Annotated in this window: 50 protein-coding genes and 2 pseudogenes; 12 read left to right on the plus strand and 40 right to left on the minus strand. The window is 70.7% G+C overall.

The genetic code is table 11. The features are described from left to right. Positions 1-438: 438 nt before the first annotated feature. From ACFY3C_RS41365 to ACFY3C_RS41380, 4 genes are all read right to left on the minus strand, one after another. Positions 439-990, minus strand: coding sequence for a hypothetical protein (locus ACFY3C_RS41365; protein WP_390774533.1), 552 nt, complete (start codon positions 988-990; stop codon positions 439-441). A 3,718-nt stretch (positions 991-4,708) separates the two neighbouring features. Continuing rightward, complete coding sequence (locus tag ACFY3C_RS41370) at positions 4,709-5,044, minus strand: hypothetical protein (RefSeq protein WP_390774534.1); 336 nt, start codon at positions 5,042-5,044, stop codon at positions 4,709-4,711. Between the two features lie 349 nt (positions 5,045-5,393). Further along, positions 5,394-5,798 carry a DUF302 domain-containing protein gene (locus tag ACFY3C_RS41375; protein ID WP_386575218.1) on the minus strand — a complete coding sequence of 135 codons (405 nt, stop codon included), beginning with the start codon at positions 5,796-5,798 and terminating at the stop codon, positions 5,394-5,396. A 151-nt stretch (positions 5,799-5,949) separates the two neighbouring features. Next, positions 5,950-6,138, minus strand: coding sequence for a hypothetical protein (locus ACFY3C_RS41380; protein WP_390774605.1), 189 nt, complete (start codon positions 6,136-6,138; stop codon positions 5,950-5,952). Here ACFY3C_RS41380 and ACFY3C_RS41385 point away from each other — a divergent pair. The 3 genes and pseudogenes from ACFY3C_RS41385 to ACFY3C_RS41395 all read left to right on the plus strand — a co-directional run bounded on the left by ACFY3C_RS41385 (position 6,049) and on the right by ACFY3C_RS41395 (position 7,338). Continuing rightward, positions 6,049-6,602: pseudogene (locus ACFY3C_RS41385) on the plus strand (rhodanese-like domain-containing protein). The gene ACFY3C_RS41380 and the pseudogene ACFY3C_RS41385 sit on opposite strands and share 90 nt — an antisense overlap. A 48-nt stretch (positions 6,603-6,650) precedes the next feature. Next, complete coding sequence (locus tag ACFY3C_RS41390) at positions 6,651-7,040, plus strand: rhodanese-like domain-containing protein (RefSeq protein ID WP_390774535.1); 390 nt, start codon at positions 6,651-6,653, stop codon at positions 7,038-7,040. A 43-nt stretch (positions 7,041-7,083) separates the two neighbouring features. Next, positions 7,084-7,338: a TSUP family transporter gene (locus tag ACFY3C_RS41395; RefSeq protein WP_390774536.1), complete on the plus strand. Its 255-nt coding sequence runs from the start codon at positions 7,084-7,086 to the stop codon at positions 7,336-7,338. 21 nt (positions 7,339-7,359) lie between these two features. On the opposite strand, the gene ACFY3C_RS41400 is transcribed toward ACFY3C_RS41395, so the two are convergent. After that, positions 7,360-7,647, minus strand: coding sequence for a metal-sensitive transcriptional regulator (locus ACFY3C_RS41400; protein ID WP_390774537.1), 288 nt, complete (start codon positions 7,645-7,647; stop codon positions 7,360-7,362). An 81-nt stretch (positions 7,648-7,728) separates the two neighbouring features. Here ACFY3C_RS41400 and ACFY3C_RS41405 point away from each other — a divergent pair, with 81 nt between their 5' ends. Then, a complete protein-coding gene (locus ACFY3C_RS41405) occupies positions 7,729-8,223 on the plus strand; it encodes a rhodanese-like domain-containing protein (protein WP_390774538.1) in 495 nt (164 codons plus the stop codon). Positions 8,224-8,284: 61 nt separating this feature from the next. Here ACFY3C_RS41405 and trxA read toward each other — a convergent pair whose 3' ends face one another. Then, on the minus strand, positions 8,285-8,653 hold the full coding sequence (gene trxA, locus ACFY3C_RS41410) for a thioredoxin (protein WP_390774539.1): 369 nt from the start codon (positions 8,651-8,653) through the stop codon (positions 8,285-8,287). 72 nt (positions 8,654-8,725) lie between these two features. Here trxA and ACFY3C_RS41415 point away from each other — a divergent pair, with 72 nt between their 5' ends. After that, positions 8,726-8,983: a hypothetical protein gene (locus ACFY3C_RS41415; RefSeq protein WP_390774606.1), complete on the plus strand. Its 258-nt coding sequence runs from the start codon at positions 8,726-8,728 to the stop codon at positions 8,981-8,983. 238 nt (positions 8,984-9,221) lie between these two features. On the opposite strand, the pseudogene ACFY3C_RS41420 reads toward ACFY3C_RS41415, so the two are convergent. After that, positions 9,222-9,656 (minus strand): annotated as a pseudogene (locus tag ACFY3C_RS41420) (hypothetical protein); the annotation flags it as partial. 34 nt (positions 9,657-9,690) lie between these two features. After that, a complete protein-coding gene (locus tag ACFY3C_RS41425; RefSeq protein WP_386575225.1) occupies positions 9,691-10,095 on the minus strand; it encodes an OsmC family protein in 405 nt (134 codons plus the stop codon). 322 nt (positions 10,096-10,417) lie between these two features. Between ACFY3C_RS41425 and ACFY3C_RS41430 the strand changes: the two genes are divergently transcribed. The 3 genes from ACFY3C_RS41430 to ACFY3C_RS41440 are packed head-to-tail and all read left to right on the plus strand — an operon-like array spanning position 10,418 to position 12,538. Beyond that, positions 10,418-11,659 (plus strand): NAD(P)/FAD-dependent oxidoreductase, encoded by a 1,242-nt coding sequence (locus ACFY3C_RS41430; protein WP_390774540.1) that lies wholly within the window; start codon positions 10,418-10,420, stop codon positions 11,657-11,659. Positions 11,660-11,712: 53 nt separating this feature from the next. Beyond that, positions 11,713-12,030, plus strand: coding sequence for a TusE/DsrC/DsvC family sulfur relay protein (locus tag ACFY3C_RS41435; protein ID WP_386575227.1), 318 nt, complete (start codon positions 11,713-11,715; stop codon positions 12,028-12,030). A 28-nt stretch (positions 12,031-12,058) separates the two neighbouring features. Next, positions 12,059-12,538: a DsrE/DsrF/DrsH-like family protein gene (locus ACFY3C_RS41440; RefSeq protein ID WP_386575228.1), complete on the plus strand. Its 480-nt coding sequence runs from the start codon at positions 12,059-12,061 to the stop codon at positions 12,536-12,538. Here ACFY3C_RS41440 and ACFY3C_RS41445 read toward each other — a convergent pair. From ACFY3C_RS41445 to ACFY3C_RS41465, 5 genes are all read right to left on the minus strand, one after another. Then, the gene (locus ACFY3C_RS41445; RefSeq protein ID WP_390774541.1) at positions 12,529-12,903 is read right to left on the minus strand and encodes a rhodanese-like domain-containing protein; all 375 of its coding nucleotides are present in this window, start codon (positions 12,901-12,903) and stop codon (positions 12,529-12,531) included. The two genes, ACFY3C_RS41440 and ACFY3C_RS41445, sit on opposite strands and share 10 nt — an antisense overlap. Positions 12,904-12,981: 78 nt before the next feature. Beyond that, entirely contained in the window at positions 12,982-14,367 is a 1,386-nt protein-coding gene (locus ACFY3C_RS41450) for a rhodanese-like domain-containing protein (RefSeq protein WP_390774542.1), read from the minus strand. A 125-nt stretch (positions 14,368-14,492) separates the two neighbouring features. Further along, positions 14,493-15,722, minus strand: coding sequence for an FAD-dependent oxidoreductase (locus ACFY3C_RS41455; RefSeq protein WP_390774543.1), 1,230 nt, complete (start codon positions 15,720-15,722; stop codon positions 14,493-14,495). A 47-nt stretch (positions 15,723-15,769) separates the two neighbouring features. Continuing rightward, on the minus strand, positions 15,770-16,039 hold the full coding sequence (locus ACFY3C_RS41460; protein WP_390774544.1) for a rhodanese-like domain-containing protein: 270 nt from the start codon (positions 16,037-16,039) through the stop codon (positions 15,770-15,772). 534 nt (positions 16,040-16,573) lie between these two features. Beyond that, complete coding sequence (locus ACFY3C_RS41465; RefSeq protein ID WP_390774545.1) at positions 16,574-17,587, minus strand: L,D-transpeptidase; 1,014 nt, start codon at positions 17,585-17,587, stop codon at positions 16,574-16,576. Between the two features lie 260 nt (positions 17,588-17,847). Between ACFY3C_RS41465 and ACFY3C_RS41470 the strand changes: the two genes are divergently transcribed. Further along, a complete protein-coding gene (locus ACFY3C_RS41470; RefSeq protein WP_390774546.1) occupies positions 17,848-18,489 on the plus strand; it encodes a phosphatase PAP2 family protein in 642 nt (213 codons plus the stop codon). A gap of 27 nt (positions 18,490-18,516) precedes the next feature. Here the strand turns inward: ACFY3C_RS41470 and ACFY3C_RS41475 are convergent, their stop codons facing one another. The 21 genes from ACFY3C_RS41475 to ACFY3C_RS41575 all read right to left on the minus strand — a co-directional run bounded on the left by ACFY3C_RS41475 (position 18,517) and on the right by ACFY3C_RS41575 (position 46,007). After that, positions 18,517-19,860 (minus strand): glutamate-1-semialdehyde 2,1-aminomutase, encoded by a 1,344-nt coding sequence (locus tag ACFY3C_RS41475; protein ID WP_390774547.1) that lies wholly within the window; start codon positions 19,858-19,860, stop codon positions 18,517-18,519. A 7-nt stretch (positions 19,861-19,867) separates the two neighbouring features. After that, positions 19,868-20,419 (minus strand): dTDP-4-dehydrorhamnose 3,5-epimerase family protein, encoded by a 552-nt coding sequence (locus ACFY3C_RS41480; RefSeq protein WP_386575237.1) that lies wholly within the window; start codon positions 20,417-20,419, stop codon positions 19,868-19,870. Continuing rightward, entirely contained in the window at positions 20,416-21,648 is a 1,233-nt protein-coding gene (locus ACFY3C_RS41485) for a polysaccharide pyruvyl transferase family protein (protein WP_390774548.1), read from the minus strand. The genes ACFY3C_RS41480 and ACFY3C_RS41485 overlap by 4 nt, the downstream gene beginning before the upstream one ends. Continuing rightward, positions 21,645-22,601, minus strand: coding sequence for a glycosyltransferase family 2 protein (locus ACFY3C_RS41490; RefSeq protein WP_390774549.1), 957 nt, complete (start codon positions 22,599-22,601; stop codon positions 21,645-21,647). The genes ACFY3C_RS41485 and ACFY3C_RS41490 overlap by 4 nt, the downstream gene beginning before the upstream one ends. Continuing rightward, positions 22,598-23,905, minus strand: coding sequence for a hypothetical protein (locus ACFY3C_RS41495; protein ID WP_390774550.1), 1,308 nt, complete (start codon positions 23,903-23,905; stop codon positions 22,598-22,600). The genes ACFY3C_RS41490 and ACFY3C_RS41495 overlap by 4 nt, the downstream gene beginning before the upstream one ends. Next, positions 23,902-25,176: a DUF4910 domain-containing protein gene (locus ACFY3C_RS41500; RefSeq protein ID WP_390774551.1), complete on the minus strand. Its 1,275-nt coding sequence runs from the start codon at positions 25,174-25,176 to the stop codon at positions 23,902-23,904. Before ACFY3C_RS41500 ends, ACFY3C_RS41495 begins: the two co-directional genes overlap by 4 nt. Continuing rightward, complete coding sequence (locus tag ACFY3C_RS41505) at positions 25,173-26,198, minus strand: NAD-dependent epimerase/dehydratase family protein (RefSeq protein ID WP_386575241.1); 1,026 nt, start codon at positions 26,196-26,198, stop codon at positions 25,173-25,175. Before ACFY3C_RS41505 ends, ACFY3C_RS41500 begins: the two co-directional genes overlap by 4 nt. A 3-nt stretch (positions 26,199-26,201) precedes the next feature. Further along, positions 26,202-26,849, minus strand: coding sequence for a PIG-L deacetylase family protein (locus ACFY3C_RS41510; RefSeq protein ID WP_390774552.1), 648 nt, complete (start codon positions 26,847-26,849; stop codon positions 26,202-26,204). After that, positions 26,846-27,640 (minus strand): glucose-1-phosphate cytidylyltransferase, encoded by a 795-nt coding sequence (locus ACFY3C_RS41515; protein ID WP_390774553.1) that lies wholly within the window; start codon positions 27,638-27,640, stop codon positions 26,846-26,848. The genes ACFY3C_RS41510 and ACFY3C_RS41515 overlap by 4 nt, the downstream gene beginning before the upstream one ends. A gap of 13 nt (positions 27,641-27,653) precedes the next feature. Next, complete coding sequence (locus ACFY3C_RS41520) at positions 27,654-28,889, minus strand: class I SAM-dependent methyltransferase (RefSeq protein WP_390774554.1); 1,236 nt, start codon at positions 28,887-28,889, stop codon at positions 27,654-27,656. Continuing rightward, positions 28,886-30,094 carry a glycosyltransferase gene (locus ACFY3C_RS41525; protein WP_390774555.1) on the minus strand — a complete coding sequence of 403 codons (1,209 nt, stop codon included), beginning with the start codon at positions 30,092-30,094 and terminating at the stop codon, positions 28,886-28,888. Before ACFY3C_RS41525 ends, ACFY3C_RS41520 begins: the two co-directional genes overlap by 4 nt. Before the next feature lie 2 nt (positions 30,095-30,096). Next, complete coding sequence (locus ACFY3C_RS41530) at positions 30,097-31,329, minus strand: O-antigen ligase family protein (protein ID WP_390774556.1); 1,233 nt, start codon at positions 31,327-31,329, stop codon at positions 30,097-30,099. A gap of 1 nt (position 31,330) precedes the next feature. Then, entirely contained in the window at positions 31,331-32,875 is a 1,545-nt protein-coding gene (locus ACFY3C_RS41535) for a right-handed parallel beta-helix repeat-containing protein (RefSeq protein WP_390774557.1), read from the minus strand. 13 nt (positions 32,876-32,888) lie between these two features. Continuing rightward, on the minus strand, positions 32,889-34,835 hold the full coding sequence (locus ACFY3C_RS41540; RefSeq protein ID WP_390774558.1) for an alginate lyase family protein: 1,947 nt from the start codon (positions 34,833-34,835) through the stop codon (positions 32,889-32,891). After that, complete coding sequence (locus ACFY3C_RS41545; protein ID WP_386575253.1) at positions 34,832-37,027, minus strand: bi-domain-containing oxidoreductase; 2,196 nt, start codon at positions 37,025-37,027, stop codon at positions 34,832-34,834. Before ACFY3C_RS41545 ends, ACFY3C_RS41540 begins: the two co-directional genes overlap by 4 nt. Before the next feature lie 19 nt (positions 37,028-37,046). Further along, positions 37,047-38,981, minus strand: coding sequence for an asparagine synthase (glutamine-hydrolyzing) (gene asnB, locus ACFY3C_RS41550; protein WP_390774559.1), 1,935 nt, complete (start codon positions 38,979-38,981; stop codon positions 37,047-37,049). Between the two features lie 3 nt (positions 38,982-38,984). Continuing rightward, positions 38,985-40,505: a Wzz/FepE/Etk N-terminal domain-containing protein gene (locus ACFY3C_RS41555; RefSeq protein ID WP_390774560.1), complete on the minus strand. Its 1,521-nt coding sequence runs from the start codon at positions 40,503-40,505 to the stop codon at positions 38,985-38,987. Next, on the minus strand, positions 40,502-41,872 hold the full coding sequence (locus ACFY3C_RS41560; RefSeq protein WP_390774561.1) for a Wzz/FepE/Etk N-terminal domain-containing protein: 1,371 nt from the start codon (positions 41,870-41,872) through the stop codon (positions 40,502-40,504). The genes ACFY3C_RS41555 and ACFY3C_RS41560 overlap by 4 nt, the downstream gene beginning before the upstream one ends. After that, positions 41,869-43,149, minus strand: a complete 1,281-nt coding sequence (locus ACFY3C_RS41565; RefSeq protein WP_390774562.1) for a glycosyltransferase family 4 protein — start codon at positions 43,147-43,149, stop codon at positions 41,869-41,871. The genes ACFY3C_RS41560 and ACFY3C_RS41565 overlap by 4 nt, the downstream gene beginning before the upstream one ends. Next, positions 43,139-44,455 (minus strand): nucleotide sugar dehydrogenase, encoded by a 1,317-nt coding sequence (locus ACFY3C_RS41570; protein ID WP_390774563.1) that lies wholly within the window; start codon positions 44,453-44,455, stop codon positions 43,139-43,141. The genes ACFY3C_RS41565 and ACFY3C_RS41570 overlap by 11 nt, the downstream gene beginning before the upstream one ends. 73 nt (positions 44,456-44,528) lie before the next feature. Further along, positions 44,529-46,007, minus strand: a complete 1,479-nt coding sequence (locus ACFY3C_RS41575) for a sugar transferase (protein WP_386575260.1) — start codon at positions 46,005-46,007, stop codon at positions 44,529-44,531. A gap of 736 nt (positions 46,008-46,743) precedes the next feature. On the opposite strand from ACFY3C_RS41575, the gene ACFY3C_RS41580 reads away from it, so the two are divergent. Continuing rightward, positions 46,744-47,928 carry a type III polyketide synthase gene (locus ACFY3C_RS41580; RefSeq protein WP_390774564.1) on the plus strand — a complete coding sequence of 395 codons (1,185 nt, stop codon included), beginning with the start codon at positions 46,744-46,746 and terminating at the stop codon, positions 47,926-47,928. A gap of 15 nt (positions 47,929-47,943) precedes the next feature. On the opposite strand, the gene ACFY3C_RS41585 is transcribed toward ACFY3C_RS41580, so the two are convergent. The 6 genes from ACFY3C_RS41585 to ACFY3C_RS41610 all read right to left on the minus strand — a co-directional run bounded on the left by ACFY3C_RS41585 (position 47,944) and on the right by ACFY3C_RS41610 (position 55,830). Further along, a complete protein-coding gene (locus ACFY3C_RS41585) occupies positions 47,944-50,112 on the minus strand; it encodes a SpoIIE family protein phosphatase (RefSeq protein WP_390774565.1) in 2,169 nt (722 codons plus the stop codon). 181 nt (positions 50,113-50,293) lie between these two features. Then, on the minus strand, positions 50,294-51,388 hold the full coding sequence (locus ACFY3C_RS41590; protein ID WP_390774566.1) for a histidinol-phosphate transaminase: 1,095 nt from the start codon (positions 51,386-51,388) through the stop codon (positions 50,294-50,296). Positions 51,389-51,391: 3 nt separating this feature from the next. After that, complete coding sequence (locus tag ACFY3C_RS41595; protein ID WP_390774567.1) at positions 51,392-52,411, minus strand: 3-oxoacyl-ACP synthase III family protein; 1,020 nt, start codon at positions 52,409-52,411, stop codon at positions 51,392-51,394. Beyond that, complete coding sequence (locus tag ACFY3C_RS41600; RefSeq protein WP_390774568.1) at positions 52,408-53,043, minus strand: SRPBCC family protein; 636 nt, start codon at positions 53,041-53,043, stop codon at positions 52,408-52,410. The genes ACFY3C_RS41595 and ACFY3C_RS41600 overlap by 4 nt, the downstream gene beginning before the upstream one ends. Beyond that, positions 53,033-54,811, minus strand: a complete 1,779-nt coding sequence (locus ACFY3C_RS41605; protein WP_390774569.1) for a thiamine pyrophosphate-binding protein — start codon at positions 54,809-54,811, stop codon at positions 53,033-53,035. The genes ACFY3C_RS41600 and ACFY3C_RS41605 overlap by 11 nt, the downstream gene beginning before the upstream one ends. Beyond that, a complete protein-coding gene (locus tag ACFY3C_RS41610) occupies positions 54,808-55,830 on the minus strand; it encodes a GlxA family transcriptional regulator (RefSeq protein WP_390774570.1) in 1,023 nt (340 codons plus the stop codon). The genes ACFY3C_RS41605 and ACFY3C_RS41610 overlap by 4 nt, the downstream gene beginning before the upstream one ends. 522 nt (positions 55,831-56,352) lie before the next feature. Here ACFY3C_RS41610 and ACFY3C_RS41615 point away from each other — a divergent pair. Further along, a complete protein-coding gene (locus ACFY3C_RS41615) occupies positions 56,353-56,676 on the plus strand; it encodes a hypothetical protein (RefSeq protein WP_386575270.1) in 324 nt (107 codons plus the stop codon). 228 nt (positions 56,677-56,904) lie between these two features. Next, positions 56,905-57,333 carry a VOC family protein gene (locus tag ACFY3C_RS41620; RefSeq protein WP_386575271.1) on the plus strand — a complete coding sequence of 143 codons (429 nt, stop codon included), beginning with the start codon at positions 56,905-56,907 and terminating at the stop codon, positions 57,331-57,333. The last annotated feature ends 52 nt before the right edge of the window (positions 57,334-57,385 follow it).

The raw sequence follows: 57,385 nt of genomic DNA on the forward strand, positions 1-57,385 counted from the left end.
TGACCTTGATCACCAAGGTCAGAGTCAGACGAAGATCACCAAGTGGGTCACTTTTGATCCGCCGTCAGAGGGTCAGCGTTCGGCCGTCGTCGAGAGCCCCTCGAACGCCTGGCCCCGGGCGCGCCGTCGAAGCCGGGTGGGTCGACACGTGCTACGAGCCGGGCGAGCGGTCCCGGATGTTCTACGCGATCCGTCATGGACGACTGACCGACATCACGCATTCAAGTTCAGTAGCAGTGGAGAGCATTCCCTGTCGTAGCAGTGAAGTCCTCATCGATGGAATCGGTATCGACGCAGCAAACCTGGGTGCGCTTGCGTGCCTCTCGGTTCCCAGGTTCACCTGCCCACCGCTTCAAGGTGTCGGCGATCTTGTGACAGTTGTCGCTGTTATGTGTCAACTAGAGGCGTCAGCCGCAGTCGCACGCGGGGATCATCGGTTCAGCCCTCGCGCGGCCAGTCGACCACGAGACGGCTGTAGGTCTTGTCGATGACGAAGCGCGGCTCGGCAGACGTCAGTTGGTCGCGGGCGTCGCCGACGGCCATGCGGAAGCGGGGTTCTGGCCCGTCGTTGCCCCAGCCGCGGTCCCACTCGATGATCTCGGTGGCGACCTGGTCGGCGAGTTCGTCGGCGCGCGGCCCGTGGCCGATGACGCCGATCTCCCCGAACCAGCCCTCCTCGTCCTCGCCGTTGCGCAGGGTCAGGTAGGCCAGAGTGTCGCCTTCGAGCGCGGCCAGGGAGCCCCAGGGGAAGTGCGGGGTGAAGTCGGGGCGGGAGCCGGGCATGCGAGACAGGCCGTTGGGCAGTACGGACGCCAGGTACAGGTACAGGTACAGGTACAACCACTCGAAGGGGGCGCCCTTGCGAAACTTCACGCCGCTGTAGACAGTGGCCTGCTTCTGGTCCAGGACGGTGCGGATCGCTTCGCGGTCCACGTCCTGCTCACTGAAGGTCTCCAGGCGGCTGGCACGCCCCTCACCGACCACCACCACGCCCACTTCCTGCCCTGGGACAGCAACCACGACCGCCGCATCGACGAAATCATCATCTGGACCCCCGGAGGACTCGACACCGAGGAACTCGACGCCATTCACCAAGCCACCACCGGGACCATCGGCGTCCCGGAAGGCGTCCCGGGCCCACGCCGCCTCCACCTCCGCATCACCGCCTACGGAGCAGCGGCTGACGTCCTCCCCGCTGAATGGACCAAACCCTCCGCTCGCTACACCAGCGTCACCCCCTTCATCCCAGCGCGACACCCGAAGGAACGCCAGACACTCACCGAGTTCTTCACCGCCGAGGCGGCCCGCGAACTCGCCCACCGCCATCACCCCGCCCCAGCTCAGAGCAAGATCCTTCAGGCGACTGGCCGCTCTACACCCAACACCGCCGGACAAAACGCGAGACCCGCAACGACAACCGACCTAGCCGCGGACTCCACCTCACCTTCAACGAACCCATCAGCGGACCAATCCCCCTCGGCCGCCACAGCCACTTCGGCCTAGGACTCCTCCTCCCCACCCCCACTTCGGAACCGCAAGCGCACCAGCGACACCCGGAAAGCACCGAGGTGTAATCTCCAAAATCGCCATACCTATCCATATGGGAGGGTGAGATCACTACCAGGCCAGACACAGAATCCGCAGCTCACGCGGCCTATCCGCGGTCTGTCTGGCCGGGACTCCATCGCAGGGTCGGGGGCGGCATGGCAGGCACCGACCCGTCATTCGCCTGTCCGCGGCCTGCCCGGCCGCAGCCCCATCGCGGGCCGGTCGCCGTGGTTGAGCTCCGCGGGGTCACGCCGCCTGTCCGCGGCCTGCCCGGCCGCGGTCCCATCGAAGGAGCGGACTCTGTTCGGTGAACTGGAGAGTAACCGTACGTCCGCGGCCTGTCGGGCCGCGGCCCCATCGCAGGTGCACATTGCCCTTGGCCTGGATGCCGTCCACCGACTGTCCGCGGTCTCCCCGGCCGTGGCCCCATCGCAGGTATTCGTGCGCCCACCACATGACCAGCCGCTCGTCTTGCCCCGGACTTGCCGCGGCCCCATCGCAGGATTGACAACGACGGCTGGCTGGGCGGCATCGTCGGACCGTCCGCGACCTGCGTGGTCGCGGCCCCATCGCAGGCACCAGTACTCCACCGCAAGCGGCGTCGACCAGGACGCTGTCCGCGGCCTGCCAGGCCGCCGCCCCATCGCAGGGTCTGGCAGAAACTCCAGGCGACCTGGACCGGCATCTGTCCGCGGCCTGTCCGGCCGCGGCCCCATCGCAGGCACGTCGTCGCAGGTCCGATCGTCGCCAAGCTTGCACTCCTCCCCGGCCTTCCCGGCCGCGGCCCTATCGCAGGCGCCAGTAGGCGAGGATGGCCTGGCAGTACGTGCCGCTGTCCGTGGCCTGCCCGCGTCACGGCTCAATCGCGGGAACGTTCGCCGACGGGTGCGAGCGAAGAATTCGCCGGCCGTCCGCGGTCTGTCAGGCTTGCGGCCCCATCGCAGCAGCTTGAAGGTCGCCCACGTGTTACGGCTGGGGAGGAACTGTCCGTGGCTTGCCCGGCCGCGGCCCCATCGCAGCGTCGTCTCTTCGAGGTCGGCGCCCCCGACCGTGGCGACCTGTCCGCGGCTTGCCCGGCCACGGCCCCATCGCAGGTGGACCGACACAGCCAGCACTCGTCTGGCCCCCGACTGTCCACGGCCTCCCTGTCCGCGGCCCCATCGCAGGGATCTGCCCAAGGGGCGGCGCGACGAGTACACGCGGGCTGCCCGCGGCCTGTCAGGCCGCGGCCCCATCGCAGGTGGATGTACCGGTCGTCCTCGACCGGCGCGGGGATTCTGTCCGAGGCCTGCCCAGCCGCAGCCCCATCGCAGGTCTTCCCAGGACCTGGACTTCTGCCGTGGGACGGTCACCTGTCCGCGGTCCTGGTCGGCCGCGGCCCCATCTCAGGCGCCCGTCGACACGGATTGTCACGCCCTCCTGCTTGCTGTCTGTGGCCCGCCCGGCCTCAGTCCCATCGGAGGTTCGCCCGGTTCATGCCCAGGCACTCGGCCTCCGGAGCTGTCCGCGGCCTGTCGGGCCGCGGCCCCATCGGGCGGGAACCGACGCCGGCCAGCCACGGCCCGTACACCACTGTCCGTGGCCTGCCAGGCCGCGGCCCCATCGCAGGTCCTTCGTGTCCTCGTCCAACACGATCTGGACCGGGTCTGTCCGGCCAATGGCGCGTCCAATGTCATCAACGCCAGTCCGTCAGCGGCCCCATTGCTGGTTTCCGGGCACCCTCGATCTGGGCACGCACACCTACGCCTGTCCGCGGTCTGCCAGGCCGCGGCCCCATCGCAGGGGCCGCTTCTCGGCGTCCTTCGGGCCCGACTTGCTCGGCTGTCCGCGGCCCGCTCGGCCGCGGCCCCATCGCAGACAGAAACCCGGCTCACCGTTGCTCAGCGCACATTCACCTGCCCGGGTTCTCACCGTCCGCGGCCCCATCGCAGGGGCACCGCGCTGGAGCACACCGCCGTCAACGGGCCCCTGTACGCGGCCTGCCAGGCCACGGCCCCATCGCAGGGCCTACGGCGCGTACCAGCTGGCCCTTCCCAATGTCTGTTCCGGGATGGCGTGCCCGACTGCGGCGACCTGCCCGCGGCTTGCACGGTCGCGGCCCATCGCAGGGCGGACGTCCGCGCGAAGATCCAGCGGTCTCGCCGTCTGTCCGTGGTCGGCCCGGCTGCGGCTCCATCGCAGCCCCGTTCAACTCCCGAGCCGGCCCTGATCGAAGGCGTGTCCCCGGCTTGTCCGTCCACGGCCCCATCGCAGGCCGAAAGCCATGGCGGCTGCCGCGGTGAACTGCTGCGCTGTCCGGGGCCTGCCCTGTCAACACGGAGAGTGAGGACGTGCCTTCGGATGCCGCCTTGCAGGCAGCTGCTGGACTCGTTTTGAGGGGCGTTAGTCATCACCGTCGACTTCCCGTGCTGGTTCCGTGCTGACTTCCGTGACCAGAATTGCAGAAAACCGCAGGTCCTAGCCCCGATCGGATGAGTTGTCGTACCACTCGATGGTGGTGCCGATGAGGCTGGCGGCGACGATGCGGGGGAGGCTGGCGGGGGGTGGGGGAGCGGATGCTGCTGCGGAGGCCATGTGCCCACTTCCTCGTGTGCGGTGGGGACGGGTACGTGTCGGCACACGGTAGGAAGACGCAGGTCAGGGGCACATGTGGTGGGGCAACATAGTTCGAGGGTTGGCTATGCGCGCAGCCACCATGCCGGCTCACGGAACTCGGACATCTTGGGTTGATCGACTCAGAGTCGTTGCGAGGTAGGTGACCGGACTGAGAGACCGAGCCCAGCCCCGTGGGCATCGTCCAGGGCCGGATCGCGTGTCCCATCGGGTGCGTAGGCCGGGGACCGTTCCGCGCGCAGCGGCAAGTGAGTGCAGTACCAAGCCCGCTGGGCGCCTGCTCGGCAAAAGCTCGGGTCCGGGTCATGGACGGCGGCAGCCATCAACGGAGCGAAGAGTTCTTCGGGCAGGCCGGCGCGTTCGAGTAGTGGCCTGCGTACCGCGTGGGCCAGGCGCCGCGCTTGTACACCCCGGAGACAGCATCCGCCTCGCAGACTGGACCACCGGCATCCACCGCCACGCCATCACCACCGTCTGCCTGCGACTCCACCGGCAGCGGTGATTGAACCTTTCCCAATCGCCTCCCTGCAGCTTGGACGCCTGCTGGTCAGCGCGGCTCGAATCCGCAGTAGGTCCGATGGACGTAGCGGTAGGCCGCGATGACGCCGGCAACATAGCCGCGGTTGTACTCAGCGGACGCCCCGGGCTTGCCGCCCCGTCCACGAGGGTCGCCGCGGATGCAGTCGCGGGCGTATGCCAGGCCGTCCCGGTATCCGTCCTTGTAGCCCTGGTCGTAGGGGGAGATCGTCGCTGAACCGGGCTGCGCGACCGCTGCCGGGGCAGACGGTGCCTCGAATGCCTGCGCGGTCGCTGACAGCGGGAACAGGAGCGCGGTGGCAGCCACCGGGGTCGCCAGGAGAACACTCAGCCGCTTCGCTTGCACAGTTTCCTCCTTCGGGCGGAAAACAAGCCGCCAGGAACAAGTCCCCGACTCGGCCGGGTGACTCCTCCCCCTTGTTCGACTGGACCTACGTGGTGGAGGGGAGGGCTCTGGCTGCCGGCGTCTGAGACAAGTGCCGCAGCCGGCAATGCTGTTACAGCGCGCGCAAGCCTCTCAAACAGACTAGGCCGGGCGATTGCACGCCGCGACCTGAGAACGCTGCGCAGGCAAGCGGCAGCATTCCGACAACCGGCAGGAGGATTGCCTCGTGATCATTGAGTTGCGGCGCTCTGCGATCACCGGAGTGGGCCTGTCATGGCTGGCCGTACGCGTGCACTGACCCGGCGCGCCGTCAGACGGTCGTGTCGCCCGACGCGAGGGACGCGAGAGCTGCGTCGAGGCGGCGGGTGGCCTCCTCCGCGACCGGGCGCAGGGCGTCGAGTTCGGTGAGGGCGACCATGGTGTTGGGGTCGAGGGCCTGTACGGCGGTGCGGTCGCCGTCGCGGCGGACGACCACGTTGCAGGGCAGCAGCAGGCCGATCGAGCGGTCGGTCTCCAGGGCGCGGTGGGCGAGGGGCGGGTTGCAGGCGCCGAGGATGACGTAGTCCTCCATGTCGTGGTCGAGCTTGGCCTTGAGGGTGGCGGTGACGTCGATCTCGGTCAGGATCCCGAAGCCCTGAGCGGCGAGGGCGTCGCGGGTGCGGGCGACGGCGGTGGCGAAGTCGGTGTCCAGGCGGACCGTGCGGTCGTAGCGCATGGGCGTGGGCCTTTCTCGGCGGCTTGCCCGGCGGGACGGGTGTCCCGCCGGGTGCGAGGCACTCGTGCGGTGTCTCCCGGGGTACGTCCTGTCCTCGTAAATACCCCCAGGGGTACTCAAACTACCGTCCAAGATATACCCCCAGGGGTAATTATTCGCTGGAAGGGAGTACCCCGTGCTCTTCGTCGACACCATCGAGGCGCCGGGGCTCGGCAACCCCAGCCATCTCGCCGGCGGCGAGCGGACGGCCGTGGCCGTCGACCCGCCCCGCGACGTCGCCCGGGTGATCACCGCGGCCGCGTTGCGCGGCGTGCGGATCGCACACGTCGTCGAGGCGCACGTGCACAACGACTACGTCACCGGCGGCCCGGAGCCGGCCCGCCGCACGGGCGCCGCCCACCTCGTGCCGGCCGGGGCCCGGGTGTCCTTCGAGCGGACGCCCGTGCGCGACGGCGATGTCACGGCCCTCGATGCCGGCCTGACGCTGCGCGCGCTGACCACCCCCGGCTGGCGACGTTCGCCGACCTGGCCGGGCGCGCGCGGGAGGGTGTGGTCGTCCTGGACATCCGGCGTGGGTCGGAGCGGGCGGGCGGGTGCGTCGAAGGCTCGGTGCACATCCCGACCCGCGCTCTGCACCGCCGCCTCGACGAAATCCCGGACGGCGAGGTGTGGGTGCACTGCGCGGGCGGCATGCGCGCCGGTATCGCCGCCTCCTCGCTGGATGCCGCCGGGCGCACCGTCGTCGCCGTCGCCGACTCCTTCGCCGCGGCCGAGAAGGCAGGACTGGCCGTCCGGGCCGCCTGACGCCGGCCGTACCCACATCCGAAACAGAAACAGGAGGGAGAAACCGGGATGAGCATCTTCCGGCGGAGCCGAGGCGGCTCGGGCCGCGTGACCGTGCAGGAGGCAGCGGCACGCAGCGGCCACGGGCGCACCGCCGAGGGCGGTGGCGAGACCGTGCTGTTGGACGTGCGCGAGCCGTACGAGTGGCAGGCGAGTCACGCGCCCGGAGCCGTGCACCTGGCCCTCTCGGCACTGGCTGCCGGCGCGGGACTGCCCACGCAAGCCCAGGCGCGGCCCCTGATCGTGATCTGCCGCTCCGGCAACCGCTCCCGGCAGGCCGCCGAACTGCTCGTCGCCCGCGGCTCCCGAGCCGTGGACGTGATCGGCGGCATGCGGGACTGGGCCGGAGCCGGGCTGCCCGTGGTGGACGCGCGCGGCGCTAACGGCACAGTTGCGTGAGCGCGGTCATACTTGCCCTGTTGCGCCGGTCGGGGTGCTCGGGATGCGGATGCGCAACGCGGTGGGCACCAGCCTGCTGGGCATCACCGCCAACTCGCCGGCCGCGCTGGCGATGCGCGCGGACACGGTCGAGGGACTCGACCGGGCCGTCGTCGGCCCGTTCGTCGGGGCCGCGATCCTCGGCGGATGGGACGGCAAGTGGCTCGCCGCGAAGATCTCCGGGCACACGCTCCAGCGGATCTTCGCCCTTGTGCTGCTGGCCGTTGCGGCCTTCATGCTGATCGACGCGGTGCTGTGACGGTCGCCGCTGCGGACGCCCTTACGCCAGGGACAGGAACAGCTTCTCCAGCCGTTCGCGCATCTGCTCGCTGTCCTCGCCGCTCTTGCGCCCGGACTCGATGTCCGTCACACACTGCTGCAGGCCGGTTGCGATGATCGCGAAACCGGCGCGGTCCAAGGCGCGCGAAGCCGCCGCGAGTTGCGTGACGACGTCCTCGCAGTCGCGCCCCTCCTCGATCATCCGGATCACACCGGAGATCTGACCCTGCGCGCGGCGCAGCCGGTTCAGCACGGCCTTCAGGTCCGCACCCGCAAGCTCCAGTTCCACGATCACTCCTCGGAATATACCCCCAGGGGTACTGTACGTCCCGGTTCGGGACGGCGTCGACCATTAAGGATCACATCTGTCATGACCGCCCCTGTCGACCTCGATATCGCCCAGGCCCGCACCCGACTCCACGAGTTCGCCGTCATCGACGTGCGCACGCCCGCCGAGTACGCCTCCGGTCACCTCGTCGTGTGCGCCTCCGGGGCCCGTTCGGAGAACACCTGCAAGCTCCTGGCCGAGCAGGGCGTCACCACAGCGACCCTCGCCGGCGGCACCGGCGCCTGGGCCGCCGAAGGGCACGACCTGCACCGCCCGGCTGTCCGCGACGCCCGTGCCGGCTGGAGCATGGAGCGCCAGGTCCGCTTCACGGCCGGCGCCCTGGTGCTCCTCGGCCTCCTGCTCGGACTCCTCGTGCACCCGGCCTTCCAGTTCCTCTCCGCCGGTATCGCGGGCGGCCTGGTCTTCTCCGCCCTCATGAACACCTGCGGTATGGCGGTCGTCCTGGGCAAGCTGCCCCACAATCGCCCCCGTACGGCTGATCTCGACGACGCGCTGGCCGCTCTGCGCGGCCGCTGAGCAGCGGGTTCGCTGGGTGGCGCGTTCGGGGCGCGTGGTTCCACGTGCGCTCCGAAGCGTGTCAGTTCGCTCCCACCCTGTCTGCGGCCTCGCGGCGCGCGTCCTCCATGTCGACGGCCCGGACCTTGCCGATGAGTTCCTCCAGGGCCTGCGGTGGCAGCGCGCCGGGCTGGGCGTACAGCACGGTCCGGTCGCGGACGGCCATCAGCGTGGGGATGGACGAGATCCGGAAGGCCGCGGCGAGTTCGGGCTGTGCCTCGGTGTCGACCTTGCCGAAGACGATGTCCGGGTGGCGTTCCGCCGCCTTCTCGTAGACGGGGCCGAACATCCGGCACGGGCCGCACCAGGCCGCCCAGAAGTCGATCAGCACGATGTCGGAGCCGGTGACGGTCTCCTCGAAGTTGTCCTTGGTCAGTTCCACGGTCGGCATGGGTTCCGCTCCCCTCTCATATACCCGGTGGGGTATGGATGTCCGTACGGTTCAACCGGCGCCGGGTCGGGTTTGTTCCACGCAGACCGGCGGCAACGAGAACGCCTCTTCGCCCAGTCGACGGTGGCGGGCTTTTGGGGTGGTGAGCCGGTCGTCGGCCGTGGAGCGCACATCGGTCAGGGGCAGCGGCGGGTCGGCGCGGCCGTCGCGGTGGCGCCACTGCCAGGTGTGCGGGCCGAGGCGGTACTCGGGCAGCAGCCGGTGGCCGTGCGTGGCGATCAGGTCGGCGGCGTCGATGAGGTAGTCGCGGACGGGTCGCTGATGAAGTAGTTGAAGTTGACGCGGGTCCAGCCGGGTTTGATGCCGTCGCAGCCGTGCACGACGCCGTCGAGCAGGGCGTGGGAGGTGGCCGCGTCGATGGCGAGCAGGCGGTGGCCGTACGGTCCGGCACACGAGCAGTCGCCGCGGGCCTGGACGCCGAAGAGGTCGTTGAGCAGGGCGACGACGTAGTTGTGACGGACAGCCGCCGGGCGTGGTGGTTGCCGAGGATCTCGATCCGGCGGTTGCGGTCCCGGTGCGCCGGCGCCCGCCGCCAGTGGCGCTCCTCGGCGGCCTGGACTGTGTCGGTGCCGACGGCCTCTGTGAGGGCGAAGACCAGGCCGGCGTGAATGGACTCGACGATGGCCGGGGTGCCGCCCTCCTCGCGGGCGACCAGGTCGTCGAGGTAGCGGTGGCCGAGCGGCTCGACAAAGGCGACGGTGCCGCAGCCGGGCGGGGTGGGCACCGGGTTGCGGGCCAGTTCACGGCGTACGACGAGGGCCCCCCGGGGTCTGCGGACTGCCGACGAACTTGTGCGGGGACAGGAAGAGCGCGTCGTGCGCGTGTTGCCGTAGCGCGGCACCACCTGCTCGCGGACGAAGTCTTCGGTGAAGTCCAGTGAGCGGCCGGAGGCGGTGTAGTCGGCGTAGACGATCCGCTTCGGGCCGTAGGGTCCGTCGAGCACCTCATCGGCGACACACCCGGTGCCGAGGACGTGCTCAGGACTCCAGCTCTATGTCGACCTCGGGCGGCTGGCGGAGGGTGTTGTGGACGGTGCAGTGCGAGGCCACGGCCAGCAGGCCCGCACGGCGCTGCTCGGGCAGCTCCGGCGGCGGGGCGATCACGAGGCGCAGGGAGGTGACGCGCGCCGGGCGGTCGGCGGCCATGGTGAACTCCGCACGGACGCGCAACCCGGCGCGGGGCAGGCCGTGCCGCTGTAGGTAGCGGCCCGCGTAGAACGCCACGCAGGTGGCCAGGGAGGCCGCGAAGAGCTCGGTCGGGGTGGGTGCGGTGTCCGTGCCGCCCGCCTCCAGGGGTTGGTCGACCCGGAGGCGGTGTCCGCGGATGTCCACCGTGTACGCGTCCTGCTCGACGTGGATGACTTCCAGGCGATGGTCATCCATGGGCTGCGGACGGTTCGTGCCGAGGGGCTGTGGTGCGCTGCCGGTCATGGCCGGGCCCTTCTTGCTGGTGTCGGCTGCTCCGGATTCCAGTCGACCGCCGAGCACGGGGGCGGGGCGAGGGGCCGACGGGGTGCGCCGAGGACCGTTCGACCCTCGTGCCCCCAATCGCGCTGATATACCCTGCCGGGTATTTTGCCAGGGGATTCGTGTGGCCGAGCGGGCCCCGTGGTGACGGGCGCCGCCGAAGGTATACCCGGGTGGGTACCCGACCCGGGCCGGTCGGCCCATGCCTCGCTGTCATCATCCGCACGACAGTGGAGGCATGGGCAAACACATCGTGATTCTCGGCGGCGGGACCGCCGGCACCATCACGGCGAACCGCCTGTGCCGCACGTACGGCGAGAGCGGATACCGGATCACGGTCCTCGACCAGGACGACGACCACGTCTACCAGCCCGGTCTGCTGTTCGTCCCGTTCGGCCTGGCCGAGCCGCATCACCTCGTGCGCTCCCGGCCGCGGCAGCTGCGCGCCGGCGTCGGCTACAAGCAGGCCCGGATCGAGCGGGTCGACCTGGACGCGCGGACGGTGCACCTCGCCGGGGGCATCCGGCTGTCGTACGACGTTCTCGTGGTCGCCACCGGGGCCGCGCTGCTGCCGGAGGAGACCGAGGGGCTGACCGGCAAGGGCTGGGGAGAGAAGGTCTTCACCTTCTACGACCGGCCCGGCGCGATCGGCCTGCACCGCGCCCTGGAGCGCTTCCAGGGCGGCCGGGTGGTGATCGACGTCGCCGACCTGCCGCTCAGGTGCCCGGTGGCGCCCCTGGAGTTCGCCTTCCTGGCCGACTGGTACTTCCAGCGGCGCGGCATCCGCGACCGGGTCCAGCTGACGTACGCCACCCCGCTCGACGGCGCTTTCACCAAGCCGGTCGCGGCGAAGGCGCTGGGCGGGCTGCTGGCGGACAAGGGCATCGAGCTGGTCACCGAGTTCACGCTCGGCGAGGTCGACGGTGCCAGGGGACGGCTGGTGTCGTACGACGAACGGGAGCTGCCGTTCGACCTGGCGGTGGTCGTGCCACTGCACGGCGGCGCCGAGTACGTCGGCCGTTCGGACGGGCTGGGCGACGAACTGGGCTTCATACCCGTCGACCCGCACACCCTCCAGCACCCCGACCGCCCCGAGGTGTTCGCGATCGGGGACGCGGCGGGCCTGCCGGCGTCGAAGGCGGGGTCGGTGGCGCACTTCGAGGGCGAGGTGCTGGTTCGCAACATAGGCCGGTTCCTGGCCGGGCGGCCGCTGGACGCCTCCTTCGACGGACACACCAACTGTTTCGTGGAGACCGGCTTCCACAAGGCCCTGTTGATCGACTTCAACTACGACACAGAGCCACTGCCCGGTCACTTCCCGGGTCCGGTCGGTCTGCCGCTGCTGAAGGAGTCGCACGCGAGCCATCTCGGCAAGCTGGCCTTCGAGTGGCTGTACTGGCACAGCCTGCTGCCCGGCCGGGAAGTGCCCGGGATCGGCTCGGCGATGCCCGAGCACGGCAAACACCACGTGTCCGCCTGAGACCACGTGTCCGCCTGAGACCACGTGTCCGTCCGAGGAGAGAGGACCCCACCATGCCCACAGCCACCTACGACGGCACCACCGTGCCCGTCGATGACGAGGGTTTCTTCACCGACCCGGCCCGGTGGACCGAACCGATGGCCGACCAGATCGCCCGCGAGGCGGGTATCGAGACGCTGACCGACCGGCACTGGGCGGTCATCCGCTTCATGCGCGAGCAGTACGCGGCCAAGGGCACCGGCCCCACCGTGCGGGTGCTGGGCAAGACCTCGGGCGTGAGCGTCAAGGAGCTTTACCAGCTCTTCCCCAAGGGTCCGGCGAAGACCGCCGCGAGGATCGCCGGGATCCCCAAGCCGCGCGGCTGCATCTGAGGTGCACCTGAAAAGGAAGGGGCTCGCCATGGCCGACACGGCAACGACCACGATCGAGAAGGTGTCGATCATCGTCTCCAAGGGTTCCCTGGAGGGGATCTACCCGGCCCTGATCATGGCCAACGGCGCCCGCGCCGAGGGCATCGAGGCCGATCTGTTCTTCACCTTCTTCGGCCTGGACGCGATCACGAAGAAGCGCTGGGAGCACATCAAGCTGGCGACCGTCGGCAACCCTGGCCTGCACCTGCCGACCCTGCTGGGCGGCATGCCGGGAGTCCCGGACCTGGTCACCCGCTACATGGAACGCAAGATGGACAAGCTCGACATCCCGCCGATCCCCGAGTTCATCGAGATGATCGCCGACACCGGCGCGGGCATCTACGCCTGCAAGGCGTCCGTCGACCTCTTCGAGCTCGGCAAGGACGACCTCGTCGAGCAGGTCCAGGGCATCATCACGGTCGGAGAGTTCTACGAGCACGCGGCCGGCGGCCAGATCATCTACACCTGAGTGCCTGGGCGGCCTCCTGGCCCTGCTGTCCGAATGTCGGCGTGCCCACGGCGGTCCTCCGTTTCACCCACGGCGAGGCGTCCAGCCATCTGCAGGTCGGGCAGTCCGGCCTCGGCGAGGGCCTGCCCGGCCTGCGCGTCGCGGGGGACGGAGCGGCAAACGAGTATCACGTCCTCGTCGAGGTGGGGAGCAGTTCGGCGCGGTGCTCGCGCAGGGTGTCGAGGGGGACGTTGGGAGCCGGGGATGTGGGCGGTGCGGTACTCGCCGGGCGTGCGTCCGTCCAGCAGGCGTGGGCCCTCGGCTGACCGGGTCGGTTCGTGCAGGGCGGCGGGATCGAGGCGCGGTTTGCCGGCATGGGTGGCCATGAGGGCCTCACCGTCTTCGGAACTGTTGGGAGTGGGCGGCGGCCGAAGCCCGCGGCCGCCGCCGGGGAGCGCGGCACATCAGACGTCGGCCGACGCCGGCAGGGCGCGCCAGGCGCCGTAGCCGCCGAGCAGGTCGGAGACGTCGGTGCGGCCCTCGTGGCGCAGCAGACTGGCGGCGATGGAGGAGCGATGGCCGCCCGCGCAGTGTACGACCAGGGGACGGTCGGCCGGGATCTCGTCGATACGGCGGGCGAGTTCGGCGAGCGGAATGTGCAACGAGCTCTCGATGAAGCCTTCTTCGCGCTCGGCGGCGTTGCGCACATCCAGCACCAGCGGCGCATCGTCGCCGTCCAGCAGTCGGCGCAGTTCGTCGGCGGTCAGTCGGCTGGCCTGCTCCATCTCGTCGGCCAGGGCGGGGAAGGCGCCCTCGGGTTCGCGCAGATAGCCGCCGACCTTGTCGAAGCCGATCCGGGCGAGCCGGGTGACGACCTCCTCCTCGCGGTCCTGCGGCGCGATGACGACGACCTCCTGCTCGGGGGCGACGACCGTGCCCGCCTGCTCGGCGAAGCGGCCGTCCGCGGGCACGTTGACCGAGCCGCGCAGATGGCCGGGCGCGAAGTCCTGCGGCGAACGGGCGTCGACCACGACCGCTCCCGTCGTGCGCCGCTCCATGAACTCAGCGACCGACAGCGGCCGGGGCATGGTGGCCGCGTCGAACAGGCTGTGCTCCTTGCGGTTGAGGATGGCGTCGTAGACGAAGTAGGCGGGTGCGGACGGCTGCCCCTCCGTCACCAACTTCACGAACCGCTCCTCGCTCATCGGCCGGCAGGCGTAGTTGGTGGCGCGCTGCTCGCCGATGGTGGACTGGCGCTGGGTGGAGAGGTTCTTGCCGCAGGCGGAGCCCGCACCGTGGGCGGGGAAGACCCGCACGGCGTCCGGGAGGGCCATCAGCTTGTGCTGGACCGTGTCGTAGAGCATCCTGCCGAGTTCGTCGGCGGTCACGCCGATCGAGGCCAGCAGGTCGGGCCGACCGACGTCGCCGATGAACAGCGCGTCTCCGGTGAGGACGCCGTAGGGGACGGCGTCGTCGGCGTGCTCGTACACCAGGACGCTGATCGACTCCGGCGTGTGGCCCGGGGTTTCGAGGATCTGGATCCGGACCTCGCCGAGGCTGATGCTCTCGCCGTCGGTCAGCTTGCGGATGGGGTACTCGGCCTCGGCACGCTGCCCGTAGCCGATCCAGGCGCCGGTGCGGTCGGCGAGCTCCAGATGGCCGGCGAGGAAGTCGGCGTGGAAGTGGGTGTTGACGACCGCCTCGATGGTGAAGCCGTGGGCCGCAGCGTCGGTGAGGTATTCGGAGACGTCACGGCGCGGGTCGACGACGACGGCCTTGCCCGTGGTCTCGTCGGCGATCAGGTACGACGCCTGGGAGAGGCAGTCGAGGTAGTACTGGGCGAAGAACATGGTCGGGTGACCTCCATGCCGGAAGTGTTGATTACCCCGGGGGGTATATGGAAGGGTCTGGTCCGCCCTTGTCCGAGGGCGGGTGTGGTGGCCGGCCCGGGTCGGGGGATGCCCGGGCCGACCGGTCAGAGACGGCCGGTGAGCATGCCGTGCCAGTACACCGGCGGCAGCACGTACCGCTTGAACGCCCACATCGTGCGCCGCTCCTTGAAGGGGTCGATCAGCGGGAACGTGGGTGTGGGGTTCAGGTCGTAGTCGAACTCGGCGAGCAGCATCCGGTCGCGGGCGGTCACCAGCGGGCAGGACGTGTAGCCGTCGTACCGGTGCGACGGGGAGCGGCCGTTCATCACGTCCAGCAGGTTCGCCGCGACCACCGGCGCTTGCTTGCGTACGGCCGCGCCGGTCTTCGAGGTGGGCAGGTTGGCCACATCGCCGAGCGCGAAGACGTGGTCGTAGGTGGGGTGCTGGAGGGTGTGCTTGTCGGCGGCGACGAAGCCCTGGGGACTCGCCGGGTCGGCGAGCGGGCTCGCCTTGACCCAGGCGGGGGCGCTCTGCGGCGGCACCGCGTGCAGGAGGTCGTAGCCGATGGTCTCCTTCGTGCCGTTCGCGTGGTCGGTGACCGTGACCTCGCGGCCGGAGCCGTCGACGGCGGTCATCTCGGAGCGCAGCCGCACCTCGATGCCGTACCGCTGGGCCACCTTCTCCAGCACCCGTGACCAGGCGGGCACCTTGAACATCGCCGGATCGGGGAGGACGATGACGATCCGGATGTCGTCGAGCACTTTCCGCCTGCGCCAGTGGTCGGCGGCCAGGTAGGCGATCTTCTGCGGGGCGCCGCCGCACTTCAGCGGGGTCGCCGGGTGGGTGAAGACCGCGGTGCCGGACCGCATGCCCTTGATCAGCTCCCAGGTGCGTGGCGCGAACTCCGGCGCGTAGTTGCTGCTCACCCGGTCATGGCCGACCGCCTCGGCGAGGCCGGGCACCCCGCCCCAGTCGAGCTGGAGGCCGGGGGCCATCACCAGGTGCTCGTAGGTGAGCTCGGCACCGCCGGACAGGCTCACCGTGCGGGCCTCCGGGTCGACGGCCAGAGCGCGGCGGCGGATCCAGCGCACGCCGTCCGGTATCACCGATCCCTCAGGGCGGCGGGTGGTGTTCAAGGGTGCCTGACCACCGCCGACCAGGGTCCACAACGGCTGGTACCAGTGGGTGTTGGACGGTTCGATCAGGGTGATGTCGGTGACGCCTGCGCGGCGCAGGCGGGCGGCAACGCTGATGCCGGCGCTGCCGCCGCCTATGACGGCGACGCGGTGGCGGCCGGAGATCGGTGAGTCGGCGGGGGACGGGGTTGCGGCCAAGGCGGGGCTCCTTTCCGGGTGGCCGGTGTGTGGGTGCCGGACGGGGGTCAGGCGGCGTGCTCGTGCGAACCGGCGACGCGGTGGCGGCCGCCGCGGGCCCAGGCGCCGGTGCCGCCGGCCATGGAGTGGGCGTCGATGTGGCGGGAGTGCACCCAGCCGGCGGCGGTCCTGCTGCGGTTGCCGCCGGCGCAGATCACGTACACCGGCCGTCCGGCGGGCAGTGCACCGCACCGGGTGGGCACGGTGCGCAGCGGCATCAGCCGCGCGCCGGGGACGTGCCCGACCGCGTACCCGTCCGCCTCCCGTACGTCGACCACGAACGCACCTCGGCCCAGGCCGCTGCGAACGCCTCGGGTGTCACTTCACGAGCTACTTCGTTGCCTCCTCAATTACCCCCCTGGGTATCTCTCCGGCGAGCGTACGACCGCTCGCGGGGGAGCGTCAAATACCCTGGGGGGTATTTGCCTGGGAGGCAACCCGCGGCTCGGGGCGGGAGTGGTGAACGAGCCGTTGCCGTTGCCGCTTCCGGCGCGAGCCCGTGCCCGCGCCACAGGCGGTCGAAGACGTGCGGCAGTTCGTCGGCGGGAATGCCGGGGCCGGTATCGGCCACCGCGACGAGTGCTTCGGCGGGTGTGCACCAGTCCTGAGCTGTGGATCGGGAGTGTTGCGGCCTGTAGGGCGGCGGCCGCGACGGGCCTTGGATGTTGCCGGTTTGCCGATTGCCTGGCGCAACGGATTCCAGACGCGGGCAGGCAGCCGTGTAGAAGAGGTCGAACTCGTCCTCGGTCACCTTGTCGTGCTCTCTTCTCACGGCGCGGGGCGCGTGCGGCGCGGGGCCGGTGCGATGGGGGTCATGCGGTCGTGGTGGCGCCGGCCGCGCTGTGCGCGAGCCACTGCTTCCAGGTCAGGTTCCAGTCGCCGTAGCCGTTACCGGCGGCCACGGTGTCCTTGTCCGCCCCGGTGACCGTGACGACGTCGCCGACCCGCACCTGGTCGTAGAAGCGTTGGGCGGCGCCGTCGGAGGCGAGGCCGACACAGCCGTGGGTGACGTTACGGTGTCCGGCCTCGGTGTTGGCCCGCGGATTCTGGTGCACGTATGTCCCCGACGTCGTCAGGTGCACGGCCCAGAAGTAGTCGCCGCGGTACTCGTTCCCGAGGCCCACGGTGCGGGAGTCCATGAGCACCTTGCGCTGCTTGTCCATGACGACCATCGTCCCGTTCCAGGTGTCCGTCCCCGGCGCCCCGGTGGTGACCGGGATGCGCCGCGTCGTACCGCCGGTGCGGACGGTCATCATGTGTGTCTTCGCGTCGACCGTGGCCACCAGCGACCGGCCGATGACGAAGTGCCGGGCGCCGTGCGAGCCCAGACGGAGAGTGACCCTGGTGCCGGACTGCCAATAGGCGGTGCTGGGGCGGAAGTCGACACGCTGTCCGTCCAGGAGGCTGCTGTCCTTCACCCAGCTCCATGCCCCCTTCGTGCCCGACGAGGTCTGTACGCGCAGCCAGTTCTCGACACCCTTGCGCTCGGCAGCGGGAACCGGCCGGGAGAAGGTGACGGATATGGGCATGCCCACACCCACCGTCTGCCCGTCGGGTATGTTCACCCGCGCCTGCGCCAGCACGGCGGGCTCCGGCACCGACGGAACCGGGCGTGCGCCGGACGCCCTGCCCGCGCCTTCGTTGTCCCTGCCCGCGGTCTTCCCGTCCGCCGCGGCGGAGGCCCCGACCCCCGCCGAGTCACCGGCAACCCTGACGCCGTAACCCGCGTCCGCCGAACAACCGACGGCCGAGAACAGGGCCGAACAGGCCACGACAACGGCGCCGAAACGGCCGGCGGTCCAACCGGCCGAACGGTCCACGTACATGAAATCCCCCTGGATGAGGTGCGGTATCGCCTCTAATACCAACGGGCTCGGAGGCGGGTTGCATCGGAGCGAAACCTTCTTGCCGGGCAGCTGCACGCGGGGGACACAACCTGCTTCCTCCGATTTGTCGTGCACGTCGTTTCCCGGACGGGGTACGCGGCGCTCTGATAGAAGTGCTCGGGGCACAGGAAGGTCGCCGAATGCAGGCCGGGCAGTCTTCAAGAGGGCCTGGAACAGGGGAAACAGGAAGGCGCTGATTCATGACTGCCCACCGGTCGGATGAAGGGCCGCACCTCGGGCTGATTGCGGCCCTCGCAGCGCTGGTGGTCGTCGTGCTCGGGGTCCTGTATGCCGACGACAGCAAGCCCGGCATGGTGGATGCGCGGATCTGGGCGGCGGTGTATGGCGTGGGGCCGACGTGGCGGCATGTCGCTCTGGCCATGGACTTCTTGGGGGAGCCCGTGGGAGCGGCAACGCTGGTCGTGGCCGCCGTGACGGGCTGCCTGCTGCTTCGGCGTCCTCGCGCGGCGGTGCTCGTCGTTGCCGGTCTTGGCGTGACCGTGGGGACGGCGACGCTGCTCAAGCACCTGGTGGGACGCACCATCCACGGCGACGGCAACCTGTCCTATCCGAGCGGGCACACCGCCTTCCTCACCGCGCTCGCCCTTGTGGTGGCGCTGCCCGCGACCGGCCGGCTCGGCCTCGGCAGGACGGCCGGCATGTCACTCGTGCTCGCCGCGGCGCTGGTTGCCGGCGCCGCCATGGGCTGGGCGCAGGTCGCCCTGGGCGCGCACTACCCGACCGACGTCCTCGGCGGTTGGTGCACCGCGCTGGCGGTGATACCAGCGACAGCCTGGCTGGTCGATCGGATGGCCGACGCCGTTGGGCGGGAGCGTCACTGACGTCATGTCATGTCGCGTCAGGTCACTTCACGCCAAGCGGCGGAATACGGGCTTCACCGGTCGTCCGGCCAACCAGGGGGTGGGGTCGGCGGCGTCCAGTGCCTTCCGGTACACCGCACATGCCTGGGCCACCACGTCGACGGTGTGATCGATGTCGGCGTCGTCGAGCGCGCTGCTCACCACGAACGACGGGGCCAGCACCCCGCCCGCGAGGAGCCGGCGCAGGAACAGGGTGCGGTACTGCTGCGACGGCTGCCGGTTCTCGTCGAGGGTGGCGAAGACCAGGTTGCTGGCCCGGCCCCGGACGACGATGTGGTCGCCGACGCCCATGCCGGCCGCGGCCTCGCGGACACCGGCGGCCAACCGCTCGCCGAGGGTGTGCAGTTGTGCCGTGATGCCCTCCTCGACGTAGGTGGTCTGCACGGCCATCGCGGCTGCCAGGGAGTGTGTTTCCGCACCGTGCGTGGTGGACAGCAGGAACACCCGGTCGCCGGAGTGACGCAGCCCGCCCCGCTCCATCAGATCGCGGCGCCCGGCCAGCGCGGAGACGGCGAATCCGTTGCCCAGCGCCTTGCCGAACGTGGAGAGGTCGGGGACGACGCCGTACATGCCCTGGGCGCCCGCCTCGGACCAGCGGAAGCCGGTGATCATCTCATCGAAGACCAGTACGCAGCCGTGCCGGTCGGCCAGTTCACGCAGGCCGGAGAGGTACCCGGGCGGCGGCTCGGTGTGGGTGGCGGGTTCGAGGATCAGGCAGGCGACCTCGTCCTGATAGCGAGTCAGCAGATCCTCCGTGGCGGCCAGGTCGCCGTAGGGGAAGGACACGGTCAGCTCGGTGGTCGCCGCCGGAATGCCGGCGGACATCGGTGTGGTGCCGATGAACCAGTCGTCGACGGAGAAGAACGGATGGTCGGCGCAGACGGCCACCCGCGGGCGCCCGGTGGCGGCGCGGGCGAGGCGCACCGCGGCGGTGGTGGCGTCGGAGCCGTTCTTCGCGAACTTCACCATCTCGGCGGTCGGCACCGTGGCGAGGAAGCGTTCGGCGGCCTCGACCTCCACGATGGACGGCCGGACGAAGTTGCTGCCGCGGTCGAGTTCCCGCCGCACCGCCTCGATCACGCGTGGGTGGGCGTGGCCGAGGCTGACCGACCGCAGGCCGGAGCCGTACTCGATGTAGCGGTTGCCGTCGACGTCCCACACGTGGGCACCGCGGCCGTGGCTGATGACCGGGGCCAGGTTGTCGGGGTACTGGTCGTCACCCTTGGCGTAGGTGTGCGCGCCCCCGGGGATCATGGCGTGCAGCCGCTCGTTCGCCAGTCGCGACCGGGGCAGGAGGAACTCGCCGTTCCCGTCGGTGTGTTCGGTGTCCACGCCGGCCTCAACTCTCCTTTTGCTTCAGGACCTCGGCGAGGCTCGGCGCCTCCCGGTCCCGCTGGGACATCGAAGTGACCGGCAGGGGCCAGGGAATGGCGAGTTCCGGGTCGTCGAAGGCGATCGTCACGTCCTCGGCCGGATCGTGCGGGCGGTCGATCCGGTACGAGGTGTCGGCGGTTTCGGTCAGCGCCTGGAAGCCGTGTGCGCACCCCGCCGGGATGTACAGGGTCGTCTGCGTCTCGCCGGACAGCTCGAAGAAGGCCCGGCCCAGGTAGGTCGGCGAGTCCGGCCGCAGGTCCACGACCACGTCGAAGATCCTCCCGTACGAGCACCGCACCAGCTTGGCCTCGCCGGCACCGGAGCGCAGGTGCAGGCCGCGCAGCACACCCCGGACCGAGCGGGACACGCTGTCCTGGACGAAGGCGTCCGGGTCGAGGCCCACCGAGCGGACCACGTCGGCGTCGAAGGTGCGGCAGAAGAAGCCGCGCTCGTCGGCGTACGGGGTCGGCTCGAACAGGTACGTGCCCGCGATCGCCGGGACTTCGGTCGCCTTCATGGAGCCTCCCGCACAGTGTGGGCGTGGCCGGTCGTCGGGAACAGGGTTGTGGTCAAGGCGGTGAACTGGTGCTCCAGGCGCCGGGCGGCAGCCAGGTTCCGCTCGGTGAGGGTCTGTCGCAGCTCGGCCGATCGCTGTTCCAGCGCCCGGAACTGTTCGAGCAGCCGGTCGGCGTCGACCTCGCGCGCCGGGTGGCAGTACGCGCCGAGGCCCATCCGCTCCATGAGCGCGTCGCTCTTCGCCGCGTAGCAGAGGGCGAGCACGGGTGTTCCCGTCTTCAGCGCGCAGATCAGGTTGTGGTAGCGGACGGCCACCACGGTGTCGGCAGCTGCCATCTCCTTCATCAGGTCGGCCAGTGAGGCCGGCTCGGCAGCGGTGACCAGCGGTGAGTCCACCGCGTCGAGGATCGCGGCGACCACCGACGCATCGCACTCGTCGCCGGTGAGCAGCCGGACCGGCCTGCCTTCCTCGACCAGCGCGCGGACGAACCGGATCGTCCCGTCGAGGTAGCGCCGGTATATCTCCTCGGCCCGGGCGCGGTCGTCGTTGCCGCCGTGGAAGTCCATGACGCCGACGCAGACCGGGCCCGGCGAGCCCGAGGGTGTGCTCGCCGGCGGTGCCGGCAGGGCGAACGCGAGGTCCGGGTAGACCTCGTCGCGCGCGGTGTCCACGCCCATCGCCCGCATCGCGTCGCGGGACTGGGCGTCCCGGTACGACCGGTACGCGGCCAGCCGCGCCGACCAGCGCACCAGGGCCCGGGTGGGCCGGTTGCCGATCTCGGCGGCGCCGACGCTGACCAGCGCGACCCGGGTGCCCAGCAGCCGGCCGCTCGCGCAGAGCAGGAACAGCGCGTACGGGAACCCCCACGGCCGCAGCGGCAGCGTGGCTTCCAGGACGCCCATGCCCGGCACGATCACCACGTCGTGCCGGCGCACCCATGCGGCGGTGCGGAAGACGTCGACGAGTTTGCCCAGACCCTTCGCCGCGATCGCGCCCGCACGTGACGCGGTCCGGTACTCCGCGCGGTTCCAGTGCAGCCGCGTGGCGGGGATCCCGAACCGGGTCGTCACAGCCTCGGGCCCGCCGCACAGGGCGTCCACGACCGCCTCCGGGTGCTCGGCGCGGAGGTACCCGAGCACGGCTTCGAGCGACCCGTCGTTGCCGAGGTTGCCGGAGCCGAGCAGGCCGAACACCCCGACGCGCACCGGAGTTTCGTCCGCGGACGTCATGCCTGCCCTCCCATACGACCCTCACGGCCGGCGACGAGGGCGTCGACGGAGACCGTGAGCAGGGCCGGGTCGACCGGGGCGCGGTCCTCGACCCGCTCGCCGGCGCCCGGCCGGACCCGGCTGGTCATCCACGCGGTCAGGTGGCGGTAGCACGCGCGCCGGTCGGCCGGGGACAACGGCGCCCGCCGGACCGCCGAGGCGAAGCCCCAGATGTACTCGGCGAGCAGCCGGGGCGTCGGATGCAGCGGGCCTGCCCGGCGCGGGTCCAGGTTGACGCACCGGGAGCGCTTGGAAGGGTTCGCCCGCTCGGCGCGGGTGGGGTGGTCGCGGCGGAAGTACAGCAGCTCCGGCACCTGGTGGAAGCGCCCGTGCAGGGTGATCTCGGCGACGAACGTGCGGTCCGCGTGGTGGTAGCTGTCCATCGGTTTCACCCGGCGCAGCATGTCGGCCCGCATCACCCCGTAGAAGTCGTCGCCACCCGGCTCGAACAGCAGGCTGCGGAAGCGCTCCGGGGGGCGCGGTGAGTCGGTGGCGAGCGTGTACTCGTAGGGGACCTTCACCTGGCCGGTGCCGTCGATGACCGCCTGGTCGGCGTGCGCGAGGATCACGTCCGGCCGCTCGTCCAGCGCCTCCACGCAGCGCCGCAGCAGGTCGCGGCCGTAAAGGTCGTCGTGCGAAGCCCACTTGAACAGCTCGCCGCGGGTCTCGGCGAACACGCGGTTGTGGTTCGGCGTGGCGCCGATGTTCCGGGGCAGCCGGAGGTAGCGGATGCGTGAGTCCTGCGCGGCGTACGTGCGGCAGATGTCCTGGGTCCCGTCGGTCGAGGCGTTGTCGGAGATGACCAGTTCGAAGTCCTCGTAGGTCTGGCCGAGCAGGGCGTCGAGCGACTCGGCGAGGTACTCCTCGCCGTTGTACACGGGCAGGCCGATGCTCAGCCTGGGTCGGGCGGTCATGAGGTCCTCACTTCGGGGATGGGATGGTGGTGGCGCTCGCGCAGGGCGGACCGCAGCTGCAGCCACCACACGGCCGAGCCGCTGACGGTCGCGGCGGCGACGCCCCAGGCCGAGCCGACCGTGCCGGCCACGACCGCCCCGCCGAGCCCGCCGCTGACGTAGCAGGCGGAGGCGAACAGCTGGCAGCGCAGGCTGCGCCGGGCCGCGCCGAGCGCGCGCAGCCCGGCCGCCGCGCCGGTGCCGAGGCCCGCGCCCGCGACGCCGAGGGTGATCGGCACGATGAGCTGTGCGGCGGAGTGCCAGACTCCGCCGAGCACGAGCTCGCCGAGCCGGTCCGGCATCAGCAGCAGCGCCCCGCCCCAGAACAGTGCGGCGGCGGCCTGCCCGCCGCCGAGGAGGAGGCAGAACTTCCCGAGCCGCTGCGGGGCCTGCCGCAGCACCCGTGCCGCCTCCGGGACGGTGACCAGCGACAGCCCCATCAGTACGGCGAGGAAGGGGCCCATCAGCAGCTCGGCGCCCCGCACCGCACCGACCGCGCCGACCCCGACGATCGCGCCGAGCCCGTACGCCCGCAGCTGGCTCGCGCCGCTGAGGCTGACGTTCTCGACCAGGTACCGGTAGCCGAGATCGCGCTGTTCGCGAAGCCACCCGCGCGCCTCGGTCACCCGGGGCCGGATCCCGGACTGGAGGTAGCCGTACCCGGCGGCCACCGCGGCCGACGCGCCCCAGGCGAGCACGAACGCGGCCACGCTGCCCACGCGGGCCGCCACGACCATGGCCGGGACGAGCGCGATGCCCCACATGACGTCGTTGACGAACGCCTTCCGCCCGGTGCCGGCGGCGAAGAACGAGAACCGCCAGGCGTCCTGCAGCAGCAGCCCCGGCAGCATGACGCCGAGGCAGGCGAACGCGGGCCCCACGCGGCCGCCGAGAGCGAGGCCGGCCACCAGACACACCGCGCCGATGGCTGCACCGACGCCGAGCGCGGTACCCGACGACCGGGCCACTGCCCCGCGCCAGGACGCCTCCGACACGCCGCTGAAGCGCACCACGAGCGGGTCGGTGGCAAGGCCGCGGGAGACGTTGAGCACCACGCCGTAGGTCACCCAGGCCAGGCTGAACACGCCGAACGCGGTCAGCCCCAGCGAGCGGGCCACGTAGATGCCCACCACGAAGTTGCTGATGCTGGAGGCCGCCTGGTCGGCCAGTCCCCAGGAGAGCCGGCCGACGAGGGCCCGCCGGGCGGAGCCGGCCGGTGGCGCCGTTGTCTGCGGATTCTCCCCCTCGATGGTCATCGGCGTCATGCCTTGATCAGCCCGGCGCCGCGCAGAGCACCGGCCGCGGCGGCGACGGTGTCGAACGGGAGCCCGGACCGCTCGGCGACGTCCAGCAGACTGTGCTCGCCGTCGGAGAGGTTGAGCACCCAGAGCATGGCCATCTGGGCCTGCTTCGCGTCGCTGCGGCCGCCGAGCGAGTCGTACAACCCACGCCGGCCCAGCTGTGGTTCGCCGTAGGGGCTGAGGTTGAGGTACCGCCGGTTGCGGTCGAGGACGGCGAACGCCTCGCGGCAGACTGCAAGGGTGTCCGCCATCGCCTGCGGGGAGACGAAGTCCAGGTTGTCCGCCGAGGTGTGGTACTCGGGGTAGCCGGCGTACGGGGTCCGGGTGAGCGAGCCCACGCCGAGATCGAACCCGGGCGAGCAGAACTGCCGCTCGTCGTAGCCGTACGGAGTGAACTCGGTGACGTGGTGCGGGCGTTCGGATGCGGCCAGCACGTGCCGCATCACCCGGTCGATCTCCGCGTCGCCGCGCCTGCTCTGCTTGTACGTCAACCGGCCCGGGTCCCCGGCGCAGGCCAGCACAAGGCCGTGCTTGACCCGGTCCACCCGCTCCGCGTTGCGGGCCAGCCAGGTGATCGCCCCGATGGTGCCGGGCGCGTAGATGAACCGGTAGGTGTAGTACGGCGTTTGCTCGGCCAGCGCCCGCGCCAGGAACGTCGCCACCGCGATGCCGGCCAGGTTGTCGTTGGCCAGCGACGGGTGGCAGACGTGGCAGGAGACGATCACCTCGTCGGGGACCTGCCCGGGGACCACATGCTCGGCGTAGGTGAGGTGGCCGTCCGCGAGTGTGGAGTCGATGCGCACCTCGTACTCGCCGTCCGGCAGCGCGTCCAAGGTCTCCTGGGCCAGGCAGAACCCCCACTCCGGCTTGTAGTAACTCGTGCGGTACGGCACCCAACTCGGGTGGTCCGGCAGGGTGTGCAGGTGTTCGCGCAGCTCGGCCAGCGGCATGGTCGCCGACACCGGCACGCTGTAGCCGAGCACGTGCAGGCTGGACGCGGTGAAGTCGACGACCCGGTGGCCGGCGGTGTCGGCGATGTACGCGTCCCGGATGTTCCACTCCTGAGGCACCGTCCAGTCGAGCACCTGAGTCCCGGTCGGCACCTCGTGCACCTGCAGCGGGACGTACTCGCCGACGATCTCCAGGGTGGCGCGCACACCGTCGCCGGTGATGCTCCGGCACAGCGGGTACAACCGCTCCACCAGGGCGTACATCTCTTCGCCGGCGTCGGTCATCGGCGCCACCGCAGGGTGTCGTCGACGGCGCCGGCGTCGTACGCCGCGCGCAGCACGGCAAGGCGGGTGAAGCGTCGGTCGAAGTCCTCCCTGGTCAGCCCGAACTTCCGGTAGGCGTCGGCGAGTTCGAGTGCGCCCCGCTTCACCGTCCACTCGCAGTCGAAGCCGGGGATCGCCGTGCGGAACCGGGAGAAGTCCACCCGGTACGACCGCGGATCGGCACCGGTCTCCCCGGTGATCCGTACCTTCGAGCCGGACACCGCCTCGGCGACCTGCTCGGCGATCTCTGCGACCGTGACGTTGTTGATCTCACTGCCGATGTTGAACGCCCGGTCGTGCACCGCTTCGCGCGGCGCGGTCAGCGCGGCCGCGAAGGCCCGTGCGATGTCGGCGGCGTGCACCAGCGGGCGCCAGGGGGTGCCGTCGGAGAGCACCAGCACCTCGCCGGACAGGAGCGCGTGGCCCACCAGGTTGTTCAGCACGATGTCGGCGCGCAGCCGGGGCGAGTAGCCGAAGGCGGTGGCGTTGCGCATGAACACCGGGGTGAAGTCGCCGTCGGCCAGCGCGTGCAGGTCGTCCTCCACCCGCACCTTCGACTCCGCGTACGGCGTCACCGGGCGCAGCGGGGCGTCCTCGGCGACCAGGTTGTCGCCGCCTGCGGCGCCGTAGACCGAGCAGGTGGACGCGTACAGGAAGCGCCGCACTCCGGCGTCGCGGGCCAGCCGGGCAAGGCGGACGGACGCGTGGTGGTTGATGTCGTAGGTGAGTTCCGGCGCCAGCGATCCCAGCGGGTCGTTGGACAGCGCGGCCAGGTGGATCACCGCGTCCACCCCCGCCACGTGTTCGGCCGTGACGTCGCGCAGGTCCACCCGATGCCCCGGGGGGTCGGCGGGCGGCTCGCCCAGCACGCAGTCGGCGAACAGGCCGGCGTCAAGGCCGACGACCTCGTGCCCGGCGGCCGTGAGGACCGGGGCCATCACGGTGCCCAGATAGCCCTGGTGTCCGGTCAGTAGTACGCGCAAGGTTCAACCCCCCAGATTGAGCGTGAGTTTGGTGACGGCGAACGCCTCGGCGTAGCGCGCGTGGCATTCGATGCCGCGGATCCGGGCAAGGCCCAGGAATGCCTCCCGGTCGTACCAGGGCCGGAGCCGCTGCGAGGGGTAGTGCTCCTGCAGCAGCCGTACCTTCTGTTCGGCGATCTCCGGCGACAGCGGCTGGTACGCCACCGGGCGGTCGAGGTCGCCGTCCCACTTGGCGATCTCGTAGCCGAGGACCAGGTGGTCGCGGAATGCGGTGGGAATCAACTGCGCCAGGCCGCGGTGGTCCTGGTGCGCGTCATCGGTGCGCGGGGCCAGTACGAGTTCCGGCTCGGTCTGGGCGCGCAGCTCCTCGACCGCGGCCTTGGCCTCCTCCCAGTGCGCGGGCAGCCGGCCGTCCGGCACCTTGTGCACAGTGAGCCGCAGGTCGGCGCCCGGGCAGAAGGCGGCGAGCGCGGCCTGCTCCTCCTGCTCCCGTTCGCTGCCGCCGCCGGAGAGCACCAGCGCGTCGACGCGGATGCCCGGTCGCGCGAGGCACAGCGTCAGCAGCGTGCCGCCGGCGCCGATGGCGATGTCGTCGCAGTGCGCGCCCACCGCGACGATCCGGTCCGGGCGCCCGGCCCCGAGCCGGATCACGCCCTCGCTCCGACGATGTCCCGTTCCCACACGGCCCACGGGCGGTCGCCCCGGGCGTAGGCGTCGTCGAGCGCGGCCCGCTCCTTCACGGTGTCGGTCGGCTTCCAGAAGCCGCGGTGCTGGTGCGCCACCAGGCGGCCGCGCTTGGCCAGTTGGGCGCATCCGTCGGCGACCAGGTCCCCGTTCTCCGGTATGTGGTCGAAGACCTCCTGGCGAAGCACGAAGTAGCCGCCGTTCTCCCACAGCGGCAGTTCGCTCACCGCGGTGATGCCCCCCACCAGGCCGTCCTCGCCCAGCTCCACGCAGTGGAACGAGGACTGCGGCGGCACCACCATCATCGACGCACCGGCGTCGCGCCGGGCGAACCGGTCGATCATCTCCGGCAGCGGGGCGTCGGTGAGCACGTCGGCGTAGTTGGCGAGGAACATCTCGTCGCCGTCCAGGTGGTGCCGCACCCGGCGCAACCGCTCCCCGATCGGCGACTCGATGCCGGTCTGCGCGAAGGTGATCGTCCAGTCGGCGATGTCGGTGGACAGCAGCTCGGTCCGCCCGCCCCGCAGCACGAAGTCGTTGGACGTCGTCTCCTCGTAGTTGAGGAAGAAGTCCTTGATGTGGTGAGCCCCGTAGCCGAGGCACAGGATGAACTCCGTGTGCCCGAAGTGCGCGTAGTAGCGCATGACGTGCCAGATCAGCGGTCGCGGCCCGACCATCGCCATCGGCTTGGGCACGTCGTCTGCGGCACCGCTCCGCATGCGCATCCCGTAACCGCCGCAGAACAGAACGACCTTCATGCTGTGACCTCTTTCAAGACGCGACCTCGACAATGCTCAGTTCCGGGATGGGAAAGACCAGCCGGCCGCCCCAGTCGTGCACGAAGGACAGCTGCTCGACCAGCTCGGCCCGCAGGTTCCACGGGAGGACGAGGACGTAGTCCGGCTTGTCGGCGGCTATCTGCTCGGGCGGCAGGATCGGGATGCGGGTGCCCGGGGTGAACCGGCCGTGTTTGTACGGGTTGCGGTCGACCGTGTACGCGAGCAGATCGGGCCGGATACCGCAGTGGTTGAGCAGGGTGTTGCCCTTGCCCGGGGCGCCGTAGCCGACGACCGTCTCGCCGCGCTCGGCCGCCTCGATGAGGAACCGCAGCAGATCTCGGCGCACCTTGGCCACCCGGGCGGAGAACTCGGTGTACCCGGACAGCTCCTGCAGCCCCGCGGCCTTCTCCCGGGCCAGCACGTCGGCCACCCGGCGGGTCGGCTCGCCGGCCACCTCGGCCGGCCGTGCCCACAGCCGGATGGAGCCGCCGTGCGTCGGCAGCAACTCGACGTCCACGAGTGCGAGTCCGCCGCTCGCCAGCGCCCGGGTCGCGGACGCGACCGTGTAGTACTGGAAGTGCTCGTGGTAGATCGTGTCGTACTGGTTCTCCTCGATCAGGGTCAGCAGGTGCTGCACCTCGATGGAGACCCAGCCGTCGTCGGCGACCAGGGCGCGCAGCCCCCGGGTGAACCCGACCACGTCGGGGATGTGCGCGTACACGTTGTTGGCCACGACCAGGTCCGCCGGGCCGTGCTCGGCGCGGACGTCGGCGCCGGTGGCCGGGTCCAGGAACTCCGTGAGCGTGGGCACGCCCGCGTCCCGCGCCGCCGCGCCGACGTTCACCGAGGGCTCGATGCCGAGGCAGCGGATCCCGCGGTCCACCACGTGCCTGAGCAGGTACCCGTCGTTGCTCGCGACCTCTACCACGAAGGCTTCGGGGCCGAGAGCAAGGCGCTGTACGGCGTCGGCGACGAACGTGCGCGCGTGCTCCACCCAGGACGTCGAGAACGAGGAGAAGTACGCGTACTCCTTGAACGTCTCCTCGGGCGTGATCAGCGGCGGGATCTGCGCGAGCCAGCAGTCGGTGCAGACCCGCAGATGCAGCGGGTACGCGGGCTCCGGTTGATCCAATTCGTCCGAGGCGAGAAAGCTCTCGCACGGTGGCGTCGCCCCGAGATCGACGACGCTCGCCAGCGTCGCCGAGCCGCAGAGTCGGCATCGTGTCATCTGCTGCCCCCCATTGATTCCGTCCGACCCGCGATCGCGGTGCGGTACTCCTCCACCAGGCGCTCAAGGCCGACGGCCGGGCTGAACCCCTGCTCGTATCGGCGCCGGGCCGCCTGTCCCATCTCCCGGTTGCGGTACGACTCGGCCGTGATCCGGCGCAGGCAGGACGCGAGCGAGGCGGGTTCGCCCGGCTGGTGCAGCAGCCCGGTCACCCCGTCCTCGACGAGTTCGACGAAGGCGCCGTGACCGGCGGCGACGGTCGGGACCCCGGCCGCCATCGCCTCCACGACCACGAGGCCGAATGCCTCCAGCCAGGTCGAGGGAGCCACCACGGCGACCGACCGCGCGACGGCCTTCCGGCACTCCGCCGCGTCGTACAGCCCGACGTACCGCACGTCGTCCCGGCCCGCCGCCCAGGCGGTCACCTCTCGCTCCAGTGGCCCCGCGCCGGCGATCACGAGCGGCACGCCCACCCCGTCGCTCGCTGCGATCTCGTCCCACGCGGCCATGAGCAGCCGCACGCCCTTGGCCTCCGCGAGCCGGCCGAGATAGAGCAGATGCTCGCCGGCACCGACTCGGCAAGTGCCCGGGTCGGGCACGAAGTTGTGCTTCACCGCCAGCCGCTCGGCCGGCATGCCGGCCCGCACCAGGACGGTGCGCTGCGCCGCGGAGATGCAGAAGAACCGCTCCACGCCGGACCACCACCGGCGCCGGTTGACCGACAGGCTGACGGCGAGCGGCACCGTCGCAAGGCGGGAGCTGCGGTAGCAGCCGTGCCGGACGGCGGGCAGCGGCGTGGACCCGACGCACTCGGTGCACGGCCGGCCGTCCCGCTGCAGCGTGCCGGGCGGGCAGACCTGGGTGTAGTTGTGCAGCGTGGCGACGGCGGGCACGCCGGCGTCGGCGCAGGCGGCAAGCACCGCCGGCGACAGGAGCGGGAAGACGTTGTGGACGTGCACCACGTCCGGCCGCTCGGTGCGAAGCCGGGCGGCCAGCTCCGCACGGACCGCCGGGTTCCACGGCACCAGCAGCGGCACCGCGACCTTGCCCGGCAGGGACCGGGCGGCGATGTCGTCGCTGCGCCGCTCGAACACGTCGACCCGGTGGCCGGCCCCGCGCAGCAGCGCCACCTCCTGGTCGACGACCTTGTTCTCCCCGCTAGGCTGCGCCGAGGCGTAGCGGTTGTGGACCACGAGGATGTGCATGCTCAGATCACCTCCGATCTGCGGGCCCATCTCGGGATGCGTCGTTGAGGGACTTCGGGCGCCGGGAGGGGAGTGGCCGCGGCAGGAGTCGCCAGCAGCGAGGCGGCCACGGCCAGATGCAGCAGATACGGCGAGGCGTCGCCAAGACCGGCCTCGGTGTACGACGCGATCGCGCAGTAGCTGATCAGGAAGATCGCGCAGGCCCGCTGCAGCGACGGTGGCCGCAGCAACGCGACGCCGCCCAGCACGATGATGATCGCCGCGACGAGGGTGACGCCGATCAGGCCCTGCTCGTTGTAGACGGCCAGCCAGCTGTTGTCGATCGGCAGCCCACCGAACGACTTGTCGCCCAGCCCCACGCCGAACAACTTCTCCGAGACCGACCGGGGCGCAGCCAGCAGGGCGTCCCAGACCTTGGCCCGACCGGTGAGGCTGGAGAAGTTCTCCTTGCTCTGTCCGCGCAGGAACCACGACTGCAGCGCGGAGGCGAACCCCACCGCGGCCACCGCGGCGCACAGCACCGTCCAGGTGAAGAACCGGCGGGCTGCGGCGCTGGTCAGGATGAGCGAGCCGATCGCCAACGCCAACCCGATGAACAGGCCGAGCGTGGCCGTCCGGGTATGGGTCAGCGCGAGCAGCACGAATGACGGCGCGATGACCACCGCGGCGCCGGCCCGGTCGGTCCGGCGGCCCAGTACGAGCAGCACGGTGAGCCCGATGATCACCGCTGCGTACTGCCCGATCTGCGGCGGGGTGAGCGGCCACAGCGCGCCGACAAGGCGTCCGCCGTAGAGGTCGGGCAGGGCCGCGCCCGGTGAGACGACCAGGCCTGCGGCCACCGATCCGAGCACCGCGAAGTACATCCGGATGTGGTGCCGGACGAACGTCAGGCCGCCGTCCCACCAGCGGCTGAGCAGCCACAGTGTGCCGACGAAGAGAGCCAGCCGGGCGCAGCGGAACAGCGCGCCGAACCCGGACTCCAGGTTTGCGCTGGAGATCACGCTCGCCACCAGCAGCAGGGTCAGCAGGAACACGTAGGCGCTGGCTCGGACGCGCAGCCGGCGATTGACCACGAGCGCCAGCGCGAACGCGGCGACCAGCGCGCCCATGGTGACCATCTGGATGAGGGAACGGGGCAGCGGGACGATGGTCTTCGCCCCGGCGGAGCCGAGCGTGTTGAGGACCAGCAGCCCCCAGACTGTCCCGACGATCTTCGGCGTGTGGTCCGCGCCCACCTCAACCACCGTCCCGTGCGCGGAAGGTGCTGCCCGCGTCCTGCCGGTACGGCGTGCTCTGCCACTGTCCGGAGTCGAGTATCCGGCTCGGGTCGTAGGCGACGAACTCCCATGGTCCGACGTAGACGTTGTCGTGCCAGCGGTTGTGCTGCTTCTGCGTGATCGCGTCGGCCACCCGCTCGCCCTGGTACGGCGACCAGTCCGGATAGGTGCCGTAGTTGGCCAGCACCGCCATGCGGTCGCACTTCTCCGTGCACTTGACGACGGACTCGTCCAGCACGAAGCGGTTGCCGTGGATGTCCACCCGCTGGGTCTTCCACCGGCAGTCGGCGTAGAGCGGTGCCCTGGCGATCGCCGGCTGTGCGCAGCGGTGGGTGTTCTTCACCAGCAAGGTGCAGTCACCGGACGAGGTGTTGGCCGGGCTGTTGCAGAACCGGTCGGCGTTCTCCCACAGGGTGATCCCGGACCAGTTGTTCTCCAGCACGTTCCGGTAGATCTCGATCTTGTCCGTGCGGGCCCGGATCCGTGGTTCGCCGCCGGACTCGGACAGGTAGACGGTCGCGTACGGGAAGTTGTCGCCGCGGTCGGCTTCCTTGCGGCCCTCGACCCAGTTGTTCCGCCGGATCGTGTTCTTCCGGATGACCGCGTTGTAGCTGGTCTCGTAGATCAGCGCGGCACCGTCGTTGGCCTCCAGCACGTTGTTCTCGATGAGGAAGTCGTTGTTGTTGGTGTCCGCCCACAACCCCGTTCCGCGGTTGTCGTGCACCCAGTTGCCGCGTACGTCGGCGCCGTTGACGGCCCAGAACTTGACGCCTCCGGTGCAGCCGCAGCCTTTCCGCCGGCGCTCCCAGTCGCCGGTGTTGTTGCCCACGATCTCGTTGCCCTCGACCACCAGGTCGCTGATACGGCCGGTGGCCTTGTACGCGTTCATGCCGTACTGGCCGTTGTCGCGCAGGCAGCTGGCGCGGACCTGCTGGCGGGCACCGGCCATCAGCCCGGCGCCGGAGTTGTTCTGGATCGTCGCGTGCTCGATCACCCACCCGTCGGCCGAGTCGTGGTTGACCACGCCCTCGTTCTGTGGCGCGACGAAACCCTGCACGGTCAGATAGCGGATGGTGACGTTGCGGGCGGTGCCGCTGAACGCGTACTGGTTGGTCTTCCGGCCGTCGAGCACCGCGCCCGGCGCGCCGAGGTAGCTGTCCCCCTCCTTGGGGGTGACCTGGGCGTAGCGGTCCGGCTCGAGCCTGTGCTTGCCCGGTCGAAGCCAGAACGTGGTGTTCGGGGGGCTGCTCCTGGTCTTCGCAGCCAGGTCACCGGCCACCGCTGGGTCGACCGTCACCGCGCCCGCCGGCGCCTTCGCCGGCCCGGCCGCGGGTTTGGCGCACACTCGGGCCACGGGCGTGGACGGCACCCCGGCCACGGACGTGGCCGGCGCACCGCTCGGCTTCGGCCGTGCGCCCGGCGTGCTCTCACAGCCGGTCGCCGCCGGCAGGGCCAGCGCCAGCGCTGCCGCCGGCAACGCCCAGCGCCGCCACTTGATCCCCACGCGTCCTTCCCCCCTAACCGCGGAACCTGAGCACGGTGGTGAACCCCTCCGCGCCGTCGGCGAAGCCGGTGCCGACCAGCGTGGTGGCGGGTTCCTTGCGCCCGAAGCCGGCGGAGTACCAGCCCAGCGGCGGGTCACTCTCGCCGCGATGCGCCTGCCAGGACAGTTGCCCCGGCAGGTCGAGTACCGCGGAGCGGTCCTCGCCGTCCCGGGTCCAGGTGAGCACTGCCCGGTTGCCCGCCAGGTCCGCGGCGATCGCCGGGCCGAGGTGGAACGCCAGACGCACGGCCCGGCGCGGGCTGTGTCGGCCGCGGACCTCGTCAACCACCCTCAGCTCCTGGCTCGCGGCCGTCAGTTCCACCCGGCGGCGGTGCACGGAGCGCTGGTAGCCGTCGTGCTCGGCGCACCAGTGGGCCACGTCCGCGACCTGGACGCGGGTCTGAGCATGCCGGGTCCACAGGAACGGGCCGCCGGAGACGGACTGGTCGGCGCCGTCCAGTTGCAGGGTGTTGTGGCCGAGGGTCGACCGGAAGTACTGCCGCCACTCGGGCTGCCCGTGGTAGCAGTACGTCCCCGGGTCGGCGAGCACGTCGACCCCGTCGTGCCGGACCTCCACGGACAGCGCGTCCGCGTGGGCGTGCGCGGCGATGGACAGGAATCCGTGCGGGCCGCCGTCGCAGCGGCACCAGATCTCGGCCGTCCCCGCCGGAGCCCGCAGGATGGTCATGCCCGCGTCGGCGAAATGGGCCGGCCGGCTCGCCGGGCGCTTCACGGCCGGTTCACCGGGCTTGATGAGTGCGGCTAGCAGTGGCGTGCGTACGTCGGTGCCGGTCACCGTCGGCCACCAGGCGAGCCGGCCGAACACGGCGTCCCCGGTGGCCAGCAGCGATGCCCAGCGGTCGGTGCCCGCGCCGTCCACGATCAGACCGTGTCCGTCGTCCGCGTCCCCCTGGCGCGGCGGCCGCAGCCGGCTGTCCACGACGGCCGCGAGCGCGTCGGTCATCCGCAGCAGCACCAGCCGGATCGACGCGGGGACCGGCACGCCGGCGGCGTCCGCCTCGGCCACCGCGGCCAGGCCGAGTTCCAGCACCAGTCCGTGATACTCGGTGGCCAGCTCGCGGTTGAGGCCGGAGGCAAAGGTGTTGCTGCGCAGCTGCCGCTCCAGCGACCGCAGCGCGCCGGCTCGCCAGCGCGCCGAGGAGGGGAACCACCCGAACGCGCAGGCCGCGGCGAACTGCCCGGCGGCCTCTGCGATGACGTGGTTGTTCGCCGAAGACCCCCGGCTGGGGAAGGCGGCCAGCCAGCGCTGGTGGTGCCAGATCTGGTTCAGCGCCACCGGGTTGCCCTCGAACAGCCCGGCCGCGCCCGGCCAGCCGTCGAGCAGCCGACGGATCCAGACCCAGGACAGCAGCCGGATCCCCAGCTCGATGCCGCTGGTCCAGTGCACTCCACGCAGCGGCGCGTTGCCCGCCCACCACGACCGCAGGTGCTCGGCCACTCGCTCGGCGTACCGCTGGTCCCCGGTGATCGCGTAGGCGGCGGCGAGCACGGTGAGGTACTGATGCCGGGACAGCTCCCAGATCTGCTTGATGTCCCCGACCGCGTCCTCGTTCCGGTACGGCACGTCGAAGGCGTAGCCCCACGGAGCCCGGCGCCCGGTCTTCGGGTCGTACCACCAGTCCGGGTCGGCCAGGTCGTCGCGGTCCACCCCGAAATACTCGGCGTGCCCGGCCATCAGCCGGTCCGCCTCGGCGATGAGACGTTTCGCGGCGTCCGGTGGCACCGCGGCGATCGTCCCCGCGGGCAGTGCCGCGGTGAACCGGGCGCCGGTCACGCTCGGGCAGCCCGGCCGCGCCGACCGCCACCGCCGCCTGCGCACCGCGTCGCCCACCCGGCCGCCGACCTCCCGCGGTCCCATCCGGGACAGCCTCCGCAGGTACCAGCCCGCGCTCATGGTCATCGAGCGCTCGCCAACGTCACCGGCGCGCCGCCGGCCAGGCCGGCCTGCACGGCGAGGGTGGCCGACGTGGTGGCGACCAGCGACTGAAGCGGCACCGGCATCGGCCCGCCGGTCCGCACGGCCTTGACGAACGCGGCCAGTTCGGCGGACTGGCCCTTGTCCCGGGCCTTGGGGAGTCGCGAACTGACCCACCGCTTACGGCTGTACACCGAGGCACGGACGAAGTCGTCAAGCCGCAGCACCTTGCCGTCCGCGACCAGGTCCAGCGTCTCCTTGGGGAAGCCGGGCGCGCCGGTGGTGACGTAGCTGATGGTGGCGGTGGACCCGTCCGGGTAGCGCAGCACGACCTGCAGGTCGTCGTTGCCGGACGTGGCGACCGCGTACACCGAGACCGGGTCGGCGTCGAGCAGCCAGCTCGCCGTGTCGATGAAGTGCCCGCCCTCGCCGGCGAACCGCGAGCCCTCGGTGCCTTGCTGGAGGTACCAGCTGCCGTGCTGCAGCCGGCCCGCGTTGACCAGGTAGCGCAGGCTCGCCGGACCGGTCCGGGCGCCGAACCGCTTCCTGGCCTCCTGCAGCAGCGGTGCGAACCGGCGGTTGAAGCCCACCTGCAGTCGGTCGTTGCCGGACTCCTCCACCGCCGCGAGTACGCCGGCCAGCTCGTCCTCGGTGAGGGCCAGGGGCTTCTCCACGAACACCGTCTTGCCGGCCAGCAGCGCCCTGCGGGTCAGTTCGGCGTGCGAGCTGTGGCGGGTGACCACGAACACCGCGTCGATGGACTTGTCGCCGAGCACGGCGTCGAGATCGGTGGTCGCCTCGGCGAAGCCGAACTTCCGCTGCGCGTTGGCCGCGGACAGAGCGGTCGTGGTGACGACGGTCGACAACTCGACGCCGTCGCGCTGTGCCAGGTGCGGCAGCAGCATCGACGTCGCGTAGTTTCCCGCGCCGACGAACGCCAGCTTCACCGGCGTCCTGGTGGCGCGGGCCGGACTCGGCTTCATGCTTTTGGCGGACACAGCCACCGCGGGCACGGCCACCACCGGGGCCGCCGCTTCCCCCGTGTCCGCCGCCTGTTCCGGGTACCGGAACAGCACGGCCACGGCCTTCAACTCGCCGTCCTTCAGGCGCTGGTACGTGTCGACCGCGTCATCGAAGTCGGCGATGTGGGAGACCAGGGGCTCCACGTCGACGCGGCCGCGGGCGACGAGATCGAGGAAGCACGCCAGGTTGCGGCGCTCGGTCCAGCGCACGTAGCCGATCGGGTAGTCGCGCCCCTCCAGCTCGTACTCCGGGTCGTAACGCCCGGGGCCGTAACTGCGCGAGAACCGGACGTCGAGTTCCTTCTCGTAGTACGCGTTCCACGGCAGGTCCAGGCGGCACTTGCCGATGTCGACGACCCGGCCGCGGTCCCGGCAGAGCCGGGCAGCCAGCTCGACGGGTTGGTTGCTGCCGCCGCCGGCGGCCAGGTACACCTGGTCCACGCCGTGACCGTCGGTCAGCTCGGCGACGGCAGCCTCCACGGCGGCCGACGCGGGATCGCCGCAGGCCGCGGCACCCAGGCGCTCGGCGAGCCGGCAGCGCACGCCGTCGGGGTCGACCCCGACGACGCGGACGCCCGAGGCGGCAAGGAGCTGCACCACCAGCTGCCCGATCAGCCCGAGCCCGATGACCAGCGCCACGTCGCCGAGCTGCGGCTCGCCGCGGCGCACGCCCTGCAACGCGATCGATCCGACGGTGCCGAAGGCCGCGTGCCGAGGTGCGAGGCCGTCCGGCACCGGGACGTAGAGGTTCTTCGGCACCCAGTTCAGCTCGGCGTGCAACGCGTGCTCGTTGCCGGCGCAGGCCACGAGGTCGCCGACCTTCACGTCGTCGATCCCCGTGCCTACCTGCTCGACGACCCCGCACAGCGAGTAGCCCAGCGGCGTGTAGGAGTCCAGCTTGCCCATCACCTTGCGGTAGGTGGCGGGCACCCCGTTGGTGGCCACGCTCTGCATGACCTTGGCCACCTGGTCAGGGCGGGAACGGGCCTTGCCCAGCATCGACATGCCGGCCTCGGACACCTTCATCAGCTCGGTCCCGGTGGATATCAGCGAGAAGGCGCTGCGGACCAGCACACCGCCCGGCTTGCACCCCGGTACCGGAACGTCGAGTACCGCCAGCTCGCCGCTCTTGTAGTTCTGTACAACCTGTTTCACCCGAACTCCTCTGAATTTCCTAAGCCGTCAACCGAGTGCTCTGGCCGGACCCGGAGGTCGCGTCGCGGTACCAGTACTCGAGGGTCAGCACATGCCACAGATGCTTGGAGAAGTCCCGCTGCCCGGCGGCGTCCTCGGCGACGAGCCGCGCCAGCGCGTCGCGGCGCAGGAACCCGGAGCGGACGAGCACGCCGTCGTTCACCACCTCGCGCACCAGCGGTGCCAGATCCCGGCTCATCCAGGCGCGCAGCGGGGCGCTGAACAGGCCCTTGGGCCGGTACACGATCTCCCGGGGCAGGATCGAGCCGGCTGCCTCCTTGAGGACGACCTTGCCCTGTCGTCCGACGATCTTGCGTTCGCCGCGCACGGCGAACGCCGCCTTGACCACCTCGACGTCCACGTACGGCACCCGCACCTCGGTCGACGCGGCCATGCTCGACCGGTCCGTGTAGGTGAGGTTCAGGCCCGGCAGGAACATCCGGGCATCGCCCAGGCACATGCGGTTCACGAAGTCGTCGAGGTCGTTGTCCTGGTAGATGTCCGCATGTTCGGTCAGCACGTCCTCGACCGCCGGGGCCAGGTCCGGATCGAGAAGGGCGAGCAGCTCGTCCTGGTCGTACATGGTGTAGCTGCGCCGGAACGCGGTCTCCTCCGGCAGATCGGCGAAGGAGAGGAACCGCTTCGCGAAGCGCACCGACCGGTATCCCCGGCGGGACGTGGCGACCGGCAGCCGGTCCACAGCCCTGGCCACCCCTCGCCGCAGGGGCCGCGGGACGCGCTGGTAGCGCAGCGCAAGCAGGTTGGCCAGGTGCTTGCGGTAACCGGCGAACAGTTCGTCGGCACCCATCCCCGAGAGCATCACCTTGACTCCGGCCTCCCGGGCGGCCGAGCAGATCAGGAACGTGTTGATCGCGGCGGGGTCACCGATCGGCTCGTCCAGGTGGTACGTCATCTCCGGCAGCAGGTCGAGCACGTTCGGGGCGATCTCGATCTCCCGCAGGTCGACGCCGAACCGCTCGGCCACCTGCCGGGCATAGCGCAGGTCGTCCGGCATCGCCTCGAACCTGGCGTCCTCGGCGCGGAACCCGATCGTGTAGGCGGAGATCCCGGGTCGGTCGCGGGCCGCCAGCGCGGTCAGATAGCTGGAGTCGAGGCCGCCGGAGAGGAAGGTCGCCACGGGTACGTCGGAGAGCAGGTGCCGCCGGGTCGACTCCTCGACGATGGCGGCCAAGTCCGGCTGCTCGCCGGCCCGGGCCCGCTCCCGGCCCTCGGCGGCGACGTCCTTCAGGTTCCAGAACCGGCCGCGCTCCACCCGGCCGTCGGGCCGGCACCTCAGCCAGCTCCCCGGCGGCAGCTTCTCCGCTTCGCGGAACGCGCACCGTGAGTCCGGCACCCAGTAGTACAGCAGCGAGGCCACCAGCGCCGCCTGGTCCACCTCCAGCCTGCCGCCGGTCGAGGCGGCCAGCGCCTTCAGCTCGGAGGCGAACACCAGGCCCTCGCCGCGCCGGAGCAGGAACAGCGGCTTGATGCCCAACTGGTCGCGGGCGAGTACCAGTTCACCGGTTCGCTCGTCGAAGATCCCTAACGCGAACATGCCGCGCAGCCGGGGCAGGCAGTCCGTGCCCCAGCGCCGCCAGGCCTCGAGCAGCACCTCGGTGTCGGAGGTACCGCGGAAGCGCACCCCGGCGGCCGCCAGCTCGGCACGCAGTTCCGGTGCGTTGTACAGCTCGCCGTTGTACGTCAGGACGAGGCCGTCCGAGACCATCGGCTGGGCGCCGGTCTCGGACAGGTCGATGATGGCCAGCCGGCGGTGCCCGAGGTGCACTTCGCCGTCACCGACGGGGTGGCTGTACCGGCCCGCCCCGTCCGGACCGCGGTGGGCGAGGGTATCGGTGAGCCGGTCGGTCACGACCTTCCCGTCCGGCCATCGGTAAGTGCCTGCGATGCCACACATGTCCTACCGCGCCTCCTGGTCGCTGTCCGGGACCCGTCCCGCCCACATCGGCTGCTGCTCCGTCCGCCGCCTGCCCGTCCCCTTCTGCCGGGCCGGCCGCTCGCTCCGGCCGCGCAGCGCGGTGTGCAGTCCGTCCCACAGCGTGCCGTCGGTCCGGTCACGCGGATCGGGGTCGATCAGCACCACACCGATCACCGGAATGCGCTGGTCCGCGAGTTGCCGCGCGACGGTGTGCAGCCATGCGGTGCTGCCGTGCCCGGCACGCACGACGAGCACGGTCTGGGTGCCGAGGTACTGGAGGTCGGTCCACGCCGTGCCGGGCGCCACCGAGCCGACGCCGATCCGGCGCTCCTGAGGCGACAGGGCCGCGGCACGCTCGCCGCTGACCACGGCCGGGTCTCCTGGCTTCTGGCGGCGGTTTGCGAGCCGCGGGCGGGGCAGGCCGTCGACGATGACCACTGGCCCCTCCGCCGCCAGTGCCCGGGCGAGGTTCAGGGCGATCACGCTCGTGCTGCGCGCACAGCCCAGTTCCAGCAGCGACAGCGGTTCCGCGGAGCCGCGCACGGTGCGGGCCAGGGTCCCGGTGAGTCGTTCGCGTGTCTTCCGGGTCCGTCGGCGCTGCCACAGCCTGCCCGACCGGCGGGGCAGCTCCGCGATGACCGAGGCGCCCAGGTTCGCCGCGATGTCCCGGCGCAGCACGGGGCGGTCCGCCACCACCACCCCGACCGCGGCCAGCGCGAGACCGAGGAAGAGCCCGAGGACGAACCCGATCACGGCGTTGGTGACGACGGCCTTGGGCAGGGAGTGGTGCACCGCGCGCGGGGCGTCCACGATCTGCGTGCCGACGATGAGCTGCGGCGTGCCGACGCGCGCCTCCTCGGCGCGCTGACCGAAATCGGCGATCCGCGAAGTGAGATCGGCCCGGCGGGCGAAGAGCGACTCGGTGCTCGCCGCCGCTTTCGGGTCGCTGTCCGGCGATCGGCCGCCGATCGCCTTGTTGACCTCGGCGAGTTCGTCCTGCATGCGGTCGCGCTGGTCGAGCAGGGCCTTGGCCTCGGCGTCCGCGGTGTCCCGTATCCGCTGCACATGGTCCGCGACGAACGCATCGGCCAGTGCCTTGGCCCGGGCCACCGCCTGCGCGTCGGTGTCACCTGTCACATCGATCTGCAGCAGGTTGTTGGTCAATCCGGTACCCCGGTACTCCCGCATGAAGTCTTCCGGTTTTTCCGGGGACTTGAGGGACTTCAGGGCCCGGTCGGCGATCTGCGTGGTGCCCAGCAGCTGGACGTCGGTGCGGATCAGCGTTCCGGTGTCGTTCGGCTGGTCCTCCTGATGCGCGACCAGCACCTTGGTCACCGCGCTCGGCGACGGCGGCAGCAGGACCGCCACCGCCGCGCCGATCAGCAGTCCGAGCAGCGCCATGAAGCACCAGAGGCGGCGGCGCCTGCGCACCGACACCACCAGCGCCTGCAGGTCGAGGAGCGGAGCGGCGGCCGACGACTCCGACGTCTTGCTCGTCGTCACACCGAACCTCCCGTCGCGTGGCCGCGCACCGCGAGCGCCAAAGTGGCATCGTCCGCAGGACGGCCGGCGGTCCGCGTCGGACGGGCCCGGACCGGGCCGGCGACGACGATGCCGACGACCTCATGCCCGGCGTCCGCACAGGCCTCGGCGATGCCGGCCAGCTCCTCCGCGGTCCAGCTGCCCGCGCTGAGGACGACCAGGGCACCGGACTCGGTGTCGCGGTCCGGCACCAACGGCCGGTCCACCGAGACCTCCACCACCCGCAGCACCGGATCGGTCCTGGCCTCGGCGACGAGCTGGCCGGCGGCCCGGCGGGCGATCTCGTCGCCGTCCGGTACGACGACCAGCAACCGCCGGGGAGCCGGCAGTTGGTCCCGGAGGCGAGCGCACACCCGCCGGTAGCGGATCCGTCTGTCGGCCTCGTCGCCGGACCTCTGCGGGGTCGGCATGTCCCACCGGGTGTCGACGCCGAGAAGCCGGCGGATCCGAGCCCGTGGGCCGCGGCTTTCCGGCCGGTGCGCGCGCCGTTCACCAGGCACGTCGACGGTGCCGAGGAGTGCCGAGCCCAGCGCCGCGGCGATCTCCTGTTCGGTGCGCAACCGGCGACTCACCCGTGCGGCGGCGAGATGGCCGATGACCGCGAGCAGGAAGAACACCAGCGCCCCGGCGACGATGAGCTGCACTCTTGTCGGCGCTGCCGCGCCGGTCGGCCGAGGCGCCGGCCCCATGACGACCATGCCGGCCTTGTTGGTCGACGGGTCGGCCTCCTCCAGCTTCTTCATGGCGTCCTGCAGCGAGGTGCGCAGCTTCTCCAGCTCGGTGCGGGCCTGCACACTCTCCACGGTCTGCCCCGGATCGGCCGCATTGGCCAGGTCGGTGATGCGGCGGTCGGTCTCCGCCACCCTCTTCCGCAGCGCCTCGGTCCCCGTGGCCGCTCCGGGGTCGGTACTGCCGCCTGCGATCCGCGTGGCGAAGGTGACGAACTGCTGGGCCACTTGGTCGGAGAGCCGCTGCGCGCGCTCCGGGGTGTCGGCCGTACCCGAGATCTTGATGATGTTCCCGTCGGTGGCCTTGGCGCTCACTTGATCCCGCAGTTCGGCGCCGCTGACGTTCTTCCAGCCGAGCGTGGCGGCCGCGCGCTCGACCACCGCCGAACTGGTCGCGATGTCCACCTGGGTCAGCAGTTCGCGCTCCTCCCACTGCCCCGGCAGCAGTACGGATGCCGACGCCGTGTACCGCGGCGGAAACAGCAGCACCGAGGTGCCGTAGCCGACGAGCGCGCCCACCACCGCGAGGACGGCGAGAAGCCGGAACCGCCGACGGAGAATCCGTCCGACCGTGACCAGGCGGATCGTGTCATCACTCAATGGCGCAGCCTCTTCCCCGTACGGACCGGCCCACCTGCCGACACCGGAGCATGGTCACGGCAGGCAGCGGCGTAGGCGGCGAGCAGCGACGCCTGCGAGTTCCGCCAGGACAGCGGCCCGCTGATCCGCTCCTGGCCGATCTTGCCCATCCGGGCCCGCTTCTCCGGATCGTCAAGGAGCATCGCGATGAGCTTGCCGAATTCGGCCTCGTCGTTGGCGGACGCGTAGACGGCGGCGTCACCGGCGGAGACGCGCGCCTCCCGAAGGTCGAACGAGACGATCGGCCGGCCCATCGCCATGTACTCCAGGACCTTGTTCATGGTCGACACGTCGTTGAGCGGATTGCGCGGGTCCGGGGAGAGGCACACGTCCGCGGTGGACAGGTAGCGCACCAGGTCGGCATCCGGAATGCGCCCGGTGAACTGCACCTGCTCCGAGAGCCCGAGCCGCCGGGACAGCTCCACCATCGCGTCGAAGGCGTCGCCGGAGCCGACGAACACCGCATGCCAGTCGGTCCGCCCGAGCTCGTCGCGCAGCTTCGCGAGGGCCCGCAAGGCGTAGTCGACGCCGTCCTGAGGGCCCATCACGCCGAGGTAGCACAGCAGATGAGGCTTGCCGCGCTTCAACTCCGGCTCGGGCGGCACCGGTTGGAACCGGTCGGTCTGCGGCGCGCTGCGCACCACGAAGACGTCCCCCGGCCGCCGACCGCCACGGCGCAGCGCGACGTCCCGGTAGCTCTCGTTCGTGGCGAGCACGACGTCCGCGGCCCGGTAGGTCCGCCGCTCCAGCGCGCACACGGCGCGGTAGAGCAGATCCTCGCCGCGGTCGAACCGGGAGAGGTACAGCTCGGGTACCAGGTCGTGCTGATCGAAGACGAACCGCGCGCCGCGCCGCTTCAGCCACACTGCCGGCAGGAACAGCAGGTCGGGTGGGTTGCAGGCGTGGACCACGTCGACCGGGCCGACCTTGCGGGCCAGCCGGGCCGTATGCCACAGTGCCGATCCGTACTCCCGCAGGTAGCCGGCCGGCCCTCCGGTGGCCGCGCGCAACGGGTAGCGGTGAATCCGCACCCCGTCGATCACCGCCTTCGGCTCCGTGTCCCGCTTCTCCCCCCGGGGACAGATGACGTGCACCTCCCAGCCCGCGTCGCGCAGCGTCGTGCACTCCTGCCACACCCGCCGGTCGAACGGCACCGACAGGTTCTCCACCAGGATCAGCGCGCGCCGGCCGTGCCGGTCGCCGCCGGCTGTGTCACCGAACGATGTGTCACCAAGCAAGGCCCATGTACCCCGGTTCGGCCCGGCGCGCCTCGGCGTCGGGGAGGTGGACGAGGTCGACGATCACGGGGCCGTCGCCATGGGGCAACGCCGACAGCACGGTCGGCTCCTTGGTCCCGACCAGGCACACCTCGGCGTGCTCGAGCACCTCGCCGACGGAGTCCGCGAGCAGCTGCGCGAGGTGCGGCAGCCGGGTCTCGATGTACTCGCGGTTCGCGCCGATCAGCCGGGAGAGGTTCACGTTGGCGTCGTAGATCCGCAGGTCGTAACCCTTGCCGAAGAGCCTCTCCGCCAGCTCGACGAGCGGGCTCTCGCGGAGGTCGTCGGTGCCGGGTTTGAAGGACAGCCCGAACAGGCCCACCCGGCGTTTGCCGGTGCGCTCGACCAGCTCCACCGCACGTTGCAGATGTGCGGAGTTGGAGGTCAGGACATGGGCGAGGATGGGCACCGAGACGTCGGCCCGCTGCGCCGCGTGGACCAGGCTGCGCAGGTCCTTGGGCAGGCAGGAGCCGCCGAAGGCGAAGCCGGGCCGCAGGTAGGCGGGGCTGATGTTCAGCTTGCGGTCGGCCAGGAACACGTCCATCACCTGGTGCGAGTCCACCCCGAGCGCCTGGCACACCGCGCCCAGCTCGTTCGCGAAGCCGATCTTGAGGCCGTGGAACGCGTTGTCCGCGTACTTGATCGCCTCGGCGGTCGGGACCGGGACCCGGAACACCTCGCCGGGCAAGCCGTCGTACAGTGCCAGCACCGCGTCGCCGCTTGCCGGGTCGAGTTCGCCGATGACGGTCTTGGGCGGGTCGAAGAAGTCCCGCACGCTCGTGCCCTCGCGCAGGAACTCCGGGTTGACCGCGACCCCGAAGTCCACCCCGGCCGTACCGCCGACGAACTTCTCCAGGATCGGTACCAGTAAGTTCAGGCAGGTGCCCGGGAGCATGGTGCTGCGGAACACGACGGTCTGCCGCCCACCCCGCTCGGCCAGCGCGGCGCCGATCTGCTCGGTGACCCGCTCCAAGTACGTGGTGCACAGGCTGCCGTTGGGTTCCGACGGCGTGCCCACGCAGACCAGCGACACCTCGCTGCCCGTGATCGCCTCGCGCACGTCGCCGGTGGCGCGCAGCGCTCCGGTTCGCACGACCTCGGCGATCAGCTCGCCGATCCGCTCCTCGACCACCGGGGCCAAGCCGCTGTTGACCAGGTCGACCTTCGCCTGGTTCACGTCCACCCCGATGACCTCGTGCCCCATGCCGGCCAGACACGCGGCCGACACGCAGCCCACGTAGCCGAGCCCGAAGACGCTTACTCTCATGACCCGTTCCTCCCCCCAGGCAGGCCCTTGCGGCCTGCGGTCCGTGCGCCGGCCGGACGCCGACCCCCGCGCATCAGTAGGCCCCCTGTCCTTGGAGCACCGCACGCAGCGTCTTCCACAAGATCACTGTGTCGAGGGCGAGCGACCAGTCCTCCACGTACCGCAGGTCGAGGCGGACGGCCTCCTCCCACGGCAGATCGCTGCGTCCGCTGATCTGCCACAGGCCGGTGAGTCCGGGCTTGACCAGCAGCCGCCGCCGGATGTCCGGGTCGTACGCGGCGCACTCCTCCGGCAACGGAGGCCGCGGACCGACGAGCGACATCGAGCCGGTGAGCACGTTGAAAAGCTGCGGCAGTTCGTCGATCGAGTACCGGCGCAGCACCGATCCCACCCGGGTCACCCGCGGATCCCGGCGGAGCTTGAACAGCAGCCCTGCGCCCTCGTTGCGCTCGGCCAGCTCGGCACGTGCCCCGTCAGCCCCGGCGACCATGGTGCGGAACTTGACCATGGTGAACTCGCGGCCGTCCTTGCCCACCCTGCGCTGGCGGTATAACACCCCGCCCCGACTGTCCGTCAGCACGAGCAGTCCGACGAGCACCATCAGCGGCGCGAACAGCATCAGCAGGATCGCCGCGCCCACCCGGTCGACGACCCCCTTGACCGCCCGGCGGCCACCGGTGAAGGTCGGCATGCTGACCCGCAGCAGCGGGATCCCGAGCACCGCGTCGACGTGCAGCCGCGGGCCGGCCACCTCCATCAGCACGGGTGCCACGACCATCTCGGCGTCGCTGCCTTCGAGGTTCCAGGCCAGCCGCTGCAGCCGGTCCGGTGACCAGTGCGGGTCCGGGGTGACCGCGACGACACGGTAGCCGTCGTGGCGGACGTGCTTGGCGACGTCCGTCAGTCGGCCGACGACCGGCACTTCGTCCAGTTGGTCACCGTCGAGCCCGCGACCGTCCGTCGTGCACACCGCTTCCACCCGCCAGCCGATGTGCGGGAACTTGCGGGTACGGGTGATCAGGTCGCGCACGGTGTCCGTGCTCCCGGCAGCGAGCACCGGTCTCAGGCACCGGCCTTCTTTCCGCTGTCTGTGCAGCCAGAGGCGCAGCACATACCGCTCGATCATGGTGATGAGCGCGATCGCGGGAATCGCGACGAAGATCCAGAGTTTGATGTTGCGCGAGGTGAGGGCGATTCCGCCGAGCGCCAGTACGACGGTCGCCGTGAACAATGAGCGTCCGAGCCGGCGGAATTCCTCGGCGCCCTGGCCGAGCACGGCCGGAGCCCACGCCCGGCTCACCGCAAGCGCCCCCAGCACCAGCAGTTCGGTGCCGAATGCGAGAATTCCCCATTTCTCGTGCCAGTTGGCCGCGTCCCGGGCCCCGAAGAAGTCGCCGATCGCCGCCACCACGAAGGCGGTGGCCACGGTATCGCTGATGATCACGGTACGGCGATAACGCTGCTCCCAATCGATCGCGGGCCGGTTGATTGCCCCGTTCGCCAGACGCCCGCGCGCAGACGGAAACGGGCCGACTAGTCCCCCTTGCCGCACAGAACCCCCCAAGGTCCCCAGTGGTTCGACGTGCTCGCCTCACACTGTTTCGCCCCCCGGGAGGCCCCCGCCTCCCGTGCTGTCCCTCCCCTCGGGGCCCCCGCCCCCCGCGCCGCGCTGTTCCTCCTCCGCGGGAGGCCCCCGCCCCCCGCGCATGACATCCCGGCTATTTCAGAGCTACTTGAACAACCCACCCCGGCGGCAGCAGACGCGCATGTCCTGCCCGACTCTCGAGGTGCGCGAGAACCCGTCGAAACCTCGGGTGCTCCAAGAATTGATCACCCCCACGTCCGGCGCCGGGGACGCGACTGCTGGCTTTCCATAGCGCCGGACTTATAGATCATTGCTGGTCGCCTCGTGTCCGAACAGCTGAAGCACGGTCAATCTAGACCATCGGGGCCAGTATGAAGAGGGGGTTGTATGTAATTTGTGCTCAACCTGTGAGGCTGGCTGGATCTACCAACGTGTGACCTACTGGCTGGCGGTAAGTCAGGTATGGCCTGCGGGGCCGGTCTGAGGGCTCCCGTCTCGGCGGTGTGTGCCGTGTCACGTCATCCAAAGGCCGCCGAAGTTGTGTGCATCACAGCGGAAATGTCCCTTTAGCATCCATGCTCAAAACGGACACGGGCTCCCGAAGTGGAGCCCGTCGGCAACCTCTTGGGCGCGAAGTACCAAAGTGACCCATCACTCAGCACTCGTGACATTCCCGCTTGTTCCCCCGGAAAGGTGCCCCACCATGGCCGCTTACCTCTGTCCTCCTGCCGTGATACACGGCGAGCACGCCGTGCAGACCAGTCAGATCGTCGCGGAGGTGCGCGACCGGCATCCGCACGCGGCGTGGGCGCCGCGGATCGACGGCATCGCGGCCAGCACGGGCATCGAGACCCGCGGGTGGATGCTGCCGCTGGAGACCGCCGTCGCGCCCGGCAACGGCGGTGGCCTGCGGGATGTCGGCATAGGGCCGGCCCAAGAGGCGCTGGCCCGCGACGGGTTCACCCAGCAGGACGTGGACCGCGTGATCGCCGCACTTGAGGCGATACCCGGGCCGCAGACCGTCCAGGAGCGCACCGCGCCGGCCTGGGAGGCCGTGCAGTCCTACGGGGAGCGTGCGGCGCGCGGAGCCCTGCAGATCGCCGGGCTGGACGCCGCGGACATCGACTGCCTGATCACCAGTAACACCACCACCCCGGCGCTGCCGGGTCTGGACATCGCCCTGGCCAACAAGCTTTCGCTCCGAGGCGACGTGATGCTGCTTCCGGCCACGCAGTGGGCCTGTATCGCGGGGACCCGCTCCCTGGCACTGGCGGCGGACCTCGTGGCCGCGGACCCCGACCGGGTGGTCCTGGTCGTGATCGCGGAGGCGCTGAGCACGACCTACCAGCCCGCGGACGACACCCTCGAGTCCCTGATCGTCCGGTTGCTGTTCGCGGACACCGCGGTCGCCGCGGTGGTCACGGGCCGCCCGCGGCGCGAGTCGGTGCTGCGGCTGGACGCCGCCTGGCACCACACCCTGCCCGGCACCCAGGACCTGCACCGCCTGGAGACGCGGTCGGACGGCACCCACTTCGTGATGGACCGGCGCGGGCCGCGCGCCGTACAGGAGACGGTCGCCGCGATGTGGGAGTGGCTGCGCGTCCGGTACCAGGACCACCCCGACTCCTGGCACCCCGACGTGCTGCTCGCGCACCCCGGCGGGACCCGGGTGCTGGAGTACATGGAGCAGACGATGCCCGACACGTGGCCGTCGGGGCTGCTGGACTACAGCCGGGACAGCTACACCACCGGCAACCGGGGAGGCGCCGCCGTGTTCGACATCATGCGGCGGGCGTACGACGCCGGGCAGAAGTCAGGCAGTCGCGCCGTCCTGTACGCGGCGGCACCAGGCCTCACCGCCACCGCCCTGGAAGGGGAGTGGCTGTAGCGGCCCGAAGCCGGGTCACCTCGCGACTTCCGCCCAGACCACCTTGCCGGTGTCCGTCCACCGAACCCCCCACCGGGTGGTGAGCCTGTGCACGACGTGCAGGCCACGGCCGCCGTCGTCGAGGAGGCCGCCCCGGCTCAGACGTGGCCTGCCGTTGCCGGTGTCGCCCACCTCGCACAGCAGGCCGTGACCGGTCCTGATCAGCCGTACCGTGATGGGGCCGGTGGCGAAGCGCACAGCGTTCGTGACCAGCTCGCTGACCAGCAGCAGGGCGTTGTCCCGGGTCCCGTCCCTGGTGCGCCACTGCCGCAGCAGGGACGAGACCTGCGCGCGGGCACGGGCAGGGGCGTCGTCGCGGGCGGGCAGCCGCCAGGTCGCGGTGTCTCCCTTGCGGTAGCCGATCATCCGCGCGAGCAGCAGGGTCACGTCGTCGCGCTGGTGCACGGGTGCCACGGCGGAGACGACGTGCCGTGCGGCCTGCTGCAGGGCGTCCCAGGGGTGCACCGTGGACACGGCGTCCGCCAGCCTGTCGATGCCCTCGTCGATCGATATGGCCGGATCCTCCACCAGGCCGTCGGTGTAGAGGGCGAGCAGGGAGCCCGGGGGCGCGCCGAACGTCTGCACGTCGAACGGCTCCCGCAGCGCGAATTCGGTGCCCAGGCCGGGGTGAGGGTGGACCGCCAGTGGACCTGCGTGCCCGTCCGGGGAGACCAGGACCGGGGGGAGGTGGCCGGCGCTGGACAGCGCCACGTGGTGGCTGACCGGGTCGTAGAGGGCGATGCAGCAGGTCGACCCGAGGGCGCTGTAGCCGGCCGCCAGCCCGGACTCCGCGTCGTCCAGCAGCGACACGGTCTCGTCCAGGTGCTCCAGTACCTCGTCGGGCGCGAGCCCCGCGGACAGCAGCGCGCGGGCTTCCGTGCTCAGCTGGCCCATGGTTGCCGCGGCTCCCAGGCCGTGGCCGACGACGTCGCCGACCACCAGCGCGGTACGGCCGTCCGGCAGGGGGAAGCTGTTCACCCAGTCGCCGCCGACGCCCGCGCTGTCGGGTGTGGCGGGCTGGGAGACGCTGGCGATCTCGATGGTGTTGCCGCCGGTTCGGGGCAGCAGCCGACGTTGCAACGCCAGCACCTGCGTGTGCTCGCGCTGGTGCTGACGGGCCAGGTCGACGTGGTGGGCGGTCCTGGCGACCAGTTCTTGCAGGTCGAGCAGCTCGCTGTCGCGGAAGGGGCAGTCCGCCCGCCGCCAGACCTCCGCGACGCCCAGCACGACGGGTGGGGCGCCTTCCAGGACCAGCGGTATGCACGCCACACCCGCAGACCGGTCGCCGGGCACCAGGGCACGCATCACGCGCGGACCGCCGAGTACCCGCTCGACCGCCTCCCGGTCGGGTATGACGATGGCCTGTGGGGCGTCGTCCCGCCGTACGGCCTGCGCCAGCAGGCGACTCGCGTCGCTGGGAAGATCGTCGCCGGGAGTCACGTAGCCATCGGGCCACGCCCGGTCCGGCACCAGGGCCGCCCGCCGTAGGTGGATGCGCCCCTGAGCCTGCCCGATGACTCCCTCGCCCGTCCACACGGCGAAGTCGAGGTCGACGGCCGCCACGTCTCCCCAGGCCAGCAGGGACTGCGCCAGCGACTGCGCGGTCTCGCCGATGTCCAGCGAGGTGCCGATCGCGGTCTCGGCGGCGTACAGGTGCAGCCTCCTGGCCATGGCGATCACGGAGACGGTCAGGCTCTCCTGAGGCACCGCGGCGGGCAGGATGCTCATCGAGACCACCAGCTCAGACCCGTCGCCGCGCCGCAGGCGCTGGATCCGGGCGACATGGGCCTCACCGGTCTCCAGGACCTGCCGCAACCGCCGTGTGACCGTCGGTACGTCCCCGGGGGGCAGGAGATCGGCGAAGGGGCTCCCGGCCGCGGCGTCCAGACCCGCGAATACGGGGGCGTCAAGGTTACAGCGGGTGATTCTCAGATCCCTGTCCAGGTTGACCGCGCCGAGAATCTGATCCTGAGGGCTGGTTGCCGGGCTGTCGGGTACGCGCTGGCGGGTGGTGCGGTCGCCCTGCGTGTCGCCAGAACCGGCGGCCGCTGCCGCTCCACCGCGCGGGATGTAGCGCCCCAGGGCGCTGCTGACCAGCTCGAACGGCGAAGAGGGCGAGGGGGAGGGGGAGGATGTGGAGTCCATGCGGCTCTCTCAGCAATCCCCGGCACAGCGCCGAGGCCGTACTCGGACCCGTGCGACGGGGCCCCGAGTCCCTGACCGCACACCTCATTGAATAACACCGGCGCTCGCTTCGCCCACACCAGCGGAGGGCCACTGGCACTGGGCGCCGGCGTCCAGGCATGTGCCCCAGCCGAGGGTGCGCTCAGTGACCATGTCCTTGCTGTGCGTGTCGTTCATCTGGACCTTGGACTCCGTGTACCACACCTCGACGACCACGTTGCCGCTCCGGCGCATGCTGGGGCGCGCGCAGTTTCGCCAGCGCGGCGAGCACGGTGTCGTTGGACTTTCTGCTGCCGACGGTGAGTCGCAGTCCCTCGCCCGGGTAGTGCCGCGTCTGGACGCCGGCGATGGTGAGTGCCCTGGCGCCCTCGTCCACCGGATCGGGCGCGGCGAGCCAGACGGAATTGGCATGGCCAGGGGGTACGTGCCAGCCCAGGCCGACGAGCTCGTGCCGGAGTCGTTCCCGTTCGGCGACGATGGTGTCCACTCGCAGGCGCAGCTCGCTGTCGGCCCGTAGTGAGGCCTTCGCTGCCGCCGTCGCCACCGCGTTGATCCCGAACGGCAGTTGTTGCCGGCGGATCCGCTCCACCAGGTCGGGAGCGCCGAGTCCGTAGCCGACCCGCAGGGCGGCGAGGCCGTAGGCCTTGGAGAAGGTGCGCAGGACCAGCACGTTGGGGTGCGAGCGCAAGAGCGCGGGCGGGTCCGGCAGGTCGGTGCCACGGGCGAACTCCACGTACGCTTCGTCGAGGAGCACGATGACGTGCCGGGGGACCCGGCGCAGGAACGCCGACAGGGCGTCTGCGGTGACCAGGCTTCCGGTGGGGTTGTGCGGACTGCACACCACCACGACGCGGGTGTGGTGGTCGACCACGGCCAGCAGCGCGCCCAGATCCTGGTGTCCGTCCGGCGACAGGGGTACGGGAACGGGCCGAGCGCCGACCATGGCGGCCAGCAGGGGGTACGCGTCGAAGGTGCGCCAGGCGTAGGCCATCGCATCGCCGCGTCGGACGACCGCCTGAAGCAACTGCAGGGCCACGCCCACCGATCCGCTTCCCACCACGACATGGTCGGGTGGCAACCGGCACCATGCGGCGATCCGCTCGGTGAGGTCGTCGGGGTAGAAGTGGGGGTACCGGTGGGCCTTTGCGACGGCCCGTTCCATCGCCGTACGCACTGCGGGCAGGGGAGGGTAAGGGCTCTCGTTCAGGGCCAGTCGGTGCAGCACGGGAACGCCCATGAGTCATCCCCGCCCGCCGCGCCAGCGGATGGCGGCGGCTCCGGCGAAGTCGCCCGCGTGCGCGAATCCCGCCAGTACCACCAGGTCACCGTCCTTCACCCGACCCGAGCGGATCGCGCGGTTCAGGGTGACCGGGATGGCCGCTCCGAAGAGGTTCCCGTATTGGTCGAAGGTGTTCAGGTGCCGTTCGGCCGGCAGTTGCAGCGCCTCTTGCCAGTTCCGCAGGAAGGTGCGGTTCGGTTGGTTGGTGATGAGGACGTCGATGTCGCCGGTCGCCACGCGGAGTCGTCGGCACAGGTCCGTGACGGCCTCCGGGACGAGGCGGTTGCCGCGTGCCAGGACCTTGGCGACGCTGGAGTCGGTGAACCCGATCCGTAACTGGGACTCTCCCGGCTCCCAGTACTTGCGGCCGTCGTCGACCGCCACGGTCATCTCCCCGGCGTACTCACCGATGTGCCGGGTCTCCACGTCGAGGACCGGGGTGTCCGCCGAAGTCGTCACATACCCGACGCCGCAGCCGTCGCCCGGAATTGCCGCCTGGGCGAGCCTGCGCACCTCGGACTGCGTGAACCACTGGCCTGCGGCGCTCTGCGCGTTGCAGATCAGCGCGGTCTTCGCGTCGGTGGTGGTGAGGATCTGCCGGGCCAGCTTCAGCATGTATATGAAGGAGGCGCAGCCCGCGTTGGCCACGTCGACGAGCCACTCCGGGTTCAGACCCAGCCGGCGCGCCACCTCGGTGCCGGCGCCCACGAACGGCAGGTCCGGCAACTGGCTGTGCACCAACAGCACGTCGACACCTCGGATCGCGGCCCTGCCGTGCCGTTCGATCAGGGGTTGAACGGCACGCTCGATCATGTCCGCGTTGGTCTCGTCCGCGGCCACGTGGTGCCGTGACGGCGGGACCTTGAACATGGCATGGTTGCGGAGCTTGTCCTCGGCCCCGGGGTAGTCGGTGTAGAACTCGGCGGGGACCGGCTCGCCGGGGAGGTAACCCGCGACGTCGGTGAGGCTGACCGTCGTCATCGCGGTACCGCCGTCGTCGGAGCCACGCTGACGGGCAGGCCGCCCCGGTGGCGGTATTCCAGGATGGCCTTGAGGTTGTTCATCTCCACCGTGTGCCCCGCGTAGAAGAGGTCCCAGTAGTCGCCCACCCAGGGCCGGTCCGGGCGGGGGGCCATGTCGGGGTGCGGGTTGGCGTCGTAGTACGGGTGCCGGCAATTGGTCCAAGTGATCACCGATCCCGGCTTGTCGAGCACCAGGCGGGCCGGTACGACGCGCATCAGGTAGATCATCCACAGCTTCTCGCCCTGGTCCCAGGAGCAGTGGTAGTCCACGGTCATGGCCTCGGGGTGGGCGGCCACCCTGCAGTAGATCCTGGTGTCGTCCTCGAGGCGGTCGTGGCCGACCCACAGCCCCGGTGTGCCGGTGGGGGCGAAGTCCCGCAGGCTGCACGTCCACTCCTCCAGGTGGTGGCCCTGGCGGAGGTAGTCGTAGGCCTGCTCCGGGGGGCAGTCGACGTACTCGTGGATGGTGCAGTACTGCCCGTAGACCTGATGGTGGGGGTAGACGGCGTGGGTCAACTCCATGCAGTGGGCGGTCAGCTCCTCCTTGCCGGGGTTCTCGATCCGGACCAGGCCGGGGATGTCAGCCAACATGGACGACTCCTCGCTCATCTGAATTCTCCTTGCTGCCGGGGCGTTCAGTGCTGTCGGTGAGTGTGGTGAAGGACTGAAAGGGAAGGAACGGAGGGATCTCCCCCGGGTCGCAGTCCACTGCGACGAACGCGGGGCCGCCGCTCGTGTTGCTGCGCAGCAGCGCCTTGCGCAACTGCCCGGCGTCGCCGGCTCCGGTGACGTCGAGAGACGGGAAGGCGGCGGCCACTCCGGCGGCGAGGTCGGTCCGGCCGAACAGGTCGTCGCTGCGTATGCCGCCCTGGAGGAACTCCTCGCGCAGCGCGCACATGGCGTGGGCGTTGTTGTTGAAGACCACGAAGGTCACGGGTGCGTCGTACTCCACGGCGGTGTGCACTTCCATTCCGTGCATGAAGAAGGACCCGTCGCCGGCGAGGACGTAGGTGCGTCGCCCGGTGGCGAGCGCGGCGCCGATGCCTGCACCGAAGGTGTAGCCCATGCCGCCCATGCCGACCGCCACCACGAAGCGGCCGTGGCGCGGTGCCGGGAGGAGATGGACCGCGCTGGCACCTGCGTTGCCGGCGTCCACGAACACATGCGCACACTGGGGAAGTGCCGCCTCCACCGCGGCGATTGCCTGGGTATAGGGGACAACTCGTCCGCGGGCCGGAGAAACCCGGTTCGGAACGGGCGCGGGGACGGGACCCGCGTGCGGCGGGCAGTCATGTGCGCGCGGCGGGAGCCGGCCGGTCACCGCGCGCAGCGCGTCCCGCAGGCCCCCGCGCAGTGCGGTGCCCGCGACGTACGGCGGTTCGGGACCGAGGCACACGACTTCGGTGGCGGCCAGGGCCCGGTCGAGGCCGCCGCGTGCCAGGAGCGGCAGCCGGGTACCGACCAGCAGGCACACGTCGGACCGCCGCAGACAGTCCTCGACGTTGGCATGGCCCATCACCCCGGCAACGCCGGCGAACCGGGGATCACGGTTGTCGAAGACATCCTTGGCGTCCGGGGTGACCGCCACCCACGCCCCGAGGTTCCGGGCCAGTTCGGCCAGTTCCGCACGCGCGTCCGCTGCCGCGACGTCTTCACCGGCGATGACGAGTACGCGGTCGGCCCCGCGAAGGATGTCCGACACGGTGGTGAGGGCCGACCCGTCGAGCCGTGGCGCCGGTGGCGTCGACGCCGGCATCGGCACGCCCGGTGTCGGCGCCTTGCTGCGGCCGGGCAACCGGATCCGTGCCTGCTGCACGTCCTTGGGCAGCAGCAGTACCGCAGGCCCCCGCGGATCGGCCTGTGCCGCCGCCATCGCCTGGGGCAGTAACTCCATGAGCGAGTCCGCGTCCTCGACCCAGGCGCAGAACCGGGAAACGGGTGCGAAGACCTCCCGTGCATCGAAGGAGCCCGCCTTGCCGCTGGAGTCCTGGAACGCCCCGTGGCCTGCCTGGCCGGTCGGCGGCTGACCCACCAGGGCCAGCACGGGGACCCGGGAGGCGTACGCCTCTGCCAGGCCCGGTACGAGATTCATCGCCCCGCCGCCCGAGGTGGCGGCAACAACGCCGAGGCGCCCGGTGGTTCGGGCGTATCCGTCGGCCATCGTGACGGCGGAGAACTCGTGCTTGGCGACGACGCAGCGGACGGCGTCGCAGCGGTGAACGGCGTCATACAGGTCCTCGATGTTCGCGCCGCCCACGCCGAACACATGGGTGACGCCGGCCCTGGCGAGTTCCCCGGCCAGGTGGTCGACCAGGCGAACCGTTCCTGCCTCGGGCATGTCCGACATCGGAGTGATCATGCGGGGCTCCTGTCCGTCTCATGGCGCTGGTCGATGAGGCCGGATGGCGTGATGACCTGAAAGCGGTGCCGGTACTCCTTCGGGGTGAGCCCCAGGGTTCGCCCGAAGGAGCGGAAGAACGTCTCGGTGGCGGCGAATCCGCAGCGGCCGGCTATCTGGTTGATCGTCAGGTCGGTGGTCTCCAGTAGCTCGCGTGCGCGGGCGATGCGCGTCCGCTCGACGTACTGGCCGGGCGTCGTGCCCACCTCGCGCCTGAAGACCCGGGCGAAATTACGCAGGCTCATGTTGGCCCGCTGAGCGATCTCGGCCACGGGTAAGGGGTTGTGCAGGTTGTCAAGAATCCACTCCTGCGCGGTCCGGATCGGTGGATGGTCGGCCAACTGGGCGTCGAGGACGGCGCTGAACTGGGACTGCCCTCCGTGCCGCTTCAGGAAGAGCACCAGAAACCGCGCCGTCTCCAGCGCGAGCGCCGCACCGTGATCGGCCTCCACCAGGGCCAGCGCCATGTCGATCCCGGTCGACACGCCCGCTGACGTCACAAAGGGACCGTCCCAGACGAAGATCGGCTCGGCGTCCACCGTCACGTCCGGATAGCGGCAGGCCATCGCCTCGCTGTACGCCCAGTGCGTGGTGGCGCGTCTGCCGTCCAGAAGGCCCGCCTCGGCCAGCAGGAAGGATCCGCCGCATACGGAGGCGACCCTGCGCGACCGGGCCGCTGCCCGGCCGATCCAGGAGACCAGCGTCCTGTCCCGGAGCGCTTCGCCAAGACTCCATCCGCCCGGCACGAGAAGCGTGTCGATGGGGCCGTGCCCTGCCTCCAGCGGTGAGGCTCCTACCGTCACTCCTGAACTCGTGCGCACCAGAGGTGCGTCGGCGGAGACCAGGTCGATCCGGTAGGGGGCGCTCGACGGGGCGAGGAGCCGGTTGGCCGTATCGAACACTTCAATCGGTCCGGTGATGTCCAGGGCCATCGCACCCGCGTACACCACCACAACAACACGTCGCTCAAGCACGGTCACAGCCTGTATCGGGCAGTGCACTGGCTGCAATGACAGTTTATTGACGTATCCGGCCAACAGGCAGTCGTCGGATGGGGGAGCGGGGGGCTGGCCAGGCGGTTTGTGCGTGGCTGCCGACAGTGGTGGGTGAGGCAACTCACAAGGAGCCACCCTGAAGAGCCGCCGACCGCGGCGGGTCCCCCGGATGGCGGCCCTTCGTCGTTACTGAAGGCACTGGGCCATTCGAAGGAGTTGAGGCGGCGGGGGCGCCGATCGCATCACGGGCCGTCAGCTGCCTTCTTTCCTGCTCGCAGCATGATTCGGAGCCGGGGCGGGTCGGCGCCCGGACCCCTCCCTCGGTATCGATGGCCCATACAAGGGAGGGTTACGGACATATCCGCTTTTCGTAACGCGAATCCCTTCGTGGACCTGGTGTCGACGTGGAGGGCCAGAGTGTGGGACCTCGGCACCGAGCCGGGAATTCCGGATTGCATGCCCGGCCCCGAACAGGGTCGGTATGCACGAACGTGAGGTGACAGATTCATGTCTGTTTCTCGTACGACGGTCCGCCTGATCGCCACCTGTGTGGCTTCGGGCGCCCTCATCGGCGCGGCCGCCATGCCAGCCCTGGCAGCCGGAGCCGACCATGACCGCGACAACGGGAGGAGTTACTCGCACAGCCACAGGAGCGGCTACCACCACGACGGTCACTTCGGCGACCGGGACCGGGGCTGGGGCCGGGACTGGGACCGCCGCGGCTGGGACGACCGGGGCTGGGGTCGGGGCCGTGATCGGGACCAGGGCTGGCACCACGGCTGGTACAGCGACCGGCACCGGGATCACGACCGTTACCTCGGCCACCGCTAGCCCGCCTTGGCGGCTGTGCCGTGGTGCGGAGGCCGACCACGCCCTCTGCCACCCGTCGTCGTGGCCGGCACAGCAGCTGCACTCCGCCGGAGGGCCGAAGACCGCAAGGAATGTCTTCGGCCCTCCGGCCACGTGACGCAAGCAGCGGCCAGCAGGGGTCGTCCTCCCGACAACATGCCTGTCCACGCCGGGAGATGAGCAACCGAGTCCCCCTGCTATGGTGCGCCGATGTCGTCGATCAAGCAGTTCCAGGTCACCTTCGACTGCGCAGAACCTGAGCGCGTCGCTCGCTTTTGGTGCGAGGTGTTGGGGTACGTCGTACCGCCGCCCCCAAAGGGGTTCACCACTTGGGACGATTTCAACCGCTCCCAGTCTCCGGAGGATCAGGGTTCATGGTTCGCCTGCAGTGATCCCTCAGGTGTGGGCCCGCGGCTGTACTTTCAGCGTGTCCCCGAAGGCAAGGTCGCCAAGAATCGGCTGCATCTTGACGTGAGGGTCGGCACCGGGCTCGTGGGTGAAGAACGCCTCGCCACCCTCGAAGCCGAGTGCGCACGCCTGGTCGCGCTCGGCGCGGTACGCGTGCGACTCCTGTATGACGGCAACGATGCGTGCATCGTGATGCAGGACATCGAGGGCAACGAGTTCTGTCTCGACTGAGCATCCTCCGGGCCGGCGAGGTTGCAGGCAGTTCGGTCTGCGGCGCGGCGTT

This window comes from Streptomyces sp. NPDC001410 (assembly GCF_042895235.1).
Classification (GTDB): domain Bacteria; phylum Actinomycetota; class Actinomycetes; order Streptomycetales; family Streptomycetaceae; genus Streptomyces.

Bases quoted from the DNA above. Each gene is read 5' to 3' on its own strand.
- ACFY3C_RS41375 (WP_386575218.1), bottom strand. From the start codon at position 5,798: ATGCGCTACGACCGCACGGTCCGCCTGGACACCGACTTCGCCACCGCC.
- ACFY3C_RS41390 (WP_390774535.1), top strand. From the start codon at position 6,651: ATGAGCATCTTCCGGCGGAGCCGAGGCGGCTCGGGCCGCGTGACCGTG.
- ACFY3C_RS41395 (WP_390774536.1), top strand. From the start codon at position 7,084: ATGCGGATGCGCAACGCGGTGGGCACCAGCCTGCTGGGCATCACCGCC.
- ACFY3C_RS41405 (WP_390774538.1), top strand. From the start codon at position 7,729: ATGACCGCCCCTGTCGACCTCGATATCGCCCAGGCCCGCACCCGACTC.
- trxA (WP_390774539.1), bottom strand. From the start codon at position 8,653: ATGCCGACCGTGGAACTGACCAAGGACAACTTCGAGGAGACCGTCACC.
- ACFY3C_RS41425 (WP_386575225.1), bottom strand. From the start codon at position 10,095: ATGGATGACCATCGCCTGGAAGTCATCCACGTCGAGCAGGACGCGTAC.
- ACFY3C_RS41430 (WP_390774540.1), top strand. From the start codon at position 10,418: ATGGGCAAACACATCGTGATTCTCGGCGGCGGGACCGCCGGCACCATC.
- ACFY3C_RS41435 (WP_386575227.1), top strand. From the start codon at position 11,713: ATGCCCACAGCCACCTACGACGGCACCACCGTGCCCGTCGATGACGAG.
- ACFY3C_RS41440 (WP_386575228.1), top strand. From the start codon at position 12,059: ATGGCCGACACGGCAACGACCACGATCGAGAAGGTGTCGATCATCGTC.
- ACFY3C_RS41445 (WP_390774541.1), bottom strand. From the start codon at position 12,903: ATGGCCACCCATGCCGGCAAACCGCGCCTCGATCCCGCCGCCCTGCAC.
- ACFY3C_RS41450 (WP_390774542.1), bottom strand. From the start codon at position 14,367: ATGTTCTTCGCCCAGTACTACCTCGACTGCCTCTCCCAGGCGTCGTAC.
- ACFY3C_RS41465 (WP_390774545.1), bottom strand. From the start codon at position 17,587: ATGTACGTGGACCGTTCGGCCGGTTGGACCGCCGGCCGTTTCGGCGCC.
- ACFY3C_RS41470 (WP_390774546.1), top strand. From the start codon at position 17,848: ATGACTGCCCACCGGTCGGATGAAGGGCCGCACCTCGGGCTGATTGCG.
- ACFY3C_RS41480 (WP_386575237.1), bottom strand. From the start codon at position 20,419: ATGAAGGCGACCGAAGTCCCGGCGATCGCGGGCACGTACCTGTTCGAG.
- ACFY3C_RS41485 (WP_390774548.1), bottom strand. From the start codon at position 21,648: ATGACGTCCGCGGACGAAACTCCGGTGCGCGTCGGGGTGTTCGGCCTG.
- ACFY3C_RS41490 (WP_390774549.1), bottom strand. From the start codon at position 22,601: ATGACCGCCCGACCCAGGCTGAGCATCGGCCTGCCCGTGTACAACGGC.
- ACFY3C_RS41495 (WP_390774550.1), bottom strand. From the start codon at position 23,905: ATGACGCCGATGACCATCGAGGGGGAGAATCCGCAGACAACGGCGCCA.
- ACFY3C_RS41500 (WP_390774551.1), bottom strand. From the start codon at position 25,176: ATGACCGACGCCGGCGAAGAGATGTACGCCCTGGTGGAGCGGTTGTAC.
- ACFY3C_RS41515 (WP_390774553.1), bottom strand. From the start codon at position 27,640: ATGAAGGTCGTTCTGTTCTGCGGCGGTTACGGGATGCGCATGCGGAGC.
- ACFY3C_RS41520 (WP_390774554.1), bottom strand. From the start codon at position 28,889: ATGACACGATGCCGACTCTGCGGCTCGGCGACGCTGGCGAGCGTCGTC.
- ACFY3C_RS41525 (WP_390774555.1), bottom strand. From the start codon at position 30,094: ATGCACATCCTCGTGGTCCACAACCGCTACGCCTCGGCGCAGCCTAGC.
- ACFY3C_RS41540 (WP_390774558.1), bottom strand. From the start codon at position 34,835: ATGACCATGAGCGCGGGCTGGTACCTGCGGAGGCTGTCCCGGATGGGA.
- asnB (WP_390774559.1), bottom strand. From the start codon at position 38,981: ATGTGTGGCATCGCAGGCACTTACCGATGGCCGGACGGGAAGGTCGTG.
- ACFY3C_RS41570 (WP_390774563.1), bottom strand. From the start codon at position 44,455: ATGAGAGTAAGCGTCTTCGGGCTCGGCTACGTGGGCTGCGTGTCGGCC.
- ACFY3C_RS41580 (WP_390774564.1), top strand. From the start codon at position 46,744: ATGGCCGCTTACCTCTGTCCTCCTGCCGTGATACACGGCGAGCACGCC.
- ACFY3C_RS41585 (WP_390774565.1), bottom strand. From the start codon at position 50,112: ATGGACTCCACATCCTCCCCCTCCCCCTCGCCCTCTTCGCCGTTCGAG.
- ACFY3C_RS41590 (WP_390774566.1), bottom strand. From the start codon at position 51,388: ATGGGCGTTCCCGTGCTGCACCGACTGGCCCTGAACGAGAGCCCTTAC.
- ACFY3C_RS41595 (WP_390774567.1), bottom strand. From the start codon at position 52,411: ATGACGACGGTCAGCCTCACCGACGTCGCGGGTTACCTCCCCGGCGAG.
- ACFY3C_RS41600 (WP_390774568.1), bottom strand. From the start codon at position 53,043: ATGTTGGCTGACATCCCCGGCCTGGTCCGGATCGAGAACCCCGGCAAG.
- ACFY3C_RS41605 (WP_390774569.1), bottom strand. From the start codon at position 54,811: ATGATCACTCCGATGTCGGACATGCCCGAGGCAGGAACGGTTCGCCTG.
- ACFY3C_RS41615 (WP_386575270.1), top strand. From the start codon at position 56,353: ATGTCTGTTTCTCGTACGACGGTCCGCCTGATCGCCACCTGTGTGGCT.
- ACFY3C_RS41620 (WP_386575271.1), top strand. From the start codon at position 56,905: ATGTCGTCGATCAAGCAGTTCCAGGTCACCTTCGACTGCGCAGAACCT.